The organism is Imhoffiella purpurea, assembly GCF_000585215.1.
In the GTDB taxonomy this organism is placed as follows: domain Bacteria; phylum Pseudomonadota; class Gammaproteobacteria; order Chromatiales; family Chromatiaceae; genus Imhoffiella; species Imhoffiella purpurea.
This window is the reverse complement of record NZ_AONC01000038.1, coordinates 1-57527: the sequence shown is the minus strand read 5'-3', so window position 1 is coordinate 57527 and position 57527 is coordinate 1. Positions and strand designations below refer to the sequence as shown.

51 protein-coding genes (1 of these 51 running past the window's edge) are annotated in these 57527 nt (G+C 65.2%); 21 read left to right on the top strand and 30 right to left on the bottom strand.

Annotated features, from left to right (window positions below):
• Positions 1-850, top strand: the 3' portion of a protein-coding gene (locus D779_RS12895; RefSeq protein WP_043754654.1) for a hypothetical protein. It extends 110 nt beyond the left edge of the window; only the last 850 of its 960 coding nucleotides appear in the window; its start codon lies beyond the left edge, outside the window; it ends in the stop codon at positions 848-850.
• 17 nt (positions 851-867) lie between these two features.
• Here D779_RS12895 and D779_RS12890 read toward each other — a convergent pair whose 3' ends face one another.
• The 5 genes from D779_RS12890 to D779_RS12870 all read right to left on the bottom strand — a co-directional run bounded on the left by D779_RS12890 (position 868) and on the right by D779_RS12870 (position 7566).
• Complete coding sequence (locus D779_RS12890; protein WP_043754652.1) at positions 868-1416, bottom strand: L,D-transpeptidase; 549 nt, start codon at positions 1414-1416, stop codon at positions 868-870.
• Between the two features lie 114 nt (positions 1417-1530).
• Positions 1531-2802: an alpha-amylase family glycosyl hydrolase gene (locus D779_RS12885; RefSeq protein ID WP_043754650.1), complete on the bottom strand. Its 1272-nt coding sequence runs from the start codon at positions 2800-2802 to the stop codon at positions 1531-1533.
• Positions 2803-2859: 57 nt separating this feature from the next.
• Positions 2860-4971, bottom strand: coding sequence for a glycogen synthase GlgA (glgA, locus tag D779_RS12880; protein WP_043754648.1), 2112 nt, complete (start codon positions 4969-4971; stop codon positions 2860-2862).
• Between the two features lie 199 nt (positions 4972-5170).
• Complete coding sequence (locus D779_RS12875) at positions 5171-7018, bottom strand: Hsp70 family protein (RefSeq protein WP_043754646.1); 1848 nt, start codon at positions 7016-7018, stop codon at positions 5171-5173.
• The gene (locus D779_RS12870; protein ID WP_043754645.1) at positions 7015-7566 is read right to left on the bottom strand and encodes a DUF2760 domain-containing protein; all 552 of its coding nucleotides are present in this window, start codon (positions 7564-7566) and stop codon (positions 7015-7017) included. Before D779_RS12870 ends, D779_RS12875 begins: the two co-directional genes overlap by 4 nt.
• 224 nt (positions 7567-7790) lie before the next feature.
• On the opposite strand from D779_RS12870, the gene D779_RS12865 reads away from it, so the two are divergent.
• From D779_RS12865 to recQ, 4 genes are all read left to right on the top strand, one after another.
• Positions 7791-8027 carry a DUF2934 domain-containing protein gene (locus D779_RS12865; protein ID WP_043754675.1) on the top strand — a complete coding sequence of 79 codons (237 nt, stop codon included), beginning with the start codon at positions 7791-7793 and terminating at the stop codon, positions 8025-8027.
• A 402-nt stretch (positions 8028-8429) separates the two neighbouring features.
• Complete coding sequence (locus D779_RS12860) at positions 8430-10208, top strand: GumC family protein (RefSeq protein WP_043754642.1); 1779 nt, start codon at positions 8430-8432, stop codon at positions 10206-10208.
• Positions 10196-11047 carry a CpsD/CapB family tyrosine-protein kinase gene (locus D779_RS12855; RefSeq protein WP_043754640.1) on the top strand — a complete coding sequence of 284 codons (852 nt, stop codon included), beginning with the start codon at positions 10196-10198 and terminating at the stop codon, positions 11045-11047. Before D779_RS12860 ends, D779_RS12855 begins: the two co-directional genes overlap by 13 nt.
• Before the next feature lie 39 nt (positions 11048-11086).
• The gene (gene recQ, locus D779_RS12850; protein ID WP_043754637.1) at positions 11087-12937 is read left to right on the top strand and encodes a DNA helicase RecQ; all 1851 of its coding nucleotides are present in this window, start codon (positions 11087-11089) and stop codon (positions 12935-12937) included.
• 155 nt (positions 12938-13092) lie between these two features.
• Here the strand turns inward: recQ and D779_RS12845 are convergent, their stop codons facing one another.
• Positions 13093-13983: a phosphoribulokinase gene (locus tag D779_RS12845; protein ID WP_043754635.1), complete on the bottom strand. Its 891-nt coding sequence runs from the start codon at positions 13981-13983 to the stop codon at positions 13093-13095.
• 138 nt (positions 13984-14121) lie between these two features.
• Between D779_RS12845 and D779_RS12840 the strand changes: the two genes are divergently transcribed.
• A complete protein-coding gene (locus D779_RS12840; RefSeq protein ID WP_043754633.1) occupies positions 14122-16212 on the top strand; it encodes an ATP-binding protein in 2091 nt (696 codons plus the stop codon).
• Between the two features lie 44 nt (positions 16213-16256).
• Here D779_RS12840 and D779_RS12835 read toward each other — a convergent pair whose 3' ends face one another.
• The 8 genes from D779_RS12835 to metG all read right to left on the bottom strand — a co-directional run bounded on the left by D779_RS12835 (position 16257) and on the right by metG (position 24431).
• Complete coding sequence (locus tag D779_RS12835; protein WP_043754631.1) at positions 16257-16970, bottom strand: electron transport complex subunit E; 714 nt, start codon at positions 16968-16970, stop codon at positions 16257-16259.
• Positions 16967-17620 carry an electron transport complex subunit RsxG gene (gene rsxG, locus D779_RS12830; RefSeq protein ID WP_043754629.1) on the bottom strand — a complete coding sequence of 218 codons (654 nt, stop codon included), beginning with the start codon at positions 17618-17620 and terminating at the stop codon, positions 16967-16969. Before rsxG ends, D779_RS12835 begins: the two co-directional genes overlap by 4 nt.
• Entirely contained in the window at positions 17617-18657 is a 1041-nt protein-coding gene (rsxD, locus tag D779_RS12825) for an electron transport complex subunit RsxD (RefSeq protein WP_043754627.1), read from the bottom strand. Before rsxD ends, rsxG begins: the two co-directional genes overlap by 4 nt.
• 75 nt (positions 18658-18732) lie before the next feature.
• On the bottom strand, positions 18733-20319 hold the full coding sequence (gene rsxC / locus D779_RS12820; protein WP_043754625.1) for an electron transport complex subunit RsxC: 1587 nt from the start codon (positions 20317-20319) through the stop codon (positions 18733-18735).
• Positions 20320-20334: 15 nt separating this feature from the next.
• Positions 20335-20904 carry an electron transport complex subunit RsxB gene (rsxB, locus tag D779_RS12815; RefSeq protein ID WP_043754622.1) on the bottom strand — a complete coding sequence of 190 codons (570 nt, stop codon included), beginning with the start codon at positions 20902-20904 and terminating at the stop codon, positions 20335-20337.
• A gap of 11 nt (positions 20905-20915) precedes the next feature.
• The gene (rsxA, locus tag D779_RS12810; RefSeq protein WP_043754620.1) at positions 20916-21497 is read right to left on the bottom strand and encodes an electron transport complex subunit RsxA; all 582 of its coding nucleotides are present in this window, start codon (positions 21495-21497) and stop codon (positions 20916-20918) included.
• A gap of 207 nt (positions 21498-21704) precedes the next feature.
• Positions 21705-22292 (bottom strand): Uma2 family endonuclease, encoded by a 588-nt coding sequence (locus D779_RS12805; RefSeq protein WP_043754619.1) that lies wholly within the window; start codon positions 22290-22292, stop codon positions 21705-21707.
• 93 nt (positions 22293-22385) lie between these two features.
• Positions 22386-24431 carry a methionine--tRNA ligase gene (gene metG, locus D779_RS12800; protein WP_043754618.1) on the bottom strand — a complete coding sequence of 682 codons (2046 nt, stop codon included), beginning with the start codon at positions 24429-24431 and terminating at the stop codon, positions 22386-22388.
• A gap of 116 nt (positions 24432-24547) precedes the next feature.
• Between metG and D779_RS12795 the strand changes: the two genes are divergently transcribed.
• The 5 genes from D779_RS12795 to D779_RS12775 all read left to right on the top strand — a co-directional run bounded on the left by D779_RS12795 (position 24548) and on the right by D779_RS12775 (position 29583).
• Complete coding sequence (locus D779_RS12795; RefSeq protein WP_043754617.1) at positions 24548-26317, top strand: SLC13 family permease; 1770 nt, start codon at positions 24548-24550, stop codon at positions 26315-26317.
• A gap of 289 nt (positions 26318-26606) precedes the next feature.
• Complete coding sequence (apbC, locus tag D779_RS12790; RefSeq protein ID WP_043754616.1) at positions 26607-27698, top strand: iron-sulfur cluster carrier protein ApbC; 1092 nt, start codon at positions 26607-26609, stop codon at positions 27696-27698.
• 140 nt (positions 27699-27838) lie between these two features.
• Positions 27839-28402, top strand: coding sequence for a dCTP deaminase (gene dcd / locus D779_RS12785; RefSeq protein ID WP_043754614.1), 564 nt, complete (start codon positions 27839-27841; stop codon positions 28400-28402).
• A 75-nt stretch (positions 28403-28477) separates the two neighbouring features.
• The gene (locus D779_RS12780) at positions 28478-29254 is read left to right on the top strand and encodes a queuosine precursor transporter (RefSeq protein WP_043754613.1); all 777 of its coding nucleotides are present in this window, start codon (positions 28478-28480) and stop codon (positions 29252-29254) included.
• Positions 29255-29349: 95 nt separating this feature from the next.
• The gene (locus D779_RS12775; RefSeq protein ID WP_094300789.1) at positions 29350-29583 is read left to right on the top strand and encodes a hypothetical protein; all 234 of its coding nucleotides are present in this window, start codon (positions 29350-29352) and stop codon (positions 29581-29583) included.
• Positions 29584-29699: 116 nt separating this feature from the next.
• Here D779_RS12775 and D779_RS12770 read toward each other — a convergent pair whose 3' ends face one another.
• Positions 29700-30863: a glycosyltransferase gene (locus D779_RS12770; RefSeq protein WP_043754612.1), complete on the bottom strand. Its 1164-nt coding sequence runs from the start codon at positions 30861-30863 to the stop codon at positions 29700-29702.
• Positions 30864-30946: 83 nt separating this feature from the next.
• On the opposite strand from D779_RS12770, the gene D779_RS12765 reads away from it, so the two are divergent.
• The 7 genes from D779_RS12765 to D779_RS12735 all read left to right on the top strand — a co-directional run bounded on the left by D779_RS12765 (position 30947) and on the right by D779_RS12735 (position 37464).
• Positions 30947-31339 (top strand): hypothetical protein, encoded by a 393-nt coding sequence (locus D779_RS12765; protein ID WP_043754610.1) that lies wholly within the window; start codon positions 30947-30949, stop codon positions 31337-31339.
• Between the two features lie 129 nt (positions 31340-31468).
• Positions 31469-32509: a PstS family phosphate ABC transporter substrate-binding protein gene (locus tag D779_RS12760; RefSeq protein ID WP_043754608.1), complete on the top strand. Its 1041-nt coding sequence runs from the start codon at positions 31469-31471 to the stop codon at positions 32507-32509.
• Positions 32510-32626: 117 nt separating this feature from the next.
• On the top strand, positions 32627-34018 hold the full coding sequence (gene pstC, locus D779_RS12755) for a phosphate ABC transporter permease subunit PstC (RefSeq protein ID WP_043754606.1): 1392 nt from the start codon (positions 32627-32629) through the stop codon (positions 34016-34018).
• Positions 34011-35324, top strand: a complete 1314-nt coding sequence (pstA, locus tag D779_RS12750) for a phosphate ABC transporter permease PstA (RefSeq protein ID WP_043754604.1) — start codon at positions 34011-34013, stop codon at positions 35322-35324. Before pstC ends, pstA begins: the two co-directional genes overlap by 8 nt.
• 40 nt (positions 35325-35364) lie before the next feature.
• Positions 35365-36228, top strand: a complete 864-nt coding sequence (gene pstB / locus D779_RS12745) for a phosphate ABC transporter ATP-binding protein PstB (protein WP_043754602.1) — start codon at positions 35365-35367, stop codon at positions 36226-36228.
• Positions 36229-36249: 21 nt separating this feature from the next.
• Complete coding sequence (gene phoU, locus D779_RS12740) at positions 36250-37008, top strand: phosphate signaling complex protein PhoU (RefSeq protein WP_043754600.1); 759 nt, start codon at positions 36250-36252, stop codon at positions 37006-37008.
• Positions 37009-37176: 168 nt separating this feature from the next.
• Positions 37177-37464 carry an encapsulin-associated ferritin-like protein gene (locus D779_RS12735; RefSeq protein WP_043754598.1) on the top strand — a complete coding sequence of 96 codons (288 nt, stop codon included), beginning with the start codon at positions 37177-37179 and terminating at the stop codon, positions 37462-37464.
• A gap of 96 nt (positions 37465-37560) precedes the next feature.
• On the opposite strand, the gene D779_RS12730 is transcribed toward D779_RS12735, so the two are convergent.
• The gene (locus D779_RS12730) at positions 37561-39261 is read right to left on the bottom strand and encodes an FAD-dependent oxidoreductase (RefSeq protein WP_043754597.1); all 1701 of its coding nucleotides are present in this window, start codon (positions 39259-39261) and stop codon (positions 37561-37563) included.
• A gap of 171 nt (positions 39262-39432) precedes the next feature.
• The gene (locus tag D779_RS12725; protein ID WP_052348110.1) at positions 39433-40272 is read right to left on the bottom strand and encodes an AraC family transcriptional regulator; all 840 of its coding nucleotides are present in this window, start codon (positions 40270-40272) and stop codon (positions 39433-39435) included.
• A 112-nt stretch (positions 40273-40384) separates the two neighbouring features.
• On the opposite strand from D779_RS12725, the gene D779_RS12720 reads away from it, so the two are divergent.
• The 3 genes from D779_RS12720 to D779_RS12710 all read left to right on the top strand — a co-directional run bounded on the left by D779_RS12720 (position 40385) and on the right by D779_RS12710 (position 45162).
• Positions 40385-41578, top strand: coding sequence for a YbfB/YjiJ family MFS transporter (locus D779_RS12720; protein ID WP_043754596.1), 1194 nt, complete (start codon positions 40385-40387; stop codon positions 41576-41578).
• A 169-nt stretch (positions 41579-41747) separates the two neighbouring features.
• Positions 41748-42665, top strand: coding sequence for a type IV pili methyl-accepting chemotaxis transducer N-terminal domain-containing protein (locus tag D779_RS12715; protein WP_052348109.1), 918 nt, complete (start codon positions 41748-41750; stop codon positions 42663-42665).
• Between the two features lie 154 nt (positions 42666-42819).
• Positions 42820-45162: a methyl-accepting chemotaxis protein gene (locus D779_RS12710; protein ID WP_052348108.1), complete on the top strand. Its 2343-nt coding sequence runs from the start codon at positions 42820-42822 to the stop codon at positions 45160-45162.
• 517 nt (positions 45163-45679) lie between these two features.
• On the opposite strand, the gene D779_RS12705 is transcribed toward D779_RS12710, so the two are convergent.
• From D779_RS12705 to D779_RS12645, 13 genes are all read right to left on the bottom strand, one after another.
• Entirely contained in the window at positions 45680-45889 is a 210-nt protein-coding gene (locus D779_RS12705; protein ID WP_043754595.1) for a hypothetical protein, read from the bottom strand.
• A 191-nt stretch (positions 45890-46080) separates the two neighbouring features.
• The gene (locus D779_RS22270; protein ID WP_043754594.1) at positions 46081-46407 is read right to left on the bottom strand and encodes a Mor transcription activator family protein; all 327 of its coding nucleotides are present in this window, start codon (positions 46405-46407) and stop codon (positions 46081-46083) included.
• A gap of 11 nt (positions 46408-46418) precedes the next feature.
• Positions 46419-46718, bottom strand: a complete 300-nt coding sequence (locus D779_RS22265; RefSeq protein WP_043754593.1) for a hypothetical protein — start codon at positions 46716-46718, stop codon at positions 46419-46421.
• Positions 46718-49525, bottom strand: a complete 2808-nt coding sequence (locus D779_RS12690; RefSeq protein ID WP_043754592.1) for a phage tail tape measure protein — start codon at positions 49523-49525, stop codon at positions 46718-46720. The genes D779_RS22265 and D779_RS12690 overlap by 1 nt, the downstream gene beginning before the upstream one ends.
• A gap of 78 nt (positions 49526-49603) precedes the next feature.
• A complete protein-coding gene (locus D779_RS12685) occupies positions 49604-50584 on the bottom strand; it encodes a hypothetical protein (RefSeq protein WP_043754591.1) in 981 nt (326 codons plus the stop codon).
• A 46-nt stretch (positions 50585-50630) separates the two neighbouring features.
• Entirely contained in the window at positions 50631-51560 is a 930-nt protein-coding gene (locus D779_RS12680; protein ID WP_043754590.1) for a Mu-like prophage major head subunit gpT family protein, read from the bottom strand.
• Positions 51561-51992: 432 nt separating this feature from the next.
• On the bottom strand, positions 51993-54518 hold the full coding sequence (locus D779_RS12675) for a toprim domain-containing protein (RefSeq protein ID WP_043754589.1): 2526 nt from the start codon (positions 54516-54518) through the stop codon (positions 51993-51995).
• Entirely contained in the window at positions 54511-54825 is a 315-nt protein-coding gene (locus D779_RS12670) for a CHC2 zinc finger domain-containing protein (protein WP_157726397.1), read from the bottom strand. The genes D779_RS12675 and D779_RS12670 overlap by 8 nt, the downstream gene beginning before the upstream one ends.
• Before the next feature lie 2 nt (positions 54826-54827).
• On the bottom strand, positions 54828-55388 hold the full coding sequence (locus D779_RS12665; RefSeq protein ID WP_043754588.1) for a hypothetical protein: 561 nt from the start codon (positions 55386-55388) through the stop codon (positions 54828-54830).
• On the bottom strand, positions 55385-55702 hold the full coding sequence (locus D779_RS12660; protein WP_043754587.1) for a hypothetical protein: 318 nt from the start codon (positions 55700-55702) through the stop codon (positions 55385-55387). Before D779_RS12660 ends, D779_RS12665 begins: the two co-directional genes overlap by 4 nt.
• 452 nt (positions 55703-56154) lie before the next feature.
• On the bottom strand, positions 56155-56376 hold the full coding sequence (locus tag D779_RS12655) for a helix-turn-helix domain-containing protein (protein WP_052348106.1): 222 nt from the start codon (positions 56374-56376) through the stop codon (positions 56155-56157).
• A gap of 12 nt (positions 56377-56388) precedes the next feature.
• On the bottom strand, positions 56389-57078 hold the full coding sequence (locus tag D779_RS21160) for a Rha family transcriptional regulator (protein WP_157726396.1): 690 nt from the start codon (positions 57076-57078) through the stop codon (positions 56389-56391).
• A gap of 14 nt (positions 57079-57092) precedes the next feature.
• Positions 57093-57299 (bottom strand): helix-turn-helix transcriptional regulator, encoded by a 207-nt coding sequence (locus tag D779_RS12645; protein ID WP_408606013.1) that lies wholly within the window; start codon positions 57297-57299, stop codon positions 57093-57095.
• Positions 57300-57527 lie beyond the last annotated feature (228 nt).

The following is a 57527-nucleotide window of genomic DNA, read 5'->3' as shown; positions in this document are numbered from 1 at the left end:
GGTCGATCTGCTCGCTCGGGTTCCGTCGGGGGCGGCCTGCGGGGTGACGGTGCTCGACATCTCGATGGAGAAGAATCGGGCCGCGCTCGACCGGCTCCTGGCCGAGGGTGCTCGGGTGAGCTATTTCGACCATCATCACCCGGGAGAGATCCCGTCCCATTCGGGCCTCGAGGTCCATATCGAGACGCTTCCGGACAAGGGGACGAGCCTGCTGGTCGACGACTATCTGGGAGGGCGGCATCGGGCCTGGGCCCTGGTCGGCACCTTCGGCGACAACTTCGATCGCTCGGCCCGCCGTGCAGCCGAGTCCATGGAACTGGAGGAGGCGGACATCGCGCGTCTGCGCCAGCTTGGTATCCTGCTGAACTATAACGGATATGGCGCCAGGGTCGAGGATCTGCACTATGCGCCCGACGATCTCTTTCGTCGTCTCCGGCCCTATGCCGATCCCCTGGCCTTCATCGCCGAGGATGATGCCTTCGCCGCCTTGCTGCATGGTTACGAGGCGGACATGTCACAGGTCGGGGCGTTGCGTCCCGAGTTCGAGGACGAAGGCCACCGTCTCTTCATCCTCCCCTCCGAGCCCTGGGCACGCCGTGCCAGTGGCGTGTTCGCGAACGATCTGGCCCAGCGGGAGCCCGGGCGGGCGCATGCCATCCTCACGCAACTGGCGGATGGCGGCTTCCTGGTGAGCGTGCGCGCGCCCCTCGAGCGTCCGGTCGGGGCGGATGTGCTGTGCCGCCGGTTCGCGACCGGCGGCGGTCGCAAGGCGGCGGCCGGGATCAATCGGCTTGCCGAATCCGAGTACGAATGCTTCGTCGATGCCTTCGTAGGCGCCTTTCGAGACTGACCCCATGAGCCGGGCGGTCAGTCGGTCAGTATGACGGGATCGCCGATCTCCAACCGTCCGAACAGGAATCGGGCGTCCGGTTCCCCCACGCGTACGCAGCCGTGCGAATCCGGATAGCCCGGAAGCCAGCCTTCATGCAGGAAATAGTTGCCGTGGAACTGGATGGAATAGGGCATCCATGCCTGCATCCCGAGCTGGTTGGTATAGCGTGAGGAGACCTTGTCCTCGTCCTTGCTGAGGACCTTGAAGCGGCCGGTCGGTGTCGGGTATCCGGGGGCGCCGGAGGAGATGGGGCCGGTACGCACCGTCTCGCCGTCCTCGGAATAGACGAACGACTGGTCTGCGAGCGAGATGCTGAGTCTGCGCTTTTTGGCGTGGCCTCGATCGGCGGTTTCATCCTGGGAGGCGTTGGGCGGCTCCTCGTCGGATCGAGGCGGGGGTTGGGTCGGGGCGCTCTCGGCAGGCGGAGGGCGTCTCTCGGGGGCAGGGCGCTCGGGTGTCTCGGCGCACCCGATCAGGGTCGAGGCCAGGGCCAGGGCAAGGAAGGACGGCAGACATCTCGGCATGGCGTTTCCAGGGAGCAGGGACCGGTCATCTCACTATAGTCCGGTGCCGGGTGCCTGCGGTGAGGGGCGCCGCGTCGAGCGGCGCTCCTCACCGGCAGGGCGGCTATCCGCCGCTCAGTCCTCGGACGTCACCAGGATGCGTCCCATGCCGGGGGCCAGGTCGAACTCGAAGGGGGTTGGCAGGTAATCCATGGTCCATTCGAGCGACAGGTCCTTCAGCGTGTGCGGTCTCGACAGGTGGCGATAGAGATTTTCGACGCGCAGATACTGGCGATTCCAGGGGTCCTTGTTCAGCGCCAGAATGAGTTCCTGCTCCGCGTCCGGCAGCCGCTTGTGCAGCAGCATGATCGCCGGGTTGGAGGTCTCGATCAGCTCGATCGGACCTTCGCTGCGCAGGACCGGATGCGCATCCCGAAGACGGTTGATGCCTGTGATGAACGGCGTCAGGTCCAGATTCGGCGACTCCCAGTGGTCGGGCCGGGTGTTGACCACGTCGAGGCGGCAGCGGAAGCCGTATTCGAAACCGATGGGGATCATGACGCTGGTCGAGAAGAACGCGGCGAAGAGATAGCGCTGCTCCATGGCGCGGGGATTGCCGCCGCATTCGCTGAACAGGCGTTCGGTGTCGTGGCTCTCCGGGAAGCTGATCGAAGGCACCAGGTCGCGCGTCGAGGCATACTGCTCGAGCAGCCAGGGACTGCCGAAGTCCCACCATTTGGAGCTGTTGAAGATGGCGTCGAATCCGGCCTCGGCGGTGGCCCGCGTCTGCTCCGGGGAGCAGCCCAGGGTTTCGGCCGCGAAGAGGGTGTCCGGGTGTCTGCGGCGGATGCGCCGGATCAGCGTCTCCCAGGTCGAGCTCGGGATCTGGTAGGCCGCGTCGCAGCGGAAGCCCTTGAATCCCAAGCCGATCAGATGCTCGATCAGCTTCGCGCAGTAGTCGATCAGTCCCTTGCAGTCCGGCGAGTGCTCATGGTCGAACTGGGCCAGATCGTGCCAGACGACGCGGGTCCCGTCGGCCTCGAGGCAGAATGGATTGGCGATCTTTCGGCCGTGGCGAACGAACCAGTCCGCATGTCTCTTGGTCAGGGCCGAGTCGATCGCGCAGTGATTGATGACCAGATCGGTCATGACCGACAGCCCAAGTTCTTCGGCCCTGGCGATCATCGCCCGAACCTGGTCGTCGGGCTTGGCCTCGGACTCGGGGTCGACGAAGTCGGGGTCGATCGCGAAATAGTCCGCGATCGAATAGAGGCTGCGGGAGCGGCCGGTCCGCTGGATCGGGTTGACGAAGATCCAGTCGAACCCCATGGCGGCGGCGCGCTCCAGATGCGGGGCCCAGTCGCCGCAGGGACCGGCGAGTCGTGGAAACAGATTGTATATCTTCATGCAGGATCCTTACCCAAATCATCCGATCGTCTTGTCGAGCCGTGAGCCGGGTCGGGCTCAGACGTCGCGAATGTAGTCGTAGATGTTCAGGTAGTCCTGGCCGGGAATGTTCCACGAATAGTCCGAGCGCATGGCGTTCTTCATCAGCTCGCGGAAATGCTCGGGGAAATCGTCGTAGCAGTCGATGGCGCGTCCCAGCGCCGATTCCAGTCCGCGATTGTCGTAATCCTTGAAGACATAGCCGTTGCGCTCGTGCAGGGGGCGCTGCGAATGGTCCTTGTCGAACACGGTGTCGGCAAGGCCGCCGACGGCGCGCACGACCGGGATGGTGCCGTAGCGCAGAGCGATCAGCTGGGTCAGGCCGCACGGCTCGAAGCGGCTCGGAACCAGCATCATGTCGGCGCCGGCATAGATGAGGTGCGACAGATCCTCGTCGAAGCCGATCTCCAGGTGACAGTCCGGGCTGTCGTTGAGCATCCGCTTCAGGCCCCAGAAATCGGCGTTGATGCGTTCGTCGGGGCTCGAGCCCAATAGAACGAATTGAGCACCGCGCTCCAGGGTGTAGAAGATGGCGTGACGCACCAGGTCCAGACCCTTCTGGGGATCGAGCCGGCCGATGAAGGCGACGATCGCCTTCTCGTTGTCGGCCAGCATCAGGCGATGACGCAAGGCCCGCTTGTCGTCGTATTTGCGCTCGATGGAATCGAGGCCGTATTGGACCGGGATGTGGTGGTCGATCTCGGGGTTCCAGACGTCGTAGTCGATGCCGTTGACCACGCCGCCGTACTTGATGTGATGGGCATGCAGGGTCGGCTCCAGCCCGAATCCCTGGCCCTGATCCTTGGTCTCGAAGGCGTAGCGGGGCGATACCGTGGTCACGAAGTTGGAATAGACGATGCCGCCCTTGAGCATGTTCAGCGCATTGCGATGGCGGTTGTCGCCCATGCGCGTCTGGTCGAAGAAGCGCTCTGGGCGATGCAGGCCGGTGGCGTTCAGCAGCTCGTTTCCGGTGACGCCCTGATGGGCGAAATTGTGGATGGTCAGACAGACCCGCGGATGGGTCATGCCGAGCGCCTGGTAGAACTCGTAGAGGAAGACCGGGACCAGCGCGGTCTGCCAGTCGTGACAATGGATGATGTCCGGGTGCTTGCCGGACTTCCAGAGGAACTCCATGGCCGCGCGCGAGAAGAAGGCATAGCGCAGGATGTCGTCCTTGAAGCCATAGATGCCGTGGCGGTTGAAGAAATTGTCCTGGGAATGGGGCTCGATGAAGAAGCACTTGCGTCCGTGCACGAATCCGAAATAGACGGTGCAGTGGATCGCGCCCTGGTACCAGGGCACCCACAGATCCTTGTAGACCTCGTGCAGACCGTAGATCTGGTCGTAGCGCATGGAGGCGTACTTGGGCAGGATGGTTTCCACATGGTTGCCGCGGATCGCCAGCTCGCGTGTCAGGCCGAAGACCACGTCGGCCAGTCCGCCGACCTTGGCCACGCTGGCCATCTCCGGCGTGATGTGGACGATGAATAGACTCGGGCGCGAGGGGGCCTGATACAGGGGTGGCTCGGGTGCCGGTTCGGGCTCTTGCGTTTGGATGGGTTCGACCTCCGGCTCCTGGGGCTGGGCCTCCATCGCGGCCGGTTCGCTGGGGCTCGATTCCTCAGGCGTCTCCCATGCGAGCTCGGGGCTCATGCTCGCGGGAGAGGCGTCTTCCGGGTGCTCCGCCATCGGGGCCTGTTCGCTCGCTTCCAGGTCGGGCTCGTGCGAAGCCGCCGTCTCCTGCGGGTCTTGGATCTTGGTTGCGTCGCTCGCGGCGGGTGCCTGTGCCAGGGACGCCGGCGTCGGATCGGGGGCGTCCGAATCGTCCTCGGGTGTCACCTCGACGCCTGGCTCGGGGGCCGGCGTGCGTTTGCGGGCGGACGCCTTCCTGGGCGATCTGGCCTTGGATGCCTTGCGGGTTTCGGGCGGGGATTCCTTGCCGGAGTCGTCGCCGATCGGCTCTCGAGAGGCTGCCGCGTTTGCCGATTCGTCGACGAGAGCCGCCTCCGTCGGTGAGGATGCGTCCACGACCGCATCGGTCGCGGCCTCTTCATTCGGCTTGCGGGTCTCGTCGGCCACGCCGGGCCGCGCGGTCTGTCTCTGTTTCGATCCAGTCGGCTTCTTCGCCATTCGGTTTCTTCCTGCAGGGCAGTCGTTGTTCACTGTGGCCCGTCCGCCAAGGTCATTGCTGACACCCGGCCTCGGCGCCTCGATCAGGTCGGTTTAACTGATCGCTTTTAACTAAACGCTTCCAATCGATTTTGCAACGTGAAACCGGCCTATTGTCGCATCATGAGCGCCCCCTGCCGGGGGCGCATCCGTTCCCAGGTCAATCTCCGTTGGACCGGCGGGTGTGCAGGGCGACGTTCCAGTGCTCGTCGTCGGCGTCCACGGGGATGGCCGTGAGCTCCAATGTGCCGACCTCGGTCACCGCCGCCTGCAGACGCACGGCGACCACCTCGCCGCGCTTGCGGTTCTTGGCCGGCAGGGTGGTCTGGATCTCCTCCAGCTCCTCCAGTTCGTCCTCCATCCATTCCTCCAGCAGATCGCCGACCTGATCGTCGCGGCGCACGGTCGAGCCGAAGAAGCGGAAGCGAACGGGCTCGCCGACCACCAGGCCGAACTCCTGCGGCGGCGCGACCGGATCGGAGCCCTCTTCGAGACCGAAGGGGACGAGGCACAGCGCCTGGAGCTCGGGCTCCATGCCGGGGATGGCCGGCATGGCGCTCTCGACGCCGACGTAATAGGTATGGGAGGTGCCGCCGCGGATCCGGACGCCCCCGTGCCTGCGCACATGGGCGTAGAAGGCCGCGCCGCGCGCGACCGCCAGGTCGAGATCCCGTGCCTCCAGCAGGCGCGCGGCCGGTGCCTCTTCCGCGGCCAGCCACTGGTTGAGGATGTCCAGCACGCGCTGGCGCAGGACCTCCGCCTTGAAGACGCCGCCGTTGAAGAGCACGGCCGTGGGGCGGATGAAGTCGGCATGTTCGGGCTGATCCAAGAATCCGGGCAGGTCGTGGGTCGCACCGGCCTGGCGGCCGAGGAAGGCGGCAAGATGGCGGGTGATGGCCGGATCCTGGGCATAGGGGAGCCCGACCTTGGTCAGGGCGCCGCGCGAGCGGCCCGTCGGCCGGCTGTCAGAATCGACCTCGGGGAAGAAGCCCTGGATCAGGCTGCCCTGCACCTCCTCGCGGGTGAGCTCGGTGCGGATGCTGCCGCCGATCAGACGCGAGCCCCGGCTCGGCACCACCACCGGCATGCGCTCCAGATCCGGATCGGCCAGCAGGGCCTCCTTGGCCTGGCGGCAGCCGTGGGTGAGGGCCTGCAGCTGCCAGCGGTCCAGCTCGACCCCGGTCTGGGCGAGCTTGTTCTTGAGCAGATAGGCCAGGGCCAGGTCCATGTTGTCGCCGCCGAGCAGGATGTGCTCGCCGACGGCGATGCGGGTCAGCTCCAGTGCGCCCTCGTTCTCGGTGACCGCGATCAGCGACAGGTCCGTGGTGCCGCCGCCGACGTCCACGACCAGGATGACGTCGCCGAGCCGCACCTGGTTGCGCCAGTCGCCGCGGCTGTCGTTGACCCAGCTGTAGAGCGCCGCCTGGGGCTCCTCCAGCAGGACCAGATGCTCGATGCCGATCGCCTTGGCCGCCTCGGCGGTCAGCTCGCGCGCGGCCGGATCGAAGGAGGCGGGGACCGTGACCGTCACCTCCAGCTGGTCGAGTGGCGCGTAGGGGTGCAGGCCGTTCCAGGCGTTACGCAGGTGGGCCAGATACTGGATGCTGGCCTCGAAGGGCGAGATCCGGGGGATCTCGTCGGGCGCGCCGGCCGGCAGGACCGGGGCCTTGCGATCGATGTCTGGATGGCAGAGCCAGCTCTTGGCGCTGGAGACGAGTCGGATGGGCGTGCTGACGCCCTGACTGCGCGCAAGCTCGCCGCAGATCCGGGCCGGATCGCTCTGCCATGGCAGGCCCAGATCCGACGGCTTGAACTCGTCCTGGTGCGGCAGATAGAGGAAGGAAGGCAGCAGCGGAGGCGATTCGACCGCGCCGGCGGAGACGAGCTGCGGGACGGGGAGCATCGACTGGACGATGTCCTCGCCCTCGCTCTTCTCCGAATCCACGTAGGAGAGCGCGCAATGCGTGGTCCCCAGGTCGATGCCGATGGCGAAGCGTGCTTGGCTCACAGCTCGACCTCCGCGGCGGCGAGGATGCGCGGATCGTGACCGCTGGTGATCTGCGGCAGCCGGGTCTCGACGACGCGCCAGCCGCGGTGGACGAGCGCTCCGGTGAAGGGCGGCGTGCCGACGACGTTGCCGGTCGGACGGATGGCGGCGGCGTCGAAACCGGTTTCCAGGGTGATGCGGCTGCCCTCCGGCTCGTCGCGCACGGGGGCGATCATGAGGCAGTCCTGAAGCACCCGCTGGCATCCCTGATGAATGACCCTCGCGGCCGCGCCCACCTCCTGATCGGAATAGCCCTTGATGTCCTCATGGAGGAAATCGACCAGGCGTCCCTCCTTCTGCAGCAGTCCAAGCAGCAGGAGGGCCGAATCCGGCGCCGCCGCTGCCGGTGGGGCCGCTGCCGGAGCAGGGGGCCTCGATGCCGGGTGAGGCTGGATCCCGGATTCGAGGGTCGCGACCGATTGCGCGAAGCCGGGATCCTTCAGCGCGCGACGGAAGCAGCGGAAGGCAATGGAGGCCCTTTTGAAGAAGGACGGCGCCCTTGATGACATGCATGGCTCCTGTATGTTCCAGAACGATGGGGTTGATGCGGGGCGCGAGCGAGTCGGCGGTGCGGACCGGCGTCAAGACCGTCCGGACGAGCCTGGAGACTGGACCTGGAATTCGCGCGCCGGATTGGCCATTCTAAGTTGCGATCGCGGACCTGGCACCATCCGCAGCCATTCAGGCACGGCCCATTCCGCGTCCGATGATGATCAATTGGGATGACAATGGCATGAACCCAGATTCGAATGAAGACCCGACGGCGGCGCAGCGCCACGAAATGATCGAGATCGCCGCCTATTATCTGTCCCGGAAGCGGGATTTCGAGCCCGGCGGTGCCGAGGCGGACTGGTTGGCTGCCGAGCGAGCCATCGACATCATGATCGCCGAGCGCCTTTTCGGTCGCTCGATGGCGCCCGAGGCCAGGGCCGAGATCATTCGCAATGCCCTGGTTCTTCAGCCGGATTGAACGGGAATGGCCGGATCGCTCGATCGGCGTGGCGATTCGGCTGGGCGTCGAGGCGCCAGTTCGCATGGCATGAGGCCAAAAAAAAAGCGCGACGTATGTCGCGCTCTCAAAATTACCACCAAAGGAGGATGGAGGAGTGCACTGCAGCTCATGGAGCTTCAGTACATAATAAGTTTCTTATTTACTTCTCGATTTGTCAACCTCGTGTATTCGATGGCGTTGCTCATCGGGATCTTCGGGCATGATCCATCCTTGATAGAATCGCCGCCCATGACTTGTGCGGGACAGGACTCGAGTGGTTGAGGCCCAAATGCCTGATCTCCCCATGAGGGCGCATCGCGGCGTTTCCCCGTGCCGTGGAGCTGCGATCGCGCCCGTGTTCGATCTCCAGGAGATTCCCAGGTGGATGAGCAGATTCTGACGCTCGAAGACTATCTTGCCGTGCTGCGGCGTCGAAAGTGGCAGCTGGTCGTGCCCATGGCCCTGCTGGGGGTGTTTGCCGTGATGGCGGCGCTGTTCATCCCGGCAACCTACCGCTCGAGCGCCACGATTCTGATCGAGCGTCAGGAGATCCCGGACGATCTGGTGCGCACCACGGTGACCAGCTATGCCGATCAACGCATCCAGGTCATCAGCCAACGGGTCATGACCACGGCCAATCTCAGCCAGCTGATCGAGCGCTACGAGCTCTATCCCGAGGTTCGGGCCAAGGAAAGCATCAACGTGGCGGTTGCTCGAATGCGCTCGCGGATCAGCCTCGACATGATCAGCGCGGATGTCATGGATCCGCGCAGCGGGCGTCCCCAGGAGGCCACCATCGCCTTTACGCTCGGGTTCCAGGACGCTTCCCCGGTGATCGCGCAGAAGGTCACCAGCGATCTGGTCTCGCTGTTCCTGAACGAGAACCTCGAGGCGCGTACGGCGGCCGCCGACGAGGCGACCAATTTCCTCAAGGCCGAGGCCGACCGGCTCGGTCAGCAGATCAGCACGCTCGAGGCCCGCCTGGCCGATTTCAAGGAACGGAACGGAGACAACCTTCCCGAGCTCATGTCGCTCAACCGCGAGCTGATGATGCGCACCGAGGAGCGTCTGCGGGACAATGCCCAGTCCAAGCGCACGCTCGAACAGCAGGCCATCTATCTGGAATCCGAGCTGGCTCAGCTCAGCCCCACCATCGCCGGGGCCGATGGCGCCAGCCTGGAGGGCTATCTGGAACAGCTCCAGGCTCAGTACGTTCGCATCAAGCAGAAGTACTCCCCCGAGCATCCCGACCGTATTCAGATGGAGCGTGAGATCGCCTCATTGCAGGAAATGGTGGGGCATTCGGGGGGCGGGCCGAGCGGGTCGCGTCTGGCCGATCTCAAGGCCGAGCTCGCATCGCTCCGCAAGCGCTATTCGGAGGATCATCCGGACGTCGTCGCCCTCGAACGCAGCATCGCCTCGACCGAGGCGCAGATGGCGACGGCGCGCAAGGCCGGTCGAGACGGCGATGCCCTGGCGTCCGCGGCCGACAATCCGGCCTATGTCCAGCTGCTCGCGCGTCTGGACGCGGCGCGCATCGAGATCGATTCCCTGAACAAGGCCCGCGAGGCGCTCGAGCAGCAACTCGCGGACTACGAGGAGCGGATCAAGGCCGCGCCTAGAATCGAGCAGCAATACCGCGCCCTGACCCGCGATTACGAGAATGCCTCGCGCAAGTATCAGGAGGTGCGCGAGAAGTCGCTCCAGGCCGAGCTGGCCCAGGCGCTCGAACGCGATCGCAAGGGCGAGCGCTTCTCGTTGATCGAACCGCCCCTGGTTCCGGAGAAACCGGCCAAGCCCAATCGGTTGGCGATCATGGTGCTGGGATTCGTCCTCTCCGTCGCTGGCGGGGTCGGCAACGTGGCGTTGCGCGAGGCGCTCGATCGGGGGCTGCACGGTGCTCGTGCGGTTCAGTCCGCGACCCGAGCGCCCCTGCTCGCCGTCATTCCACTGATCACGACCCGGAAGGACCGAGAACGAAGGAGGAGACGCATGACCTATCTGATCGTCGGCGGCGTCGGTGTCCTGATTCTGGCCGCGCTGGCCTTCCATGTTCTGGTGATGCCGCTCGACGTGCTCTGGTTCAAGCTTCTGCGCCGTCTCGATACACTCATGCTGACCCAATCCAACCCCTGGGGTGCCATGCCATGGAACGTCTGAAGAGAGCGATGGATCGGGCGCGCGCGGAACGTCAGGCCGCATTGTCCGGTTCGGCGGCGCCGCAGCGGCAGGACAAGATCGCCACTGTGAGCCGGCTGGAACCCGCCCAGCCCAAGCCTCCGGCGACCGATGTCAAGGTCGATTACACCCGCACCGCGACCGTCCGGATCGATGCCGATGAGCTGCGCGAGAGACGCATCTTCCTGTCCGATGGCCTCGATCCAGTCACCGATGCCTACAAGGTGCTGCGAACCCACGTGTTGCAGCGGATGCGGGCGAACGGCTGGAGGACGCTGGCCGTGACCAGCCCGGGCGTCGGCGAAGGCAAGACGATCACCTCGATCAATCTGGCGATCAGTCTCGCGCGCGAGGTCAATCAGACGGTCCTGCTCGTCGACCTGGATCTGCGCCGGCCCTCGATCGGCCGCTATTTCAGCGAGGGGCCGACGCTCGGGATCAGCGATTACCTGACCCATGGAACGGATCTGGCCGACATGCTCATCAATCCGGGCGTCGATCGCCTGGTGATTCTGCCGGGGCACGATTCCTTCACCCATTCATCCGAGATGCTGTCCTCGCCGCGCGTGGTGCAGCTGGTCTCCGAGCTCAAGGGACGCTACGAGGATCGTCTGATCCTGTTCGACATGCCGCCGCTCTTCGCCGGCGACGACGTCATCGCCTTCCTGCCCTATGTGGATGCCGTGATGCTGGTCGTCGAGGACGGCAAGGTCAGCAAGGCCGAACTGGAGCAGGCGGACCACCTGCTGAGCCAGAACAACCTCATCGGGATGGTGCTGAACAAGGCCGAGCCGCTTGGCGAGCCCGCCGGGTATTACTGAGCGCCGGGGATCCGGCCGCGATTCCATGAGATGACAGGGATGTCCGAATCGGCGTTGCAGATCCTGAGCCGCGTGTTCGGTTACGAGCGTTTCCGTGGCGAGCAGGCAGAGATCATCGGGCATCTGGTCTCCGGCGGCGATGCCCTGGTGCTGATGCCGACCGGTGGCGGCAAGTCGCTCTGCTATCAGATCCCGGCCTTGATGCGCTCGGGCGTCGGGGTGGTGGTCTCGCCATTGATCGCGCTCATGCAGGATCAGGTGGACGCATTGCGGCAGCTCGGCGTGCGGGCGGCCTTCCTCAATTCGTCCCTGACTCAGGGACAGGCCCGCGGTGTCGAGCGGGCGATGCTCGACGCGGATCTGGATCTGGTCTACGTCGCCCCCGAGCGTCTGCTGACCGAGCGTTTCCTGGCGCTGCTCGAACGGATCGAGATCGCCCTGTTCGCGATCGACGAGGCCCATTGCGTCTCTCAGTGGGGGCACGACTTCCGGCCCGAGTACATTCAGCTCGGACTGCTTCAGGAGCGCTGGCCCGGTGTCCCCCGCATCGCGCTCACGGCCACCGCCGACACCCCGACCCGCAACGAGATCCTGACGCGTCTGCGTCTGGACCGGGCGCGCCGTTTCGTTTCTAGCTTCGATCGGCCGAACATCCGCTATCGGATCGTCGAGAAGTCCAATCCCCGCCAGCAGCTGCTCGCCTTTCTGAAGGGGGAGCATTCTCAGGATGCCGGGATCGTCTACTGTCTGTCGCGGCGGAGGGTCGAGGAGACCGCCGCCTTCCTGCAGGGGCAGGGGTTCACGGCACTGCCCTATCACGCCGGTCTTCCCGCCGAAACGCGGCGCCAGCATCAGGCGCGATTCCTGCGCGAGGAAGGGCTCGTCATGGTGGCGACCATCGCCTTCGGGATGGGGATCGACAAGCCGGACGTGCGCTTCGTCGCGCATCTGGATCTGCCCAAGAGCCTGGAGTCCTACTACCAGGAGACCGGACGCGCCGGGCGCGACGGACTGCCGGCCGACGCCTGGATGGCCTACGGGCTGGCGGACGTGGTCATGCTGCGGCGGATCATCGACGAGTCGGAGGCGGACGAGCGCTTCAAGCGGGTCGAGCGGCACAAGCTCGACGGGATGCTCGGCTACTGCGAGACCACCGAGTGCCGGCGCCAGGTGATGCTCCATTATTTCGGCGAGCGTCTGGACGCGCCCTGCGGCAACTGCGACACCTGTCTGGACCCGGTGGAGACCTGGGACGGGACGCTCGCGGCCCGTCAGGCGCTCTCGTGCATCTACCGCACCGGTCAGCGATTCGGCAGCGCCTATCTGGTCGACGTCCTGCTCGGCAAGGATCTGGAACGCATCCGCCGCTTCGGTCACGACCGGATCAGCACCTTCGGCATCGGGCGCGATCTCAGCGCCGACCGGTGGCGCTCGGTCTACCGTCAGCTGGTCGCGGCGGGGCTGGTCGAGGTCGATATGGAGGGGCATGGCGCGCTGCGTCTGACCGAGCGATGCCGGCCATTGCTCAGAGGCGAGACCAGCATCCAGCTGCGTCGCGATCCCGACCGCAGGAAGGCGCGCGTGTCCGGCGCGAGCCGGCCGGCGGCGGTGACGGCCCCGAGCGATCCGGAGACCGCCGCGCTTTGGGAGTCGCTGCGGGCCTATCGCCGCGAGTTGGCGCGGGAGCAGAACGTTCCGGCCTACGTCATCTTCAACGACGCCACCTTGCGCGAGCTCCTCATCCATCGTCCGCGCGATCTGGATGAGATGCATGCCATCAACGGCGTCGGCCAGGCCAAGCTGGAACGCTTCGGCGCGGGCTTTCTCGCCCTGCTGGCGGAACACGAGGCCGCGCATGGACGTCCTTCCGCGCCGCCCCCCCATGGATGATCGGGGGAGCCGGAACCGCTGAGGCCGGGGTGGCCGATCATGCGGAATGCGCGCGGAGAGCCTGGTGACGCCGGCATCATCCCGCCGGCCGGGTGTCTGGATCCGGCGGGTGCCGGCCGGGGCGATCGGTCCCCGGCCGTCCCTCGGGAGAGGCCCTAGACCTTGCGCGCCTCCATCATGCGCTCGATGATCGGCTGGAGGATGATCTCCATGGCCATCCCCATCTTGCCGCCCGGAACCACCATGCTGTTGCGCCGGGACATGAATGATTCGTGGATCATGGACAGCAGATAGGGGAAGTCGACCTCCAGCTTTTCCGGATCCTTGAAGCGGATGATGACGAAGCTCTCGTCCGGTGTCGGGATGTCGCGGGCGATGAAGGGGTTCGAGGTGTCGACCGTGGGAACCCGCTGGAAATTGATATCGGTGAGCGAGAACTGGGGCGTGATGTAGCGGATGTAGTCGGGCATGCGGCGCAGGATGGTGTCCACGATCGCCTCGGCCGAATAGCCGCGCTCCAGGTTGTCGCGATGGATCTTCTGGATCCACTCCAGGTTGACGATGGGCACCACGCCGACGCCCAGATCCACATGCTGGGCGACATTGTCCTCCTCGGTGACCGCCAGACCGTGAAGGCCCTCGTAGAAGAGCAGATCGGTGCCTTCGGGAAGGTCCTCCCAGGGGGTGAACTGACCGGGCGCGAGGTCGGTGCCGAGACGGGCGTTGTGCGCGTCGGCCTCCTCGTCGCTGTGGATGTAGTAACGTTTATTGCCCATGCCGGTCTCGCCATAGTCGCGGAACAGCTCCTCGAGCAGGTCGAAACGGTTGGCCTCGGGGCCGAAATGGCTGAGGCTTGTGCCGTGCTCGGCGGCCTTGGCCATCTCGGCCTTCATGGACACGCGATCGAAACGATGGAAGCTGTCGCCCTCGATGACGGCGGCGCTGATGCCGTCGCGGTAGAAGATGTGCTCGAAGGCGCGCTTGACCGTGGTGGTGCCGGCTCCGGACGATCCGGTGACGGCCACGACTGGGTGCTTCTTGGACATGATTTCTCCCCGTTCTCTTGCTATTCTGTTTTTCGTTTTGTGTATCATTAGATTCCAATGATGGCCTAATATATCACGAACGCCGCGCGCCGAACCCCGGCTGCCGCGTCGTTTCGCACCTTGGGGAGGGAACCCTGAATGCCCGTCGAGGGTGCCGATGGATGGCTCGTCCGATGGCTCGGAATCCCGCGCGAGCTGAGCGGCAATCCCGAGCTGCAGTCCGCCCTGGTGAGGCTGGCGACCTGCGTTCTGGGATCCGCCTATATCGGGGCCGGGATCCGGATGCATTACTATCAGGTCGACATCCCGCTCTATCTCTGGGTCTTCGGTGTCTATCTGCTGACGAGCTGCGGATTGCTGGTCAGTGTCATGTATCGCCCGGTGTGGCGTCTGAGGCGCTATCTGTCGCTGTCCCTGGACGTGGTCGTCGTCAGCCTCGCGATCCTCATCATCCGCGACGCCATCAGTCCCTTCTATCTGCTCTACATCCTCATCTTCATCTCGGCGGGGACGCGCTACGGCCGGGGGCATCTGTACCTCGCCACCCTGGTCGCGGTCGTCGCCTACGTCTTCGTCCTGATCCAGCTCGACGAATGGCGCCATCATCCCTTCGAGGCGAGCTTCTTTCTGCTGCTCCTGATCCTGTTGCCGCTCTATCTGGGCGGACTGCTGCGCCGTGTACAGGTCGCCCGCGATCAGGCCGAACGGGCCAACCGGGCCAAGGGGGATTTCCTGGCCGTCATGACCCACGAACTGCGCACACCGCTGGCCGGACTGGTCGGGATGGTGGAACTCTTGAAGACCTCCCGGCTCGACGAGGAGCAGCGCGACTATGTGCGGGATATCGACGCCGCGGCCAATTCGCTCTCGATGCTGATCGGCGACGTCCTGGATCTGTCCAAGATCGAGGCCGGCAGGCTCGAGCTCGAAACCCTTCGCTTCGACCCGCGCGATCCGATGCGTGAGGTCTGCGGCGTGATCGAGAGCAAGGCGCTGGAGGCCGGTCTCGATCTGATCTGCCGGGTGGGCGACTCGGTTCCGCGACAGGTTGTCGGCGATCCGCTGCGGGTTCGGCAGATTCTCTTCAATCTGGTGGGCAACGCGCTCAAGTTCACGCCAGAGGGGCATGTCGCGCTGACACTGGACCTGAGACCGCCGGAGGCCGGTGTGGATGCGGCACACCTCTTGTTCGAGGTCGAGGATACGGGGATCGGCATTCCGGCAGACAAGCTCGAGATTCTGTTCGAGGGTTTTCGCCAGATCGGCGATTCGACCACGCGCCGCTTTGGCGGCACCGGTCTGGGTACGACCATCTCGCGCAATCTCGCGCGCCTGATGGGCGGCTCGATCCAGGTCGAGAGCCGTGAGGGTTTGGGGAGCCGGTTCCTGGTTCGCCTGCCATTGCTGGATCCGGTCCTGTCGGATCCGGATTCCGGCACCAGGCTGGGGCTCGGAGGCGTGCATGTACTGGTGGACGAACCCAATCCGCTTCAGCGCGAGGTCATCGTCGAGGCGTTGAGCTCGGCCGGCTGTTCGGTCTCCTGCCCGAGCGAGTCGGAGCGGATCGAATCGGATCCGAATCCGCCGGATCTGCTCCTGATCGGCGACCATCCGGCCGGGCGCGATTTCGAGGCCGCTCTCGAATCCGCCCGACGGATTCTGGGGGGCGTGCCGCCGATTCTGCTTCTGACCTATCCGGGGCGGCGTCCGCTGCCGCGCGGTCGGGCTTTGTCCTATCTGAACAAGCCCTTCCTGCCAGACGATCTCCTGGGGCGCGTCCGCGAGCTCATGGGGCATGAGCCGGCCGGGCCGCCGAGGCGCGAGTGCGAGCCGGCCTCGGCCCTGACGCCCATCCGTTCCGAGCGATCCATCCGGGTTCTGGTCGCCGAGGATACGGATCTCGCCGCCAAGGTCCTCCTGGCCTTTCTCGAGCGCATGGGTGTGGAATGCGACCGGTTCAGCGACGGCGAAACCGCCCTGAGGGCGGCATTGACCGGCGTCTATCGGCTGGCCATCGTCGATCTGCACATGCCTAAGCTGGACGGGGTCGGGTTCGCCGGGCGCTACCGCGACCTGAGCGCGGGCCGGCGACTGCCGATCGTCGCTTTGACCGCGAGCGCCTCCGAGGAGGCGAAACGTAACTGTCTCGAGGCAGGGATGGATGCCTTCCTGGTCAAGCCGGTTCGGCCGCAGGATCTGCGCGAGACGATCGAGCGGCTGGCGTGCTAGAGCTGCCAGCCGCCAGTCATCGCGGTCTCGCCGCTGGCCACCGATCAGCCGGCCGCGGGCTCGGGTGGCTGGGTGGCCGCTTGAACGGGTTTGGCGCGACGGGCGGCCGAGAGACGCTTGACCGCTTTGTCGATCAGGTTCTTGAGGGCGATCATGAGGCCCAGTCCGATAAAGGCCCCGGGTGGCAGGATGGCGATGAGCGCACCCTGGTAGTCGTCTCCGAGGTGGAACGTCAGATGTCTGCCCGCCTCGCCCAGCAGCAGCTCGGCCTGGTTGAAGAGGGTGCCCTGTCCGACCAGTTCGCGCAGCGCGCCGAGCGAGGTCAGGACCAGGGTCGCACCGAGCCCGACCGCGAGCCCGTCGACCAGCGCCCGGTCGACGCTGTGCTTGGAGGCGAATGCCTCGGCGCGCCCGATGATCATGCAGTTGACCACGATCAGCGAGATGAAGAGACCCAGCACCAGATACATCTCGTAGAAGAAGGCCTGCATGACGAGCTCGACCAGGGTGACGAAGGAGGCGATCACCAGGACGAAGACCGGGATGCGGATCTCGGGCCGAACCAGGTTGCGCACCAGCGAGACGGTCGCGTTCGAGCAAACCAGCACGGCGGTCGTCGCCAGTCCCATGCCCAGTCCGTTGGTGGCGGAGGTGGTGGTGGCCAGCAGAGGGCAGAGCCCGAGCAGACCGACGAGCATCTGGTTGTTGCTCCAGAGCCCTTCCCCGAAGATTCCGGCATAGCCTTTCGTCGCCTTCATCGGTCCTTGTCTCCAGCGGGTTGTTCCGCGGCCTCGGAGGCCGGTTCGAACAGACGGTCACCTTGGTTTTGGACATAGATCAGGGTGTTCTTGACCGCGTTCACCACGGATCTCGGCGTGATGGTGGCGCCCGTGAACTGGTCGAACTCGCCGCCGTCGCGCTTGACCGCCCATTTCTCGGGCGGCGGATCGGTCAGCGATTTGCCCTTGAACTCATAGACCCAGTCCGACTTGGCCTCCTCGATCTTGTCGCCCAGGCCGGGCGTTTCGTGATGCGAGATGACGCGCACGCCGCCGAGCGTGCCGTCGTGCATCACCGAGACCAGGAGCCGGATGGGGCCCGCGTAGCCGTCGGGCACCACGGGCTCGAGCACCACGGCGACCGGATCGTCGCCATGGCGGACGCGGTAGACCTGGGTGGCATCGGTGCCGAGCAACTCGCGTGCCTCGACCTGGATGTAGTCGCGCAGCGGATCGTTGTCCGAGGCCCCCTCGGGCAGGATGGCCGCGAGCTTGCGCTGCATGGCCTGATACTGGTTGTCGGCGATGCGCTGGTCGACCATCGCGTGGGTGACGGCGACCAGGGCGACGCCGCTGGTCGCGAAGGCCCCGAGCACGGTTCCGGCGAGCAGAATGGTCTTGGTCTTCATATGCCTTTTCCCCCATGCCCGAAGACGCGCGGTTGGGTGTAGTGATCGATCATGGGGGCGGCGATGTTCATCAGCAGGACCGCGAACGCGACCGCGTCCGGGTAGCCGCCCCAGGTTCGGATCACATAGACGAGCACGCCGATGGTGGCCCCGAAGATGATCTGTCCTCTTTGGGTCGTGCTGGCCGTCACCGGGTCCGTCGCGATGAAGAAGGCGCCCAGGATAGCCGCGCCGCTGAACAGGTGGAAGGCCGGGAAGGGATGGGTCTGTGGATCCAGGGTCCAGAAGAGGGTGGCGCAGACCAGGAGGCTGGCGAGCATCGAGACCGGGATGTGCCAGGTGATGATGCGCCGCCACAGGAGATAGAGGCCGCCGAGCAGGAACCAGGCGGCGATCCATTCCCAGCCGCGTCCGCCGAAGTTGCCCCAAAGCGGGCTCTGTCGGATCTGGTCGAGAGTGAGGTTCTGATCCAATTTGCCGCGCATTTCGTCGAGCGGGGTGGCCGAGGTGATCGCGTCCCAGGTCAGACCCTGAGGCAGGCTGCCATCCAGGATGATGCGCAGCGACTCCATGAACGACAGATGGTGCTCGGCCAGCATGGACGGCGTCAGCCAGTTGGTCATGGCGACCGGATAGGAGACCAGCAGGAAGACATAGGCGGCCATCGCGGGATTGAAGGGGTTGTAGCCCATGCCGCCGTAGAGCTGCTTGACCAGCACGATCGCGAAGAGGATGCCCAGCAGCGTCAGCCACCAGGGCAGGATGGGCGGCACCGAGATGGCGAAGAGCACCGCGGTCACCACGGCGCTCAGGTCGCCGATGGCCGGCAGCGGCGAGCGGCCGCGCGCCAGCAGCACGGCGCTTTCGGCGAGCAGGGCGAAGACGATCGCGAGCCCCATGTTGATCAGCAGTCCCCAGCCGAAATACCAGGTCATGGCGAGGACGCCCGGGATCAGGGCCAGCAGGACCTGCAACATGATCCGGTCGACCCGGTTCACGCGCGCGACATGGGGGGAGGAGGCGATGAATGTCTTCATGATCTCAGCGGAAAATCCGTATGGCGGGATGGCATCTCGGCGCTGGGCGCAGGCGGCTGAAGGTGGGCCGCGCCATTAGGATGGCTCGTCCGTCGCGGCGGCCCGCTTGGCGGCCACGCGCTGCTTCGCGGCCTCGATCGCGGCCTTCTGCTGGCCGACCTTGTCCGGATCCGCGGGCGCCTTGGCGGCCATCGCCTCCTTCTGCTTGCGCAGCTTGGCCTGGCGCTCCTGCTCCTGGCGTTCCAGCCGGGCCTGCTTGGCGGCATGCCGGGCACGCGCCTGTTCGGACTTGCGTTTCTCCTGCTCGCGCGACCAGATCTCGGTCTTGGCGAAGCGATAGTACTGCACCAGCGGAATATGGCTGGGGCAGACCTGGGCGCAGCAGCCGCATTCGATGCAGTCGAAGAGGTTGTAGTCCTGTATCCGGTCCAGATCCTTGGCGCGGGCATACCAGTACATCTGCTGCGGCAGCAGGCTGGCGGGACAGGCCTGGGCGCAGCGTCCGCAACGGATGCAGGCGAGCGCCGGACCCGGGTCCGGGGACTCCTCCGCCGTGAGCGCCAGGATGCAGTTGGCGGCCTTGGTCACCGGGGTGGCGGCGGTTCGGAGGGTGAAGCCCATCATGGGGCCGCCGCAGATCAATCTGGCGGGCGTTTCGCGATAGCCGCCGCAGTGCGCGATCAGGTCCTCGGCCGGCGTCCCTATCGGGACCTGCAGGTTGCGCGGGTTGGCGATGGCGCGCCCGGTCACGGTGACGACGCGCGAGACGAGCGGCCGCCCTTCCAGCACCGCGTCCGCGACCGCGGCGGCCGTGCCCACGTTCTGGCAGACGATGCCGACCTGGGCCGGAATGCCCTTGGTGGGGACCTCCTTGCCGGTGAGGATGCGGATCAGCTGCTTCTCGCCGCCGCTCGGATAGAGCGTCGGAATGGGGACGATCTCGGTGTAGGCCCGCATGTCGGTCTCGGTCAGCGCGAGCCGCATCGCCTCGATCGCCTCGGGCTTGTTGTCCTCGATCCCGATCAGCACCTGTTTGACCTCGAGCAGGTGGTGCATGATGCGCACCCCCTCGAGGACGTGTCCCGCCCGCTCGCGCATGAGGCGGTCGTCGCAGCTGATATAGGGCTCGCACTCGGCGCCGTTGATGATGAGCGTGTGGATCTGGCGCTCCGTGCCCGGGCTCAGCTTGACGCTGGTCGGGAAGGAGGCGCCGCCCATGCCGACCACCCCGGCCCAGCGGATGCGCTCGCGGATGCGCTCGGGATCGAGCTGCGGATAGTCCGTGAGCGGCGGCGGCAGCTCGGCCCAGCTGTCGCTGCCGTCGGTCTCGATGACGGCGCAGGGGGCCGTGAGGCCCGAGGGATGGGGGACCGGATGATTCTCGACGGCGACGAGCGTGCCCGAGCTGGGTGCGTGGATGGGCGAGCTGACCAGTCCGGTCGGCTCGGCGATCATCTGTGCCTTCAGGACCTGCTCGCCGACGGTGGCGATCAGGCGAGCCGGCGCTCCGATATGCTGCTGGAGCGGGACCAGGAGCCGCCGGGGCAGGGCGATCGATTCGATCGCCGCCGCGTTCGACAGCGCCTTCTCGTCCGGGATGTGGATGCCGCCGTGGAAGGTCCACAGGCGGCGGTCCGTAATGGATGCTTGTGCGACGGCCAATCGGTGATCCTCGCGTCAGGCTGCCGAGCGCTCGGTGACGGCAGTGGCGGCGTCTCTGGAGGGGTTGTTCGGATAGGGCCAGCGCCAGCCCGAGATCTCCTCGGCGATGGGAACCATGCTGATGCAGTTCACCGGACAGGGGGGCAGGCAGAGCTCGCAGCCGGTGCATTCCTTCGAGAGCACCCCGTGTAGCTGTTTGGCTGCGCCGACGATGGCGTCCACCGGGCAGTTCTGCAGACAGAGGGTGCAGCCGATGCAGCGATTGGGGTCGATGACGGCGACCGCGGGCGGCTTCTCCTCGGCCTCCATGCCGGCCGGCTCGCGTCCGAGCAGGTCGGCCATCGCCAGGATGGTGGCCTCGCCGCCGGGGATGCATTTGTTGATGTCCTCGTCGCCGCACGCGACCGCCTCGGCATAGGGCCGGCAGCCCGGGTATCCGCACTGTCCGCACTGGGTCTGCGGCAGCAGCGCGTCGATCTGGTCGGCGATGGGATCGCCCTCGACATGGAAGCGGATGGCCGAATAGCCGAGCAGCCCCCCGAAGACGGCGGCGAGTGCGGCGATGGAGAGGATCGCGATCAGCATGGTGTCCGCCCTCAGCTCGCGACCAGTCCGGCGAATCCCATGAAGGCGAGCGACATGAGTCCGGCGGTGATGAGGGCGATGGCGCTGCCCTGGAAGGGTTCGGGTACGTCGGCGACGGTCACGCGCTCGCGGATCCCGGCGAACAGGGTCAGCACCAGCGAGAAGCCGATGGCGGCGCCGAAGCCGTAGAGCGCCGATTCGACCAGTGTGTGCTGCGACTGCTGGTTCAGCAGGGCGACGCCGAGCACGGCGCAGTTGGTCGTGATCAGCGGCAGGAAGATGCCCAGCAGCTGATAGAGCACCGGGCTGGTCTTGTGCATGACGGTCTCGGTGAACTGGACCACCGAGGCGATCACCAGGATGAAGGCGATGGTGCGCAGATAGCCGATGCCCAGTGGCTCGAGCAGATACTGTTCGACCACCCAGGTGATGACGGAGGACAGGGTCATGACGAAGGTCGTCGCGAGCCCCATTCCGATGGCGGTCTCCAGCTTCTTGGAGACGCCCATGAAGGGGCAGAGTCCGAGAAACTTGACCAGCACGAAATTGTTGACCAGCACCGTGCCGATCAGGATGAGTGCGTATTCAGTCATGCGGACACAAGGATGCGTGCGGAGGGCGCTGTTGAATGTCTGGTGCGTTCACCAATGGACCAAGTAGAGGCGAACGGCTCTGAACAGCAAAGGATAAGCCCTGAGTCCCATGGCTACAACCGAGATTCATTAGGGTTATCGGGAACGTACCCTCAGTCACCGCACTCGTCGGTTCTGTCTCCGCTCGCCGACCAATGCGGTGGGATCTCAGTCTTCATCCGTTTCGAAACGGACCTTGTCGTAGATATCCCCCAACCGGATAGCGCAGTCGATCGACTCCAGAGACAGGATCGATTCCGGATCGTCGTGGGCGTCCAGCAGCCAGCGGCCGTCCGCCTGGCGGGTGAAGACGTCGGCTCTCGGTCGATCCTGTGAGATGAGGACATATTGGCGCAGGCTCGGCAGACCGCGATAGATGGCGAACTTGTCGCCGCGGTCGTAGCCCTCGGTGGACGGCGACAGGACCTCGGCGACCAGCGTGGCGTTGGTCAGCACGTCCTTGCGTCTATCGTGGAAGGCAGGGTCGTCGCAGAGCACGAGGACGTCGGGGTAGGTGCAGGCGTCCGCCGTCTCGATGCGCAGGCGCATGTCGTTGGACAATGCGACGCAGGGACGCGATTTGAGCCGATTCGAAAATTCTCGGACGAGATTGGTCGTGATGACGTTGTGGTTGTAGGTCGCCCCGGTCATGGCGAAGACCTGACCGGCGACATATTCGTGCTTCTCGTCGATGCAGTCTCGCTCGGCGGCGAGATAGTCCTCGAAGCTGTAATAGGGCTTGGGCTGAGTCGACATCAGGGGCCTCCCGGTGGCGTATTGGACTGAGTCTAGCGGCAGATCGGGAAGGCGGCGCCGTCCGGACGGGCAGGACGGCGCGATTCGGCGGGCCTACTTGATCTTCATGCCCGGCTCGGCGCCCGAATCCGGGTTCAGGATGAAGATGTCCTTGCCGCCGGGGCCCGCGGCCAGGACCATGCCCTCGGAGACGCCGAAGCGCATCTTGCGCGGGGCCAGGTTGGCGACCATGACGGTCAGGCGCCCTTCCAGCTCCTTGGGGTCGTAGGCCGCGCGGATGCCGGCGAAGACGTTGCGGGTCTCGCCGCCCAGGTCCAGGGTCAGCTGAAGCAGCTTGTCGGCGCCCTCGACCTGTTTGGCCTCGCGGATGAGTGCCACCCGCAGGTCGGTCTTGGCGAAGGTCTCGTAGTCGACCACTTCGGCGATGGGGTCGCGGGTCAGGTGCGGGTTGGGCTCCGACGTGGCGGCGGGCGTGCCGGCCGCCGCGCTCAGGTCCTCCTTGGACGCCTCCAGCATGGCCTCGATCTGCTTGGGATCGATGCGGGTCATGAGCGGCTTGAAGGGGGCGATCTCATGGCCCAGGAGCGGTTCGGCCAGCGTATCCCAGGCGAGCGGCTCGATGCGCAGGAATGCCTCCGAATCGGCGGCCGTGCCCGGCAGGATGGGGCGCAGATAGCCGATCAGGACGCGGAAGAGGTTGATGCCCATGGAGCAGATGTCCTGCAGCTCGGCGTCGCGTCCCTCCTGCTTGGCGACCACCCAGGGGGCCTTCTCGTCGATGTACTGGTTGGCGCGGTCGGCCAGGGCCATGATTTCGCGCACCGCGCGGCTGAACTCGCGTCGCTCGTAGGCGGCGGCGATGGATTCGCCGGCGGCGACGAAGTCGGCGAACAGCTGGGGCTCGGACAGGCTCGCGGACAGACGCCCCTCGAAGCGCTTGCCGATGAACCCGGCACAGCGGCTGGCGATGTTGACCACCTTGCCGACCAGGTCGGCGTTCACCCGCGCCGCGAAGTCCTCCAGGTTGAGGTCGATGTCGTCGACGCCCGAGCCCAGCTTGGCCGCGAAGTAGTAGCGCAGATATTCGGGATTCAGGTGGTCCAGATAGGTGCGGGCCTTGATGAAGGTGCCGCGCGACTTGGACATCTTCTGGCCGTCGACCGTGAGGAAGCCGTGAGCGAAGATGGCGCTCGGGGTGCGGAATCCGGCCCCGTGGAGCATGGCCGGGAAGAAGAGGGCATGGAAATAGATGATGTCCTTGCCGATGAAGTGGTACAGCTCGGCGTTGGAATCCTTGTCCCAAAAGCGGTCGAAGTCCAGACCCTCGGTCTTGTCGCAGAGGTTCTGGAAGCTGGCCATGTAGCCGATCGGGGCGTCGAGCCAGACGTAGAAGAACTTGCCCGGGTGGTCCGGGATCTCGAAGCCGAAATAGGGCGCGTCGCGCGAGATGTCCCACTCCTGGAGTCCGGCCTCGAACCATTCGTCGAGCTTGTTGGCGACCTCCTTCTGCAGACCGCCGCCGCGGGTCCAGCCCTTGAGCATCTCCTCGAAGTCGCCCAGCCTGAAGAAGTAGTGGTCCGACTCGCGCTGTTCGGGCACGGCGCCCGAGACCGCCGAGCGTGGGTTCTTGAGATCGGCCGGGGAGTAGCTGGCGCCGCAGACCTCGCAGTTGTCGCCGTACTGGTCGGGCGCGCCGCACTTGGGGCACTCGCCCTTGATGAAGCGGTCCGGCAGGAACATCTGCTCGACCGGGTCGTAGGCCTGGGTGATGGTCCGCTTGGCGATGTGCCCGGCGTCGCGATTGCGCTCGTAGATGAGGGCCGAGTAGTGCTGGTTCTCGGTCGAGTGGGTCGAGTGATAGTTGTCGAAGCCGACCCGGAAGGCGGCGAAGTCGGCCTGATGCTCCTCGGAGACGCGCGCGATCAGATCCTCGGGCGCGATGCCCTCCTGGCGGGCGCGCAGCATGATGGGGGTGCCGTGGGCGTCGTCGGCGCAGACGTACCAGCAGTTGTGACCGCGCATCTTCTGAAAGCGCGCCCAGATGTCCGTCTGGATGTATTCGACCAGATGACCGATGTGGATGGGGCCGTTGGCGTAGGGCAGTGCGCTGGTGATGAGGATGTCGCGGGGCTGGGTCATTGAAATGCTCGGATGCTCTCGATCAAATTGGCCAAGTATCTCACGAGCGGCAAGCCTGGGGCGATGGTGCGACGGAGGCTGGCCGATCGACACGCTGGATCGATCGAGGAACGGATATGACATGGGATGCCTGGCTGTCGGTGACGGTCGTCGCCAGCGCGATCGCCGCGTTGGCACTCACCAAATGGCCCGCCGATCTGGTTCTGGTCGGGGGCGTGACCCTGCTGCTGCTCGCCGGGGTGCTGACGCCGGCCGAGGCCCTGCAGGGGCTCTCCAACCAGGGCATGGTGACGGTCGCCGTGCTCTACGTGGTCGCCGCCGGTCTGCGCGAGACGGGGGCGATCGGCTGGCTGGTGCAGGGCGTGCTCGGACGCCCGCGCGGTCTGGCCCATGCCCAGCTGCGGCTCATGTCGCCGGTAATGGGCATGAGTGCCTTTCTCAACAACACGCCGGTCGTCGCCATGTTCCTGCCGGCGGTCAACGACTGGGCGCGCCGTAACCGTCTGCCGCTCTCCAAGCTGCTGATCCCGCTGAGCTACGCCTCGATCCTGGGCGGGACCTGCACCCTGATCGGGACCAGTACCAACCTGGTCGTCAACGGCATGATGGGCGCGCACGGCGGTCTGCCGACCCTGGGCATGTTCGAGATCGCCTGGGTCGGGCTGCCCTGCGCCCTGGCGGGCATGCTCTATCTGCTGGTCGGCGGCCGCTGGCTGCTGCCCGACCGCCGTCCGGTGATGAGCGACCTCGACGACCCGCGCGAGTATACGGTCGAGATGCTGGTCGAGCCCGGCAGCCCGCTGGCCGGGCGGACCATCGAACAGGCCGGTCTGCGTCATCTGCCGGGCGTCTATCTGCTCGAGCTGGAGCGCGACGGCGAGATCCTGCCGGCGATCGCGCCCCACCAGCGGCTCCAGGCCCAGGATCGGCTGGTCTTCGTCGGCGTGGTGGACTCTGTCGTGGATCTGCAGCGCTTTCGCGGTTTGGTGCCGGCGAGCGATCAGGTCTTCAAGCTCGACGTTCCCCGCCCCGATCGCTATCTGGTCGAGGCCGTGGTCTCGGACAGTTGTCCCCTGGTCGGAAGGAGCATCCGCGAGGGACGCTTTCGCGGACGCTACGAGGCCGCCGTGATCGCCGTGGGGCGCAACGGCGAGCGCCTGCGCGGCAAGATCGGCGACATCGTGCTGCGCGCGGGGGACACCTTGCTGATGGAGGCCGATCCCGGGTTCGTCGAGCGCCAGCACAACTCGCGGGACTTCTTCCTGGTCAGCCGGATCCCGGACTCGCATCCGCTGCGTCAGAACCGTGCGCTGATGGCGGTTCTCATCCTCGTCTCCATGGTCGCGGTGGTCACGCTCGGCTGGTTGCCCATGCTGCAGGCCTCCATGCTGGCGGCCGGTCTCATGCTGGCGACCCGCTGCATCAACGCCCAGGCGGCGCGTGCCGCGGTCGACTGGAAGGTCCTGATCGCCATCGCCGCCTCATTCGGGTTGGGGCGGGCCTTGGAGGTCAGCGGGGCTGCCGGCTTCATCGCCGAGGATCTGGTCCAGCTCGCCCAGGACGATCCTTGGATCACCCTGGCCGTCGTCTATCTGGTGACCATGCTCTTCACCGAGCTCGTCACCAACAACGCCGCGGCGGTGCTCATGTTCCCGATCGCACTCTCGACCTCGCAGGCCCTGGGGGTCCAGTTCATGCCCTTCGCCGTCGCCATCATGATGGCGGCCTCGGCGAGCTTCTCGACACCCATCGGCTACCAGACCAATCTCATGGTCTATGGCCCCGGGGGTTACCGCTTCTCCGACTATTTCAGGGTCGGGATCCCGCTCAACCTGCTGGTGGCGAGCATCACCATCGGGCTCGCCCCACTGGTTTGGGGATTTTGACTTGGATTATCCTTAGCGTTTTAGTGCCCATTAATCCTTTGGGCGTGGACCTGAGGATGCGGACCCCGCACGTCGCGCGATCGCCGATTTCGCCCGGCCCGATTTCCTGGCTGGCGGGTTGGTTTTGCGTGATAGAGTAGAGGCATTGGGGTTGAATTAGCATTCGCTAATGCCAAGCTAGCGACGACCTGGCGATGCCGCGCATCGGTCGGGATCCGCAGCGCAAGTCCATGCCAGCGGCGTCTCCCGGCCTGGCCGAACGCCATCACAGTCAACGGAGTTTCCCTACATGTCTGTCATCAGCAAAGAAGCCGTCGAAGCGGCGATCAAGGGCTACAAGGAGCCCCATCTGGGGCGCGATCTGGTCGCGGCGCACGCGGTCAAGTCGATCGATATCGAGGGCGATGCGGTCCGGGTCGCGGTCGAGCTGGGCTTCCCGGCCAAGGGCATCCAGCAGGCCATCGCCGATGCGGTGAAGGACTGCGTCATGGGCGTGTCCGGCGTCGGCTCGGCCCAGGTCGATGTGAGCTGGGAGATCAAGGCCCACTCGGTGCAGAAATCGCTCAAGCCGATCGACAACGTCAAGAACATCATCGCCGTGGCCTCAGGCAAGGGCGGCGTCGGCAAGTCGACCACCGCCGTCAATCTGGCTCTGGCGCTCGCGGCCGAGGGTGCGCGCGTGGGTCTGCTGGACGCGGACATCTACGGCCCCTCGCAGCCGCGCATGCTGGGCATCGACGGCAAGCCAGAATCCAAGGACGGCAGCACGCTCGAGCCCATGAGTAGCTACGATCTCCAGGCCATGTCGATCGGGTTCCTCATCGACGAGGAGACCCCCATGATTTGGCGCGGTCCCATGGTGACCCAGGCCCTGGAGCAGCTGCTCAAGGACACCAACTGGTCCGACCTCGACTATCTGGTCATCGACCTGCCGCCGGGCACCGGCGACACCCAGCTGACCCTGGCCCAGAAGGTGCCGGTCTCGGGCGCGCTCATCGTCACCACGCCCCAGGACATCGCGCTGCTCGACGCCCGCAAGGGGCTCAAGATGTTCCAGAAGGTGGAGGTGCCGGTGCTCGGCATCGTCGAGAACATGAGCATCCACATCTGCTCCAAGTGCGGACACGAGGAGCACATCTTCGGTCAGGGCGGCGGCACGGCCATGTCCGAGCAGTACGGGGTCGATCTGCTCGGCTCTCTGCCGCTGGACATCCAGATCCGCGAGGAGACCGACAACGGCAAGCCGACCGTGGTCGCCCAGCCGGATTCGCGCATCACCGAGATCTACCGCGAGATCGCCCGCAAGACCGCTGCCAAGCTGTCGCTGCAGGCCAAGGACTACGCCGCCAAGTTCCCCCGCATCGTCATCGAGAACAACTGAGGTTTCCCGCCTCGGTACTCGCCGGTCGGTCGGGATTCGCTCCTCCTGACCGGTGGGCGGGGTTCGGGCCGGCGGCGCGATTTTGCGGTCGGCCCGGGCGCGTTGTATGCTCGCGCGTTATTTTTGCGTGAGGCTGGACAATGGCCATCAAATCCGACCGCTGGATCCGCCGTATGGCCGGACAGGGCATGATCGAACCCTTCGAGGCCGCTCAGGTGCGCGAGGGGGATGCAGGGCGTCTGATCTCGTACGGGACATCGAGCTACGGCTACGACGTGCGCTGCGCCGACGAATTCAAGATCTTTACCAACATCAACTCGGCGATCGTCGATCCCAAGAACTTCGACTCCAACAGCTTCGTCGACCTCAAGTCGGACGTCTGCATCATCCCCCCCAACTCGTTCGCGCTCGCCCGCACGGTCGAATACTTCCGTATCCCGCGCAACGTCCTCACCATCTGTCTGGGCAAGAGCACCTATGCGCGCTGCGGCATCATCGTCAACGTGACGCCCCTGGAGCCCGAGTGGGAGGGACACGTCACCCTGGAGTTCTCCAACACCACGCCGCTGCCGGCCAAGATCTACGCCAACGAGGGGGTGGCCCAGATCCTCTTCCTCGAATCGGACGAGATCTGCGAGACCTCCTACAAGGACCGCGGCGGCAAATACCAGGGCCAGCGCGGGGTGACGCTGCCCAAGTCCTGACGTCGCATCGGCATCGCGCTGTCGGCGGTTGGCCGGCAGCCGGTCGTTGAAGGCCGAAAGCTACAGGGGGTGACCATGACGCTCGATCGGCCGACCAGGCTTTTCGTGATCCTCGGCGGATTCTTCGTCTGCAACGCCCTGATCGCCGAGTTCCTCGGCGTCAAGATCTTCGCCCTGGAGGATACCCTGGGGCTCGCGCCGCTCGACTGGAATCTGTTCGGTCAGTCCGGCTCGCTGAACTTCACCGCTGGCGTGCTGCTGTGGCCGGTGGTGTTCATCATGACGGACATCATCAACGAGTATTACGGCCGTCGCGGCGTCCGTTTCCTCTCCTATCTGACCGTCGGACTCATCGTCTACGCCTTCGGCTTCGCCTATCTGGCCATCGGGCTGTCGCCGGCCGGCTGGTGGGTGGGCATCCAGGCATCCAAGGGCGTGCCGGACATGCAGGCCGCCTATGGCGTGATCTTCGGTCAGGGAATGTGGATCATCGCCGGATCCGTCATCGCCTTCCTCATCGGCCAGCTGCTCGACGTCTTCGTCTTCCACCGCATCCGGCGCGTCACCGGCGAGCGTTACGTCTGGGCACGTGCGACCGGATCGACCCTGGTCTCGCAGCTCATCGACAGCTTCGTCGTCCTCTATATCGCCTTCGTCCTTGGGCCGCAGAAATGGTCGATGGAGCTCTTCCTGGCGGTCGGCACCGTCAACTATCTCTACAAGTTCGTGGTCGCCATCGCCCTGACCCCCGTCATCTATCTCGGGCGCTATCTCATCCACGGCTATCTGGGCGACGAGACCGCGCGTGCGCTCGCCGCGCGGGCGGCTGGCCGCTCGGCGGAGGGGGCGTGACGGGGTTCGCGGAATGGCGGTCGCCGTTATCGGCGGTCAGGGCTTTACGCTAAAGTGTGAGACAGAATCAAGCCTTCTTCGAGGTGACCATCGTGATGATTTCGAGCGCATTCCAATCGGGCCTCTCAGGCATCGCGGCCGGTATGAACGGCGTGAGCCGCAACGCCGCCGAGATCGCGAGCAGCGCGCAAATGAACGGAACCGCCACCCGCGACGTCAGCGCGCCGCTGGTCGAGCAGACCCAGAACGTGCGTCTGGCCGAGTCATCGACCAAGGTCGTGGCCGCGGCGGATGGCATGATCGGCACCCTGATCGACGAATTCGCCTGAGTCCCGATCGTCCCGTCCAGCCCCTTTCAGCATGTTTCCGAGAGGGCAGGGCCGCGCAGGCGCTCTCAATATCGATCTTCGCGTCCTTTGCGCCTTTGCGGTTCAAATATCCCGAGTCAGCTCCGCTGCCTGCTGGAGATCACTTCCTCGTAGAGCCCCAGCATCCGGTCGGCCAATACGGGTGCTGACCATGAGCGTGCATGCTCGACCGCCTCCACCGACAGCCGATCGCGAAGCGCCTGGTCGGTCAGCAGGCTGACCGCCTTGTCGGCGAAATCCACCTCGTCCTCCTCGGCGATGAGCGAACCCTTGCCGTCGCCCAGCACCTCCTTGGTGCCCATGACCGCGGTCGAGACGACCGGCACGCCGAGCGCCATCGCCTCCAGCAGCACCAGGCCCTGGGTCTCGGTCCGCGAGGCGAAGACGAAGGCCGAGCCGGCGCAATAGCAGTCCTCCAGCGATCCGTCCCGGCTCAGATAGCCGGTGAAGAGGATGTTGTCCGTCAGTCCCAGCTTGACGGCCAGCCTGTCGAGTTCGGGCCGGGCCGGGCCTTCTCCGGCGATCGCCAGCAGCACGTCCGGAACCTGCTGCACGACCCGCGCGAAGGCGCGCAGGACGAAGTCGATGTTCTTCTCGAACGCCAGCCGGCTGACATGGACCAGCATCGGGCGTTTCGGCGGGATGCCGAAGCGGGCCCGGAATCGCGAACCGTCGCCCCGGCTGAACTGGGTCAGGTCGATGCCGGTCGGGATGACCTTGGCGTGGGTCTCGACGCCGTAACGGACGAGCACGTCCAGCATCGCCTGGGACGGCACGGCGAGGGCGTCCACCGCGTTGCATTGCGCGGTCGAGAAAAAGCGTGCCGCGCGCTGCAGCCAACGCGAGGGAACGAAGGAGACGTAGTGGTGGAAATATTCCTCGAAGAAGGTGTGATAGCTCTCGACGACCGGGATTCCCAGCCGCTTGGCGAGCGCCAACCCGGAATAGTGGGCGATGAAAGGGGTCTGGACGTGGAGCAGATCGAACCCGCGCTCGGCGAGCGATCGGGTCAGACCCCGGATCCGGAACGGCTGCAGGATGCGATCCTCCGGATCGATCGGGAGGTAGCGCGAGGGAATCCGCAGGATTTCGAAGGGGTCGGGCGTGCTGCTGCCGTAGTCCGGCGCGATGAGCGTGACCTCGTGTCCCTTGGCGACGAACTCGCGTGCGAAGGTCTGTATCGATGTGGAGACGCCGGTGACGCGAGGGAAATAGACATCCGAGATCATCAGGACGCGCATGGCTGGATAGATCCGCAACCGAAAAATCCGGCGATGATACCCTTAGCGGCTCTTCATTCGCATCCTCATATAGGATTGGTGACATGCTCCATCGATCGAATTCGATTCGTATCATCCTCTCCGTCGGGTTGATCGCGGCCGCGCTCGGCGCTCAGCCGGCATGGGCCCAGCGGGAGGAAACGGCCCCCGCGCTCTGGGGGTACGGGGTCAAGTCCTGCACGAACTTCCTGGCCGTGGTGCCGCGGCGCGATACCCCGCTGGAATTGGCCGACGAGGAATATCTCCGCTATCGCCAGTGGCTGGCCGGGCTGGTCAGCGGTCTGAATCTGGCGACCCGGCACGACGTATTGGAAGGCGCCCAGATCGATGCGGCCATGTCGCGCATCCAGTCGATCTGCCAGAACGATCCGAGCGAGGATTTCTTCAACGCGAGCCTGCGTCTATTGCGTCTGCTCGGACAGCTCAAGTCGAATTGATCTCTATCGCTCGGAACGGGCGTCCGGACGGCTGGTCGTCACGGAACGGTCATGTCTTCTTCATAAAATGGGCATGGGCAACGCGGAGAATATCGCCACCATTTCACTGCCCACCGGGATTCCGCAGCTATGAAGAAGACATTGATCGCCGCCGCCGTGACGCTGGCGGCCGCTTCCGTTTCGACGCAGGCGATGGCTCGCGACAGCATCTACATCGTCGGCTCCTCGACCGTGTTCCCCTTCTCCACCGCGGTGGCCGAGACCTTCGGTCGCACCACGAGCTTCGCCACCCCCAAGGTCGAGTCAACCGGTTCCGGCGGCGGGTTCAAGCTTTTCTGCGCCGGTGTCGGCGTCGATCATCCGGACATCACCAACGCCTCGCGCCGCATGAAGGGCTCCGAGTTCGACAAGTGCCAGGAGGCCGGCGTCAAGGAGATCACAGAGGTCAAGGTCGGCTTCGATGGCATCTCCGTCGCCAACTCCAAGACGGCCGGGCGTTACGACCTGACCCTGAGGGAACTCTTCCTGGCCCTGGCCAAGGACATCCCGGACGGCAAGGGCGGCTTCATGCCCAACCCGAACCAGACCTGGCACGACGTGAACCCCGATTTCCCCGAGAACAAGATCGAGGTGCTGGGTCCGCCCCCGACATCCGGTACCCGCGACGCCTTTGCCGAGCTGGCGATGGAGGGCGGCTGCAAGACCTTCCCCCAGATCAAGGCCCTGAAGAAGGAAGACAAGAGCAAGTACAAGGCGGTCTGCCACGGCATCCGTGAGGACGGCGCCTACATCGAGGCCGGCGAGAACGACAACCTCATCGTCCAGAAGCTCGCCTCCAATCCCTCGGCCCTGGGCATCTTCGGCTTCAGCTTCCTCGACCAGAACACCGACAAGGTCCAGGGATCCAAGATCGAAGGCATCGAGCCCACCTACGACACCATCTCCGATGGCTCCTATCCCATCTCGCGCTCGCTCTACTTCTACGTGAAGAACGCCCATGTCGGCACCATCCCCGGCATCGAGGAGTATGTCGCCGAGTTCACCAGCGAGAAGGCGTGGGGCCCCGAGGGCTATTTGGCCGACAAGGGCCTGATCGCGCTGCCGGATGCCGAGCGTGCGAGCATCGCCAAGACGGCCCAGTCCCTGACCCCCATGTCCAAGCCCGAATAAATCGGACCTCGGGAAACGCCGATCGCCGGCGTTTCCCGTCCGGGCCATGAATGGCCCGCAAGCCGCCGATGGTCTCCAGAGGCCATCGGCTGTTGTATTTCAGTCTGCGGGATTTCGATGAACGCCTGGACCCTCACTCTATTTCTGCTCGCCGTCATGGCCGCGGCCTACCACTTGGGCCGCAAGCGTGCGATCTCCGGTGCCGGCGGTATCGACCGGATCAAGACGCTACACTCGCTGCCTCTCTACCATGGTCTCTACGCCGCACTCTGGGCGGGCATTCCGGCGCTGCTGCTGCTGGGGCTCTGGTCTGGATTCCAGGATCAGATCATCACCGCCCTGGTGACCGCATCCCTGCCTCCCGAGAGCCTGGACGGGCTGTCGGAGGGACGGGTCGGCCTCCTGATCAACGACATCAGGAACCTGGCCACCGGCAATATCGTCTCCTCGACCCTGACCCCCGGGATCCAGGCGGCGGCCGATCAGTACGGCCGGCTCCAGCAGATTTCTAGCTGGACCAAATGGCTCCTGGTGCTGACGGTCGCGCTCGGCGGTATGGGGCTCGCGCTCTCGCACACCGAGCCCGGGATGCGGGCCCGCAATCGGGTGGAGAGGATCGTCAAGATCATCATGATCGTCTTCTCCTCGATCGCGATCCTGACCACGCTGGGCATCCTGCTGTCGGTGCTGTTCGAGTCGCTGCGCTTCTTCCATGCCATTTCCCCCCTGGAGTTCTTCCTCGGCACCAGCTGGAGCCCGCAGATCGCGCTGCGCGCCGATCAGGTCGGCGCCTCGGGCGAGTTCGGTGCCGTGCCGCTCTTCACCGGGACCCTCCTGGTGTCGGCCATCGCCATGCTGGTCGCGGTCCCCATCGGTCTGATGGCGGCCATCTATCTCTCCGAATACGCCTCGCGCGGCGTGCGCGCCTTCGCCAAGCCGGTGATCGAGGTCCTGGCCGGCATCCCGACGGTGGTCTACGGCTTCTTCGCCGCGCTGACCGTGGCCCCCCTGATCCGCGAGTTGGGTACGTCGGTCGGACTGGAGGTCGCCTCCGAGAGCGCCCTGGCGGCCGGCCTGGTGATGGGGGTCATGATCATCCCCTTCGTCTCTTCGCTATCGGACGACGTCATCAACGCGGTGCCCCAGTCGATGCGCGACGGCTCCTACGCGCTCGGGGCGACCCAGTCCGAGACCATCCGCCGGGTCATCGTCCCGGCCGCCCTTCCGGGCATCGTCGGCGGCATCCTGCTCGCCGTCTCGCGCGCCATCGGCGAGACCATGATCGTGGTCATGGCCGCCGGTCTGGCCGCCAATCTCACCGCCAATCCGCTCGACAGCGTGACCACGGTGACGGTGCAGATCGTGACCCTGCTGACCGGCGACCAGGAATTCGACAGCGCCAAGACATTGGCCGCATTCGCATTGGGTCTGACCCTCTTCATGGCGACCCTGACCCTCAACGTCGTCGCCCTGACGATCGTGCGCAAGTATCGAGAGCAATATGACTGATCCATCCGTCAACCCGGACACCTCCACGCCCCGGCGGGCGATCGACGTCGTCAACGCCTCGCTGAAGCGCCGCTACGCCAAGGAGCGCCGCTTCCGCCTGCTCGGCGCGACGGCGGTCGGACTGGGGCTGGTGTTCGTGCTGCTGCTCTTCGCCGACATCGTCGGCAAGGGCTACACGGCCTTCCAGCAGACCTATTACCGGCTGCCGGTCACACTGTCCGCCGATCTCGTCGATCCCGAGGGGACGCGCGATCCGCGGACGCTGGCGCGGGCGGACTACATGACGCCGATTCGCCAGTCCCTGCGCCAGCTCTTCCCCGAGGTGAAGGACCGGCGCGAGCGCCGTCAGCTCAATTCCATCGTCAGCGTGGGCGCGCCCCAGCTGATCGCCGAGGCCGTGATCGCGAATCCGGACCTTATCGGAACCACCAGCGACTTCTGGATCCTGGCCGACGACGACATCGACATGCTGGTCAAGGGGTACATCGACCGCAACGCGCCCGAGTCCGACCGCCGGGTCGACGACCGGGTCATCGGCTGGATCGACCGTCTGGAGGACGAGGGACGGGTCGCCAAGCGCTTCAACACCATCTTCTTCACCCACGGCACCTCGCGCGAACCCGAACTCGCGGGGATCGCCGGTGCGCTGATGGGCTCCTTCTACACCCTGGTGCTGGCCCTGGCCCTCTCCTTCCCGATCGGGGTCGGGGCGGCCATCTATCTCGAGGAGTTCGCGCCCAGGAACCGCTGGACCGATCTGATCGAGGTCAACATCAACAACCTGGCCGCGGTGCCCTCGATCGTCTTCGGTCTGCTCGGGCTGGCGGTCTTCATCGGCTTCTTCGGCGTGCCGCGCTCGACGCCCCTTGTCGCCGCGCTGGTGCTGACCCTCATGACATTGCCGACCATCATCATCTCCAGCCGCGCCGCACTCAAATCGGTCCCGCCGTCCATTCGCGAGGCGGCGCTCGGGGTGGGCGCCTCGCCGCTGCAGACCCAGTTCCATCACGTCCTGCCCCTGGCGATGCCGGGCATGCTCACGGGCACCATCCTCGGCATGGCCCAGGCCCTGGGCGAGACCGCCCCGCTGCTGATGATCGGCATGATCGCCTTCATCGTCGACGTCCCGGGCGGGTTCACGGATCCGGCCACCGTGCTGCCGGTCCAGATCTTCCTCTGGGCCGACAGCCCCGAGCGCGGATTCGTCGAGCGCACGTCGGCGGCCATCATGGTCCTGCTGGCCTTCCTGTTCCTGATGAATCTGGCGGCGGTTCTGCTGCGGCGCCGGTTCGAGCGCCGCTGGTAGGGCAGGGCGCCGATTCAATGAATTTCGAGGTTATCGAGTGATGAATACCATGGCTGAGGCAATTGACAAGACGACCGGCGCCATGAGCGCCTCCGAGCTGGCCGGCGGGATACACTCCAGGGCGACGGTCGGGGATTTCACCGTCGCCGATCCGCGCATGTCCTGTCGCGACGTGGACGTCTGGTACGGCTCCAAGCAGGCCATCAAAGGGGTGAGTCTGGACATCGCCCAGAACGAGGTCCTCTCCATGATCGGGCCGTCCGGCTGCGGCAAGTCGACCTTCCTGCGCTGTCTCAACCGCATGAACGACACCATCGACGGCTGCCGCGTCACCGGTTCGATCCGGCTCGACGGCCAGGACATCTACGACCGGTCGCTGGACCCGGTGCCGCTGCGCGCCCGGGTCGGCATGGTGTTCCAGAAACCGAATCCCTTCCCCAAGTCGATCTACGAGAACGTGGCCTACGGTCCCAGAATCCACGGTCTGACCAACAATCGCACCGAGCTGGACGCCCTGGTCGAGAGCAGTCTGCGCAAGGCCGGGCTCTGGGAGGAGGTCAAGGACCGGCTCGACCAGCCCGGAACCGGGCTCTCGGGCGGTCAGCAGCAGCGTCTCTGCATCGCCCGCACCATCGCCGTCTCGCCCGAGGTCATCCTCATGGACGAGCCCTGCTCGGCGCTCGATCCCATCGCCACGGCGATCGTCGAGGAATTGATCGACGAGCTGCGGGCCAACTACAGTATCGCCATCGTCACCCATTCGATGCAGCAGGCGGCGCGCGTCTCGCAGCGCACGGCCTATTTCCATCTGGGCGATCTGATCGAGGTCGGAGAGACCAACGACATCTTCACCAATCCCAGACACAAGCTGACCGAAGACTACATCACCGGACGCTTCGGCTGAGACCCGCGGCGCGGAGCCAGAATGACCGACACCAACGCATCCAGACCCGTCCCCGATCTCGGCGGCGGCCATACCGTCCGCCGCTACGACGAGGAGCTCGCCAAGCTGCGCGCCATCATCCTGGAGATGGGCGAGCATGTCGTGGGACAGACCCAGTCGGCCCTGGCGGCCCTGGTCGATCGCGAGGAGAGTCAGGCCTATCGGGTCCTGGACCGCGAGCCGCAGATCGACTATCTGTCGCTGGACGCCGACGAGGAGGTGTTCCGGGTGATCGTCCGGCGCCAGCCGACCGCGGTCGACCTGCGCATCGTGCTGGCCATGTCGAAGATCGCCGGCGACGTGGAGCGTGCCGGCGACAAGGCGACCAGCATCGCCGGTCAGGCGCTCGAGCTCAAGGGACTGGCCGGGGGGCTGGACGAACTTCCGGAGGAGCTGAAGCAGTCCTTCCGCGCGCTCTACGACCGCGCCTGTTGCATGTTCGAGCAGAGCATCCAGGCCGTCGCCCATTTCGACGTGGCCCTGTCGCTCGGGATCTTCGAGGACGAGCCTCCTTTGTGCGAGGCCGGGAAGGAGCTGCGCCGGCTTCTGGGCGACGAGGAGCGATCCGAGCTGACGCCGAGACAGATCGTCTGCCTGCTCACCAGCGCCCATGCCCTGGAGCGGGTCGGGCGGCATGCCTCCAACATCGCCGAGCAGGTGATCTATGTCGCCCTGGGGCAGGACGTGCGCTACCGCAACCGCGAGATCCTGATCGAGACCCTGCGTCATCAGGGGTATTGAATCTCGATGTCCGGAGGCGCCTTTCGCGCGCCGATCATCGCCGTAATGATCCGTGGCAACCCCTGGGGATGAGCGGGCTTGAGTTCCGACCCCCATGGTCGGACAATGACTTCACACCGTCCCGCGCCCGGTTCCGTGGCGCGGTCATCCCTATAGAGGAGTCATTCCATGTCGAGCGAAGGCTATCACGAGCCGATCGAGGAGCTGTCCGACGAGACCCGCGACATGCATCGGGCCATCGTTTCCCTGATGGAGGAACTGGAGGCCGTCGACTGGTACCACCAGCGCGTCGACGCCTGCAAGGACGAAGATCTCAAGGCCATCCTCGCCCACAACCGCGACGAGGAGAAGGAGCACGCGGCCATGCTGATGGAGTGGATCCGGCGTAAGGATCCGACCTTCGACAAGGAGCTGAAGGACTATCTCTTCACCGATAAGCAGATCGCCCATCATTGATTGGAGCTACCAGCCTCCAGCGGTCAGCCACCAGCGGTGCTATCGTGCTGGTAGCTGGTAGCTGGTAGCTGGTAGCTGGTAGCTGGTAGCTGGTAGCTACTTCTCCCGCGGATATGGCCAAGCCATGATTCCGCCTTCCATCACCTTCACCTGGGTCCAGCCGTACGCTTGCAGGGCGGCCGCCGCCTCGTAGCCGCGCAGCGAGATCTTGCAGTAGAGGATGATCTCCTTGTCCTTGTCGGCCGGCAGCTCGTCCAGACGTCCGCGCAGGGCGCCCAGCGGGATGAGGGTCTCGCCGATGCCCAGTCGCATCTCCTCGAACTCCTGCGGACTGCGGGTGTCGAGGATGAAGCAGTCCGCCCCGCTGTCGACCCGCTGCTTGACCTCGGAGACCGAGATCCCTTGCATGCGCCCGCTCAGCTTGTTGTCGAGGACATGGGCCGAGACGATGACGTGATCGAGCGCCAGCGAGTAGGGTGGCGCATAGGGCAGGTCGGCGTTGTTGAGATCCTCGACGGTCAGCTTGCCGCGGATCGCCATGGCCACCGTGGCGACACGCTTGCTCGCGTCGCCCGGGCCGATGCACTGGAAGCCGATCACCCGTCCGCTCTTGCGGTCCGCGACCATCTTGCTGACGAGCAGCTGGCCGTTCATGTAGCCCGGGATGTCGAGCCCCGAGACGGTCGCGGTCTCGATATCGAATCCGGCCTCCCGGGCGGCGGCCTCGCTCAGTCCGGTGAATCCGACGGTGAAGTCGAAGATCTTGCAGATGCCGGTATGGGTGATGCCGGGGAAGCTGGCGCTCTCGGGTTCGATCAGGTTCTGTCCGATCACCCGTCCCTGCAGATTGGCGATGTCGCCGTAGGGCGCGCGGACCGTCTCGTTGTTGATCAGCGAGCGGCACTCGACGCAGTCGCCCGCGGCATAGATGTCGGGATCCGAGGTGCGCATGAAGTCGTCGACCGCGATTCCGCCCTTGTCGCCGATCTCGAGCCCCGCCGCCTTGGCGAGGCCGACGTTGGGCCGCACGCCCACCGCGATGACCGCCAGCTCGCACGGAAGCTCGGTACCGTTGTCGAGTTTCACGCCGTTCAGTTTGCCGTCTTCACCGAGGAAGGCGGCCACGCCGTTGTTGGTGATGATGTCGGCCTCCTTGGAGCGGACGTGGTTCTCGACCAGCTTGGCCAGGTCCGGGTCCAGGAAGGGCAGAATCTGTCCGGTCTTCTCGATGACCGTGGTCTGGATGCCGGCCAGATGCAGTGCCTCGCAGACCTCGAAGCCGATCAGCCCGCCGCCGACCACCACGGCCTTGGTCACCTTGCCCTGGTCGCGCACGGCGCGCAGGGCGTCGGCGTCGCCCAGGCTGTGCAGCGTGCGGATGCCGTCGAGGTCGCTGCCCGGGACCTGCGGATAGAGTGGGCTGGCCCCGGTCGCGATGACCAGGCGGTCGTAGGGCAGCACCTGGGTCTCGCCGCTCGGCAGATGCAGGCAGGTCACCGTCTTGGCCTCGCGGTCGATCGAGAGCGCCTCGGTCTCCACCAGCGCCTCGATGCGCTTGGCCTTGTCGAAGAAGTTGGGGTCGCGAACGATGCCGGCCGGGGTGCAGATGAGCATGTTGCGGTCGTCGAAGACCCCGCCGACGTAATAGGGGAATCCGCAGGAGGCCATGGAGAGATCCGCCTCCTTCTGGATCAGGGTGATGGAGGCGTGCTCGTCCATGCGGCGCGCCTTGGCGGCGGCCTTGGGACCCGCGGCCGAGCCGCCGATGACGAGGATCTTGAGGGCTTGCGAGGACATGGGGAGGGAATCCTTGCTCGATGGGTGGAAGGGACATGCCGCCGATGCATGCGGGGGATCGTCGCGTCATGATCGGCAGTCCCCCATAGTGTGAGGCGATCGGCCGGCGACGGATTTGAAGAATCGCAAAACCATGGTCGAAACCTGGGTCGACCTGAGTGTAGCTCTTGTTCATGATGGGTGTCTGTCGATCGGCTCCCGGGAGGATCCCGAGGCGGTTCGGCCCCGCTGTGTCCGCCATTCGGTCGGTGAGCGGCCCATCGCCTGGCGGAACATGTAGGTGAAGGCCGAGGTCGAGGCGTAGCCCAGACCGAGGGCGATGTCGGTGACGCTACGCTCGGTGCACAGCCACTCGACGGCCAGGAAGAGCCGCAGCCGGTAGCGCCAGTCCCGCAGGCTCATTCCCAGCTCCTTCTCGAACCGGCGGGCCAGGGTGCGGCTGGATGCGCCGAGCTCCCGTCCCCAGTCGTCGAGGCTGCGCGGATCGGCCGGGTTGGCATGGAGCGTCTCGCAGAGGCGGTTCAGCTGCAGGCTCCGGGGCCAGGGCAGATGGAAGTCCTGCACGGTCAGCCGTTCGAGTTGCGCGAGGATGAGGGCGATCAGCTGGTCGATGTAGCGGTCCTCCTGCTCGCTGCGGCCGACCTGCTCCAGCTCGATGATGAGCGCCTGCAGCAGCTCGGTGACGGCGAGCACGCAGCACCTGTCCGGCATCTGCAGTCCGGGCACGTCGGCGACGTAGAGATTCCTGAACTCGGCGCCGTTCAGCGCCCCGGTGGTGTGCTCCACACCGGTCGGAACCCAGATCGCCTGCTCGGGCGTGATGACGTGCCAGGTGTCACCGACCGTGACCACCAGGGTGCCCGAGGTGGCATAGACGAACTGGTTCCAGCGGTGCGAGTGCAGCGGGAACTTCTGTCTCGGCAGCAGGTTCTGCGAGCGCGAGTGGATGGCCCTCGGCAGGGTCTCGAGTTCGGGGACATCGATGCTGAACCAGTCCTGTTCCGGTGACATGCCGGTATCTCCGGGTGGCGGTTGGTCGATAGATATCGGCGTCGTATCGAAAGCGGGGGCCGGATCCCGACGCTAGCATGACCGGCATCCCAGATCCAAGTGAGATTCGATCATGTCCACCAGAGTTGCAGCGCTTGCCCCGGACAGCGCGGCCGAGCGCTATCGCGTCATCTTCGCCGGGGTCTGTGCCCTCATTCTGACCGTCGGTCTCGCCCGCTTCGCCTATACGCCCCTGCTGCCGATCATGCGGACCGAGGCCGGCCTTTCCTACCTGGCCGGCGGCTGGCTGGCCACCTTCAATTACATGGGCTACATCACCGGTGCCCTGATCGCCGCCAGCATCAGCGACCTCGGTCGCAAGTACCAGCTCTATCGCATCGGTCTGGTCGTGGCCCTGGCGAGTACCGCGGCGATGGGCATGACCACCGACCTGACGCTGTGGGTGGTGCTGCGCTTCATCTCAGGCTTGTCGAGCACGGCGGGGCTCCTGCTGGCCTCGGGTCTGGTGCTCAACTGGCTGATGCGTCAGGGGCATCGACCCGAGCTCGGGCTTCACTTCACCGGGCTGGGGCTCGGCATCGTCGTCTCGGGTCTGGCGGTGGCCGCCATGGTCGGCCATCTGCCCTGGAACCTGCAGTGGATCGGTCTGGGCCTGCTCGGTATCGCCTTCTTCCTTCCGGCCTGGTGGTGGCTGCCGGCACCGGCCAGAGGTCGATCCGGCGCGGTCCTTGAGTCGGACCGCAAACCTTCCAGACGCTGGATGTGGCTGCTCATGGGCGCCTATTTCTGCGGCGGATTCGGCTATGTCATCAGCGCCACATTCATCGTTTCCATCCTCGAGAAGATCCCGATGCTGACCGGGCAAGGCGGCTGGATCTGGGTCATCGTCGGGCTTGCCGCCGCGCCTTCCTGCTTTCTCTGGGACCGCGTGGCTGGAGCCTTGGGTCAGATTCCAGCCCTGATCCTCGCCTACGGTTTGCAGGCCCTCTCCATCCTGCTGCCGGTCGTCACCGAACATTCGGCCCTCAACCTGTTCAGCGCCATGCTCTACGGAGGGACCTTCGTCGGCATCGTCAGTCTGACCCTGTCGCTGGTCGGACGCTGTTTCCCTGAGAATCCGGCCAAGGCCATGGCGCGGCTGACCCTGAGCTACGGCGTCGCCCAGATCCTCGCTCCCGCGATGGCCGGCTACATTGCGGCCATGACCGGCAGCTACAGGGGTTCGCTGATCGTCGCGGCCGGCGTCATGGCGGTCGGGATGCTGCTGCTGGTGCTCCTCGAGCGGTACGAGGAACTCGAGCCTTAGGACGTCCGATTTCGGGATGGCCGAGCGCGGGTTTCTGCGGGTCCTGGTCGTGAAACGTGACGAACTCCGAGGTCGATATCGGCGTCGATCCGATAGGCTGTCTGGCGCTTGGCGGGTGGCACTCTAGACTAGGATTGCCCACATACAATGATAGAGAGGATGGTTTCGCATGCAGATGTGTACCCGCAATCGAGCACACCTTCTGTCCGTTTCCGGTGCCTTATGGCTCCTGTTCGCGATCGGATTCACGACGCCCCTCTTCGCCGAGGGACCTAGCTCGGCGGAATATGGCGTGGTCCTCAACCTGTCCGGCAAACAGCGCATGCTGAGCCAGAAGATGAGCAAGGAGGCCATGCTCGTCGCGCTGGACGTCGACAGGGACAAGAATCTGGCCAACCTGGAGAAGACCTCGGCGCTGTTCGACAAAACCTTGAAGGGGTTGCGCGACGGCAGCGAGGAGCTGGGTCTGCCGCCGACCACGAGCGGCCGCATCCTGCGTCAGCTCGGTAAGATCGATGCCGTTTGGCAAGAATTCTATACGGTGATCGAGCAGATCGTCGCCACCAAGCAGGTGACGCCCGAACAAGTCGGGGCACTGGCCAAGACCAATATCCCTTTGCTCAAGGAGATGAACAAGGCGGTCGGCCAGTACGAAAAGGACGCTAAGGCGGGCGGTCTCGAGGCCGATCCAGGGCTCGCCGCGACCATCAACCTGGCCGGCAAGCAGCGCATGCTGACCCAGAAGATGAGCAAGGAGTTCCTGCTCGTCGCCTACGGCTACGATCCGGAGGACAACAAGCTCGCGCTGCTCGAGACCTACAGCCTGTTCGAGCGCACGCTCGCGGGTCTGCGGGACGGTGATAAGATTCTGGATCTGCCCGGCACCCAGGAGCCGGCCATCCGCGAGCAGCTGGCCGTCGTCGAAGGGCTCTGGGCCACATTCAAGCCCATCGTCGCCTATGGCGCCGATTACAGGACCACTGAGATTCCGCGCGACAAGATCGAGGCGCTGGCTCGAACCAATCTGCCGCTGCTCAAGGAGATGAACGCGGCGGTCGTCATGTACGAGAAGCAGGCGGCCGAATAGTCCGCCGGACGGGCGGCGGCCTCAAGGCTGGTTTTATCGGCCACCGCCATCAATATGGACTCTTGTCCCGGCTCGGTCGCCACGACGACGAGGGTCCGTCGAGCCATCCTTCCCATCGCCTCGATCATGGACGCGCGCTGGAGGTTCATTCCGAATGACGATCAAGATCAAGCTGCTCGGCGGTGGAATCATCATCGGCCTGCTGCTGGGCGCCGTGCTGGTGCTGACCCTCATGTCCTTTGGACGCCTGAGCGGCGGCTTTTCGGACGTGGTGGTCAAATCGGCGGCGGGTGTCGAAAGTTCCAGGTTGACCGAGGAGCGTCTGGCCAAGGCCGATGGAGATCTGGCCCGCATTTCGAGTGGGATGCTGGCCGTGGTCGAGGACATCAATCAGACCAATATGCAGATCAAGGTTCTGGAGCGGAAGATCCGTGGCATCGCGGGCACCCTCACCGAGCTGACCGCGTCGGTCGACGCGGCGGCCGCCGAGCTGCCCGAGGGCGAGATCCGCTACGCGGTGGAGGACGTGACCGACGCGGTCGCCGACATCCTCGAGAGCGTGCAGCGCGAGGCATTGGTGAACGTGGCGGGCACCGTGCGCAAGATGCAGCAGTTCACCCAGAACATCGGGGCCGAGGTCGAGGGTATCGACCGGCTCTCGATGGAACTCGGCGAGGTCAAGGACCTCAGCGCCCAAATGGTCTCGACCAACCAGGAGATGCGCCATCTCTCCGAGGGCTTCAGCGATGAGATCAGCCTGTCGCGCAACCTCATCGTCGGCGTTCTGATCGCGACTCTGGTCCTGGCGCTGATCGGTGCGTCGCTCCTGACACGGACCATCGCCCGGCCGCTGGATCGAGCGAACCGGATCGCCCGTGGCATCGCGGATGGCGACTTGGATCAGGAGGTCGACATCATGGGCAAGGACGAGATCGGTCAGCTCGGCGCCTCCATGTCCGTGATGATCAGGAATATCAAGTCCTCGATGGACGAGGCGCGTCGCCGCGCCGACGAGGCGACGCGCATCCGCATGGCGCTCGACGTCTGCAGCACCAATGTCATGGTGGCCGACGAGGAGCAGCGCATCATCTATCAGAACCAGTCGTCCGGCACCACGCTTGGAGCGATCCAGGAGTCCTTGCGGAAGGGGCTGAAGGGACTTGATGCGGCGCATCTGGTCGGCAGCCGTCTGTTCGATTTCCATCCCCGGCCCGAGAGTCAGCGCACCGTCCTCGACCAGCTGGCCGAGGTCCGCCGCGAGGATCTCGCGGTCGGGGGGCGCCAGTTGCGACTGATCGCGACCCCGGTCTTCAACGATGGTGGCGCGCGTCTGGGAACGGCCATGGAATGGACGGACCGCACCCAGGAGGCCGCGGTCGAGGCGGAGGTCGAGGCCATCGTCGACGCCGCCAGGCGTGGCGACCTCTCGCGCCGGCTCGAGAGTACCGGCAAGAGCGCCTTCTTCGCCCGGCTCGGCGAGGGCATCAACGAGCTGCTCGGCGTGAGCGAGCAGGTGATCGACGATACCGCGAGCATCCTCGGCGCCGTGGCGGGCGGCGATCTGACGCATGAGATGACGCATGAGCTGGAGGGCAAGTTCGCGGTCATGCGCGACTCGCTGAACGAGACCATCCGCAATCTGCGCGACATAGTGGGACGGATCGGTGAGGCGGGCGAGACCATCGTCTCGGGTGCCGGCGAGATCGCCCAGGGCAATTCGGACCTATCCCAGCGTACCGAGGAGCAGGCCAACTCGCTGGAGAAGACCGCCTCGCGCATGGCCGAGCTCACGGGTACCGTGCGTCAGAACGCGGACCATGCCAGTCAGGCCAATCAGCTCGCCGGGGTCGCCCGGGATCATGCCGAGCGCGGCGGCGAGGTGGTCGGGCAGGCGATCAACTCCATGCAGGAGATCAACGCCGCCAGCCAGCGCATCGCGGACATCACCACCGTCATCGACGGCATCGCCTTCCAGACCAATCTGCTCGCGCTCAATGCGGCGGTCGAGGCGGCGCGCGCGGGCGAGCAGGGCCGGGGCTTCGCCGTGGTCGCCGGCGAGGTGCGCAGCCTGGCCCAGCGCAGCGCCGAGGCCGCGCGAGAGATCAAGGGCCTGATCCAGGACACGGTCGGCAAGGTCGAGGACGGTAGCCGGCTGGTCGACGAGTCGGGCGCCGCGCTGAGCGAGATCGTCACCGCGGTGAAGAAGGTGACCGATGTGGTGGCCGAGATCGCCGCCGCCACCGCCGAGCAGTCCTCCGGCATCCAGCAGGTCAACAAGTCGATCGAGCAGATGGACGAGGTGACTCAGCGCAACGCAGCCCTGGTCGAACAGGCCGCGGCCGCCTCGGAGTCGATGGCCGAGCAGGCCAAGGGTCTGCAGCAGCTCGTCGGGGTCTTCCGGGTGGCGGCCTATCGGCCGCTCGGGAAGGATGCGGTTCCGATCCCGGCCGCTCCAGCCACGCCGAGTCTGCCTCTTCTGGAAGACGAGACCCGATGATCTCGGGGGTGCTGAGATGGTATCGGCACGTTCGCCGGAGTCGTTCGAGCATCGGATCCGCAGAGGCGGTTCGGCTCTAAGAGGCTGCCCGACTTACGTTCGAGACGTGTTCGTACGCAAAATTTGGAGCACTTCGCGGAAATAACTCTGCTCTGGCTTTCGCGTACGAGCATCGGAATTGGTCACCTTGTCCCCAGTTTGCGGTCTCTTGGGCCTAAGTCGGACAGCCTCCAGCCTCCCAGCGTGGGAGATAGGAATCCGCGTATGTGAGACTCTGGTGTCGATGCTGCGGAATGTGCTTCTGCAAACAGAAAACGCCGGAAATGGTGCGGTAGAGGTAGGAAGGGGGGATTAAGCCACGAATGTAACACAGGGTTGTATTACAGCAGTTGCTTCTGAGGGGAATGCGTATTCCTTATCTCATTAAGATAGATAAGAAAAAATCGAGGGAATGGTGGCCGAGGTCTATTGAATAATTCTCATATCTTATTGTTATTAAAAGGATAGATTGGGTTCGTTATTTGGAGTTACCCCCATAGTTACCCCCATTTGGCGCTTGATGCCCGTCTGTTCTTGGTGGTGCTCCGTCCAGCATGAACCCAAACGCAGCCGCGATTCGGGCCTCATCGGAGTTGTAGGCGATCTGGTAGGGCTCCCTTCCGTAGCGGTCCAGTTGCTCCTGGGTGTTGCCGAAGGCTTCGGCGATCTTGGCTTGGTCCTGGTTCATGGTGCTTCTCTTGGTTGGTTGTCAGGGCCTCGAGGCCCTTTCGCGTGGCGCAACGGTGTTGCGTCCGCCTTCTGTATCCCGGTATATCTCGCCAAATCCCACGGTAGACCGGCTCGAAATCTCCCATCAGGCCAGCCGGTCGATGGCGAAACCCTTGCTATGTCTGGATGCGCAAGGGAATCCGGGCGCCATCATTGGGCTGGGGCTGCCTGTCGCGATAGGGACCTCATTTTCCTGAGGATCGCGTATATGCGGACCTCTGACAGGTTCCACTTCTTGGACAGGCGTTCGATGCTTACCGTGGTGCCGTCGTACTCAGCCGCGATCTGTCGATCACGCGATCCGCGGTCGAGGCTGTCCAGCTTGGACACATAGATCTGGCTGCCCGCGTAGAGGCCGATGATTCCATAGACGATGTCATCCGCCGCAGCCTCCGCTTCCTCTTCCCCAAGGAGGGTACTGAGAACGTCGATGCAGACGGTCCTGCTCAGGTCGATGAATTCCGTGGTTTTCCTCATGGCGCCTCCCGTCACTGGATCCCGGTAACGTCCGCCCCGCTTGCCTTCATCCGGGCCATGATGTCGCGTTGCATGATGGCTTCCTTGACTGGATCGACGCCCCAGGTGGCGCGGTACTCCTCGATCCACCGCAGGGTTGCGGCCGAGGTTCCGGACGAGTTCTGGATGACGGAGACAGCGAAGTCTCGCCGTTCTTCGAGGGTGTACTTGGCCCCCTCGAAGGCCGCGCTCACCCGCAGATGGATATCCAGGCAGGACTGACAGGTTTCTTCGACCACACAGGGCGTTGCCCCGCACCATTGGCATTTCATCAGGATGCCTCCAGGCCGAGGAGGAAGTCTTGGAAGTCGGCGTTGGCTCTGACCCTGATGGCTTTCAGCACCTCCCACATGAAGCCCTCGAGGTGGGGCGCGAGTCCGGTTCCGTCGATCTGGATCAAGGCATCCCCTCTTTGCAGCGCCTCTGTCTGGGCGATGACACGGGCGATCTCGGCGGTTGCCAGCTCCTTTTGCATCTTCAGTGCATCGGCTCGGTATTCGTTCTCCTTCTTGAGCTGGTCCTCGATCGCGAACCTCTCATAGAAGCTGTCGGCGTCGACGAAGTTGCCGAACAGCGAGCTGATCGTTTCGCCGGTCGAGCTGATGACATTGTCGATCGAGCTGAACGTGGCCTTGACCCGCTCCATGTCGGTCTCGAGTTGGGTGGTTTTCAGCTGAACCGAGAACTCCATCATCCTGATGTTTTCGTTCGATGCGATCTCGGCCATCTTGACCTGGAAGTCCTCTGACTTCTTGGTGGCCTCGTCCACTTTCTTGGCCGTCTCCGAGAGCGAGTCGCCAACCACGCGCGTGGCTTGGCTGAATCCAGTGATCGCGCCCTCGCCGTCGCGGATGACCTCGATCAGCGCCCCCGAGGATGATTTGGTCGTTTCGACCTCGCGTTCGGTCGTTTTCAGGCGCTCGCCGAGCACCTGGGCAGCAGCCGACGCAGGGTCCATGCCTTCGGCCATCAGCCGCATGGCCTCGGCCGTACCGCCCACACGCTCGAGCAAGCTGAATTGCTCGGCCGTGAGGCCGGCGACCGCTTTGGATTGCGTGTCCGCTGCATCCGTCGCGGCTTGCATGCTCTCGGCTTGTCGTTGCGAGGCATCGGCCGCGTTGACCCATGCCGAGGCCGCCTGGTCCCAGACCAGCGCGCCGGACTCGACGGCGGCGTTGAACTGCTCCATCGTCTGGAAGTTGGTGCCCAGCCGTTCGTTCAGGTCGGCGAGCTGCGACTGAGCATCGGCGGTGACCTCGGACATATGCTGGGTCGCGTCGGCTGAGGCTTGCGTCCGAGCCTGGTAGTCATCCCACGCCTTGACGTTCTCGGTGATCGCCCAGGCCCAGGCGCCTAGCGCAGCGGTCCCTGCGGCCAGCGTCGCCAAGGCGGTCGTCATGCCGGCGCTCAGCGTCGGAAATGACCCGCTGAGGGTTGCGACAGCTTCCCTGACTTCGTTGAACAGCTGCGCCGCCGAGCCCAGCGAGCCGCCAAGACTTCCAATCGCGGATGTGATCGGGGACAGGCCGATAGACAGCCCGAGGAGGCTGCCGATGATCTGCTTGGTCGACTCGTCCAGCGAATTGAAATACTCGATGCCCGAGGAAACGATCTCGAAGAAGGGGGCCAGGCCGTCGATGATGCCAACCGTCACGTCGATCAGCGATTCGCCGGAGTCGACCACGAACTGGATCGCTCCAGCCAGACCGTCGACAGTCGTCAGATCGATGTCGAACGCCTGCCCCATGGAGCTTCCCAGGTCGCCGAATGCCCGCACCAGGCCCGAGAAATCGACCCGCTCGAATGCCTCCGGCAGATTCTCGACCACGGCTTCCAGCGTCGCCGCCAGTTCCTCGGCCTGTCCCTTGATCAGATCGAGCAACGGATCCAGGGCGCCGTCGGTGACGATCCCTTTGAAGGCACCGCCAAGGTTCGCAACCTGGCTCACCAGCTCCTGGATCTGACCGCCGTCCGAGATCCTGTCGCCCAGATTCTCCAGCAACTGACGCCACGCCTCTGACGCGCGGTCCAGCTCCGCCGACATCAGCGCCAGCTTGCCATTGACCTCCTTGGCCATGGATCCGACCGCGCCCGTGGTCTTGTCCACCATCTGTGCGGTGTAATCCTGCGCCTTGGCCCAGCCGCCCAACAGCGCCGACATCGCCCCGGCCTGTTCCTTGCCGAAAATGATGGCCGCCGTCTGTTGCTTCTGGGCGTCCGTCAGCGTGTCCCACTTGCCAGCGAGACTGCCCAGGATCTCGTTCGAGGACAGCAGCTCGCCGTTGCTGTCGCTCGTCGCGACACCCAGGCTCGCCAGGGTCTCCGAGGCCTCTTTCGATGGCGTCAGCAACGACAGCAATCCACTCTTCAAGGCCGTCGCCGCGATCTCTCCAGACCCGAAGATATCGACCAGCACGGCGACATAGGCCGCCGTCTGCTCCATGCTCAGACCGGCATCCTTTGCGGTGGGCGAAATGCGCTCGAACCCGGTGACGATCTCCTCGAACTTGCCCGAGCTGATGTCCCCGATCTTGTTGAGCACGTCGCCGACATGCTCGGCCGCCGTCGCCGCCTCGCCGGCCGGAATGCGGAATCCGGCGAGACTCTTCGTGATCGCGTCCGTTGCCGTGCCTGCCTCCAGCTCGCCGGCAATCATCAACTGGGTCGCGGTGACGACCAGCTTGGCCGAGGTCTCGTAGTCGAAGCCAGCCGCCAGAAACCCGGCCACGGCGGCTGCGATCTCATTGGCGTTCTTCCCGTAGGTCAGGCCCAGCTCCTCGACGTCTTGACGAACCTGCTCGAGCGTGACGCCGGATTCCCCCAGCTGCTTCTCGACGAGATACAGACTGTCCTTGAACGTCACCGACTCCTTGATCGCGACCAACCCCAGCGCCACGCCAAGAGCGGTTACGGCTGCATCCGCCTTCAGCACCATCTCGCCCAGCTCCTTGAGCGGCGCGAGCACCTCCGTAGCGCTGTTGCCCATCCGTTCCAGCGAATCACCAGCGCCGTTCAGCACCTCGGATGCCTGGTCCTCGGCCTGGACGATGATCCGAAGGATCTCGGCTATGGTATTCATTCGATTGCCTCTCGATGCCTGATGGATGCCCCGCGTCGTCCAAGGGGCACGCGCCCCTTGGGTGCGGCGGGTGCTTGGCTATGCGTTCGCGGAGAGCGTGACCCCTTGTTCTTGCAGGCTGGCGCGCAGCGCCTTGGAGGCGGCCTTCCTGTACTCGGCGTCGTCCACCAGTCCCTCGACCAGATCGCGGTTGCCGATGCGGGCCGGCGGGAGCTGCAGATTCCACTGCGTTTCGGCGTTGCCGATCATGGCGCTGTCCGGGTCGATGCTGTCCACCAGCCTCGAATAGCCGACGACGATGCCGAGCTTCTCGAGCAGATCCTTGGCCACGTTGGCGTAGTCCTTGACCGAGTCCTGCATCCGCTGCTTGAGATACCAGCCGAGAACCTGGCGCCGCATCTGCTCGCGCCGCTCATGCTCGGCCTTCGCCTCGTCCAGGCGCAGCTCGAGCCCCCGAATCACAGAGAGCAGGCGCTCGCGTTCGGCCGAGCTGGCCGCGACCACCTCAATGGCGGCTTGGCGTCGCTGCTCGAGCGTGTCCAGGTCCTCCTGGGTCGCCTCGCCGAGCGCCATGGCGGCGAGCACCCGCGCGCGCTCGTTCTCGATGGCCTCGAGGTCCTGCATGGGCAACCCATTGAGCTTGGCCCGATGGTCGGCGATCAGCCCCTTGAGGCGTTCCGCGCCCTGCTTGGCCGTGTCCGCGTCGCGCTGGGCCTCGAGGACCTGCTCGATGTCGCCGCCTCCGAGCGTGTGCAGCTCCAGGCGCAACGTCTGACACTGACTCCGCAGGTCCTCGAGCGTGGCGCTGTACTGCCTGACCTCCGCCGCGACGGCCCGATGCGCGCTTCTGGCCTGCTCCAAGGCAGGACCAGGGTCCTCGCGGCGCTGAGCGTTTCCGAGCGCGGCATTCACCGCGGCATCGGCTTCTCGGAGCCGGATCTCGGCGTCGTTCAGCTTGTCCTCGGTGTCTTGGGCCGCCTGTTGCGCCTGCTCGAGCGCGGCGCTCAACCGGGCGTAGTCGTCCTGTGTCTTGAGGGTGGATGTGGGCTTGGACTTCATGGATTGGCTCCCTGGCTTGGTCGATGGATTGGCCGTGCACGGCCGTCTAGTCTTCCCCGGTCGAGGCGAAGGCCAATTGCGGTAGGGTGTACCCAGCCACCGCATCGGCCTCGAGGCCGAACAGGAATTGGCCCTTCTTGACGACGTAGCTGTCCTTGGGGTTGGTCACCTTGACGAAGGTGGGCTTCTTCCGCTGCAGCAGCACGAACGGCTTGAGGCCGAGACTTTCGCCGAACAGGAACCAAGCCCTGTCATTGGTCAGTTCCGGCCAGATCTCGAGCGTGATGCGGTTCTTGTAAGGGTTGGCTGTGCCGTCGTTGAGGCAGCGATGGTTGGCGAGGACGAGCGCGATATCCTCCAGCGCGACAGGCACCACGAGCTTGATCTTTCTGATCTTGACTGGCCTGCCGCTTCGATTCTTCATCGTTCCCAGCGCGGTCAGTCCGGCGCCCAGTGAAGCGATGGCGTCCTCTTGAGATGCGGCCGACAGCGCCACTGTCCCCATGTTGGAGAAGGTCGACCTGGCACCGTTCTTCTTCAGGATCGGATGCTCTGTGTCGAAGAACGGCCGGTCGTCCCAGCATGGAGCGGTGAAACTCGCGTTCACCGCATCCGCGACGCGCTCATCCGGGAACGCGGCGGCGAGCTCGCCGAGGCCCTCGATCTTCTTGCGAATGATCTCGAGACGATCCGCTTGCAGATCGCGGCGCTTCACGCCAATGGTCACCTCGTAGGGCTCGCACGTCAGGGAATAGCGGTCCTGGCTCAGCAGGAACAAGGAATGGATGTATTTGTCGCCGCGCCACTCGCGCCAGTTGGGGAGATCGGGCATGAAGACCTGGTCTTCGGTAATGCTGGAGGTATCCAGCACGTTCGCGACGTCCTGATACCGGGTCGGCGTGCGCTCGAGCGCGGCGTTGAAGGTCTTGTTGAGGTCCTGGTAGACCTCTTCGATGTCGACCGTGTTCATCAGCATGCGGGGTGCCCTCCGCTGTCGTGGATGTTGCTCTCTGTCGTGCGGCTCAGCTGGTCAGGCTCGAATCGCATGGTCTGGTCCTGGTTGCGCGATCTGGCGAAAACTGCACCCCCCTCCCTACGAAAAGTGGTAACAGTGGTAACGCTTGGCTTTCTCCTTGAGAGACAAGCGCTTAGCTCTGGGGAATCGGCGCTTTTCCGCTTCGAAGTGGTAACAAAAGTGGTAACAGGCCCGAAGAGCCGCCCAGACCGCCGGGGAGGCGTTACCACTTCTGTTACCACTTGCATTCCTGAAAAGGCCATTTTTCGGACTCTTTTTTCCTTTCTAATCAAAGCTCTTTCTAAGCGTTACCACTGTTACCACTTCTGGTAGGGGAGACCCCTCAACTTTTCCGGTCGGCGCTCGAGCCCCCCCTGTTGCTGGGGCGTCGGTCTATCCCTGGTCGGCGTCCTCCCGCTGCTCGATCAGCCCCAGCGGCATGACCAGCACGCGCCGGGGATTGGTGGCGATCCGCACCACGCGGGTGGTCCGGTCCACTGAACGCGCGTCGCGCTGCTCGGCGTTGCCTCCGAGCAGGAATCCCCGGTCCCAGAGCTGCCGCTTGAGCGCGGTCGGGCGCAGGTTGAGCGGGGTGTCGATGCGCTTGGCGGCCGAGTAGACCGCCTCGAGAGTGGTGGTCGGAAGCAGGTACAGCTCCTGCTTGGCCGGGTTCACCCAACCGATGTGGACGCCGCCCGGTTCGTCGCCCCGCCAGCCGAATGCCTGCGCCTGCTGCTCGGGCCGGCTGTCGAACAGGTCGCGCAGATGTGCCCCGCCGGAGAGCAGAAGGTCGGTGAGAATGGAGACGAAGGCGTCGGCCGGCTGCGAGTTGGCGATGCGTCGCTCATGGTCCTTGGCCAGGTCGAACAGGATCCGCTTGGCGTTGCCGATCTGTTCGTGCCCCTGGTCGCGGGTCAGGACGCCCGCGCCGATCCAGTGCTCGACCGCAATCCCGTAGCCGATCAGCAGGTACGCGACCTGCTCGGGCGTGCGTCCGCTCAGCCCGTACTCGAGGCCAGCGGTCCGCCATGCCTGCCATTCGGCTCTGAGCGCCGCGCAACGGTCCTCGAAGCCGTCGGCCATGACGCATACGCAGTCGGCCAGCGAGCGCGCCAGGAGCCCAGCGCGGGCGTCCGCCTGGGTCTGGTTGAGGTGCTCGAGGTCGAGTATTCCCGGGCGCATGGTGACCCCGATCACGCGGGCGTTGATGCTCTCTCCGCCGGGCCACTGCTCGGCGGTGCAGAGCGCCATGGCGCGCGGCTTGCGCTCGGCCTGGAGGCGGATGTCGGCGGTCAGGCGACCGCGCCCGGTGCGGTTGCCGATGCTGCGAATCACGGTGGCCACGGTCTTGTCGAGCTTGGCCTGGTCCGAGGCCGAGGGCTGCGGGGCGTAGTCGTCGAGGATCGCCAGGGCATCGGCGAGCAGGAACAGCTTGAGCCCGATCGCGTTGGCGGTATCGAGCCAGCTCGCGGCCAAGCGGGTACGCTCCATGCCCGCGCCGAAGTGTGCCCCCATGATCGCCGCCAGGGTGCTCTTCATGCTGCGGCTCGGCCCCTCGAGCCACACCGCGAAATCGACCCCGAGCGGTTGCGCCATGGGTGCCAGGTAGGTGCAGGCGAGCAGGGGCACCGCGACCTCGGGAGGCGCGACGCGGTGCACGCGATAGCTCGCCTCGGCCGCCTCCCGGCGCCGGGCCTCGTCCGCGCTCGGTTCCGGCAGCCGGTAGAGTTCGGCCAGCTCCCCGAGATCGACCTCGATTCCAGGCACGACGCCATCGGGGCCGATGACGGCCCCCGCCGAGAGATATACCCATGCCCCATCGATCCGACGCCAACCGGTGTGGGTATAGGTGGTCCGCGAGCGCACCTGCTCCGCGCCTTGGTGGGACAGCAGCTGGATGGCGTACTTCAGATGGTCCTTCGCGCCTTGGCCCGGGTGGGTCAGGGCGGCGGTGCCCCAGTGCCGGGCCGGCCAGTCCATGCGGTTGAACTGCTCGATGGTGAGACTGATCGCCGGCAGATCGCGCCCGGCCATGGTGCCCGTGATCGCGATGGTCAGGGCGCGCTCCTCGCCATCGTCGCGGGTGACCTCCTCGACGATGCGGGCGGCGAAGTTGGCGAGCTGCTGCTCGATGGGGTCGCCCCCGGGCGAGCGGGTCAGGCGGAAGGTCCCGCGCTCGTTCATGACATAGGGCTTGGGCTCGCCGATCTCGCGATAGGTTGCCGGCTCCTTCGCCCCGGTCTCGCCGCCCCAGTCCTCTGGGGCCTGGCCCTGGATGTCGGCGACGCTCGCCACCAGGCGCGCGCGCAACCCCTGGCGCTCCTGCTCGGTGAGCGGTGGCGGAAGCAGCCCGTTCCAGTCGTGGCCGAACTCGCGCATGCGCTCGGACAGCCAGTCCGCAGCTCCAGCCCCTTCGGTGGCCGGTGTGCCTTCCGGCTGCTCGAGCAGACACTGGCACTCGTCGCCGATCAGGTTGGCGACGGTCGCGGCATAGGACCGCCCGGGTTCGTCATGGTCGGGCCAGACGAGGACCTGGCGCTCTGCCTCGAGCGCGCGCCGCAGGGGTTCCCAATCGGCCTTTCTGGCCGCCTTGCCGCCTCCTTGCGAGGTGACGGCAGCGAAGCCGATCCCCTGAAGCGCGGCGGCGTCCTTCTCGCCCTCGCACACCAGGATCGGCCCGGGCCGGTCGAGGGTGTTGAGACCGAACAAGGGGCGCGGTTCGTCGGGCGCCTTGGCCTTGGGGCGGCCCTGGTCGTCCTTGGCGAAGAAGGGCACCACGAGCTTGCGTCCCTCGCGCTCGAAGCGCACCACGGCGCCCAGGGGCGTTCCGCCCTGCTCGGGGTAGTAGTGCCATTCATGGGCGCGGCTGAAGGTTTCGCCGCTGTCGCGGTCCTTCCATGTCTGGGGGAAGCTATTCATCCTCGCGCCCCCCGTTGAACAGGAACCGCTCGGCCAGGTCGCGGATGGTCTCCGGAAAGTCCAGGCCGTGCCGGCGCTGGTGGAAGGCGAGGATGTCGCCACCCTTGGCGCCGCAGGAGAAGCAGCAGAAGGCCCCGGTATCGAGGTTGACCCGGAAGTTTCCCCGGTGCTGGTCGTCGTGGAAGGGGCACAGGCCGCCGTCGACCCATCCCGCGTGGCGGGTATGGGGCATGGTCGGCAGCTCGCGGCGGTAGTAGGCGGACGCGGGCAGCGCCGCCTTGAGTACATCGGCACTCAGGCGGCTCATGGTCAGACCCTCCCGACCAGCTCGGCGCATCCGTCGCGCGCCATGGCAAGGTCGATCGCGTCGAACAGGGCGTCATCAAGACGGCTGTCGTTCCAGTTCGCGGCGATTCGGTGCAGCCGTTTGAGCGCGCGACGGTCGGTCTCGGACAGGCGTGGTTCGGGGGATGCCTCGACGGCGAAACCCGCCAGGTCGAGCCGATAGGCGCGGTCACCGGCAATGCGCATGCGGATGTGGCCATCCTCGAGCGTCACATCCGCCCACTCGAGCCAGGTGCATCCGGTCGCCAGGGCGGCCGCTTTCCCGAGGTCGGATGCCGCTTCCAGCATCACGGCGGCGGCTTGCTTCTCGCGGTCGATCGCCTCGTTCGCCTGTCGGATCGTCGTCAGATAACGATCGTGCGCGATGTTCCAGGCGTCCCTGGGCGCCGAGGTGGATTCCTTCAGCGCCGAGGTGGCCTCGATCTCGCGGTCGAGGGCCTCGCGGGCGAATTGCGCCGCGTCGAGATGCCGCACGCGGGCCACGATCCACGTCAGCACCAGGGTGGTGTCGATGCGTGCGTTCATGCCGTTGCCCTCCCGTTCGCGGCGGAGCGGAGCGCCACCAGCTGCCCATCGACGGCATCGAGCAAGAACGTGGCAATGCGCAACTGTTGCGAGGCGCCACGCGCAATGGCTTCAACGCTTGGCGGGTAGAGGGTCACCTCGCCGGGTCGATGGGAGGCCTGGGTGGAGTGGTCGGACAACAGCTCGAGCGAGCCCCGGACGACCTCCAGCAGGTCGCGCAAGGCTTCTTCCGGGTGATTGTGGCTGTGGCAAACAGCCTCGAGGACGTTCCGGGCGAGGGAATCGCGATCGATAGAGTCAGAGAGGTTATGCATTGGGTCAGTCTCCAAGGGGTTCTTGAGACCGACCGAACAGGCGGGCAGAGGCGCAGACAGACGGGGAGTGCAGACGCACCAATCCCGTTCGAGTAGAATTGTCCTGCCGGTGCAAGCCGAGTTCTGGTCGGGTTGCTTTGCGCGGGACGGAGTTGGCGCTCCTGCCCGCGACGGCTCCCACGATAACCGAACTGTGGAATTCTTCGCAACGCCCCGATGGGTCGGCCCTGTCGGGGCGTTCTTGTGTGTGCGGGTTCCACGCGGCTCGGCCGACGGCGTCGACATCGGTCATCGGTCGACTTTCCGCTGGGTGCTCGCGGTCTTCCTGGAACCGCCCTGGCGCCCCAGGGAGTCCATGCCACCGTTGGCCTTCTGCCATGATTGCTCGAACCTCCCGTTGCGCCATCGGTTCGCGAGCGTGATTCCACGGCTACGGATCCTCGCTTTTCCGCTCATGTCCGCCTGCACTCCTCCAGGAATCGGTCGAGATCGGCGACCGCGTAATAGACGCGCCGGCCGACCTTGAGGTACGGGACGCGCTTGCGCTTGGTGGTCACCCAGTTGGCCAGCGTGTGCTCCGGGATGCCGAGATACTCGGCCGCCTGGGCGCGCGTCAGCCGCTGCTGGCGGATCTGCAGCAGCTCGGGCGGGAGGGTTGAGTGGGGTTCGGTCATGGTGGCGCCAGCTCAATCACGGGAAAATCCCGTATTACGCGGCTCGCCATCACTGAGCCGCTTGGTGCGCTCCCTGATGGCGAAGGCGGCCAAGCGGCTCTTGCGGGTCTCGTAGTCCAGGCCGGCCAGGATGAACGCGCGGTTGCGATCGCGGACATGCTCCAGAAGGGCGGCGTCCCCATTGCCAAGGGTCTGCTCGTCGATCCTCCCGAAACGCCCGGTGACCACCCAATTGCAGAGCTTGTTCTCAGCCATGTGCTGACGGCTGTCGGTGCGCTTGCCAGCGGCCGAGCGGATTTCGACCAAGGCGTCCATCATCGACTGATGCGCGTCCCGTTTCGCCCGCAGGATCTCTTGGCGCGGCGGGTTGGCGTAGAGCCTGGCGATCTCGTCCAGGGCCTGGCGGAACGCTTTGACCAGCGTCAGCTTGAAGCGCCGAACGATGGGGGTATTCCGGAAGAGTGTGATCGCGAACGTCGCTTGGTCCTCATTGAGGATGGCGATCTCTCTCCGCTGGGTGCCGCCCGATGTCTCAAAGGGTCGCGTTTCAAACGCGAGCCGGCCAAGTTCCTCGAACTCCGATCGGTACTTACGAATCATCGCGAGCACCTGCTTGTGCTGGATCGCGCACCCCTCGGTGATTGCGAGGCTCGTCGTCGTGGCTTGGCGGTTGCGGATCTCGACGATGGCAGTGTTGGTCATTGCCTTGGTCCTCATCACGCGGCCTGTTGGCGCGATTCGATCCAGGCGGCCACGTCAGACTCACGCCAACCGACGGCGCGCTCTGACAGCTTGATGGACTTCGGGAAGCGGCCCTTGGACATCAGGGCGTAGACGGAAGCTCTCGACAGGCCGGTGCGGGTGACGACTTCCGGCATGCGAACGATGCGGGTTGGCCGGTTGGCCGAGTCTGTTGATTTCACTGTACGTCTCGCGATGTCGTTGACATGGCGAGACGTTATATGTGCCGGTGGGTGGTTGTGTTCCTATAGGGCTGGTGGGGGAGCCCTATAGGGTCATTTTCAGTCTATTTTGCGAGCGTCTGTGACAACGCTGACGATGGCCATGATCATAACCCTGGCCAAGACCGAGTGCGGATGTAGGTGATTAGGGTGACAAGAATTGGCAGGACCCTCTCCCGTGCGTACCCT

Coding starts and splice junctions, on each gene's coding strand:
- D779_RS12760 (WP_043754608.1), top strand. CDS start 31,469: ATGAAGAAGACATTGATCGCCGCCGCCGTGACGCTGGCGGCCGCTTCC.
- D779_RS12845 (WP_043754635.1), bottom strand. CDS start 13,983: ATGTCCAAGAAGCACCCAGTCGTGGCCGTCACCGGATCGTCCGGAGCC.
- rsxD (WP_043754627.1), bottom strand. CDS start 18,657: ATGAAGACATTCATCGCCTCCTCCCCCCATGTCGCGCGCGTGAACCGG.
- D779_RS12725 (WP_052348110.1), bottom strand. CDS start 40,272: ATGTCACCGGAACAGGACTGGTTCAGCATCGATGTCCCCGAACTCGAG.
- pstC (WP_043754606.1), top strand. CDS start 32,627: ATGAACGCCTGGACCCTCACTCTATTTCTGCTCGCCGTCATGGCCGCG.
- D779_RS12765 (WP_043754610.1), top strand. CDS start 30,947: ATGCTCCATCGATCGAATTCGATTCGTATCATCCTCTCCGTCGGGTTG.
- pstB (WP_043754602.1), top strand. CDS start 35,365: ATGAATACCATGGCTGAGGCAATTGACAAGACGACCGGCGCCATGAGC.
- D779_RS12680 (WP_043754590.1), bottom strand. CDS start 51,560: ATGCTGATGAACACGGTCGACATCGAAGAGGTCTACCAGGACCTCAAC.
- D779_RS12670 (WP_157726397.1), bottom strand. CDS start 54,825: ATGAGCCGCCTGAGTGCCGATGTACTCAAGGCGGCGCTGCCCGCGTCC.
- D779_RS12665 (WP_043754588.1), bottom strand. CDS start 55,388: ATGAACGCACGCATCGACACCACCCTGGTGCTGACGTGGATCGTGGCC.
- D779_RS12660 (WP_043754587.1), bottom strand. CDS start 55,702: ATGCATAACCTCTCTGACTCTATCGATCGCGATTCCCTCGCCCGGAAC.
- D779_RS12675 (WP_043754589.1), bottom strand. CDS start 54,518: ATGAATAGCTTCCCCCAGACATGGAAGGACCGCGACAGCGGCGAAACC.
- D779_RS12685 (WP_043754591.1), bottom strand. CDS start 50,584: ATGAAGTCCAAGCCCACATCCACCCTCAAGACACAGGACGACTACGCC.
- D779_RS12885 (WP_043754650.1), bottom strand. CDS start 2,802: ATGAAGATATACAATCTGTTTCCACGACTCGCCGGTCCCTGCGGCGAC.
- apbC (WP_043754616.1), top strand. CDS start 26,607: ATGTCTGTCATCAGCAAAGAAGCCGTCGAAGCGGCGATCAAGGGCTAC.
- D779_RS12855 (WP_043754640.1), top strand. CDS start 10,196: ATGGAACGTCTGAAGAGAGCGATGGATCGGGCGCGCGCGGAACGTCAG.
- D779_RS22270 (WP_043754594.1), bottom strand. CDS start 46,407: ATGAGGAAAACCACGGAATTCATCGACCTGAGCAGGACCGTCTGCATC.
- D779_RS12730 (WP_043754597.1), bottom strand. CDS start 39,261: ATGTCCTCGCAAGCCCTCAAGATCCTCGTCATCGGCGGCTCGGCCGCG.
- D779_RS12655 (WP_052348106.1), bottom strand. CDS start 56,376: ATGACCGAACCCCACTCAACCCTCCCGCCCGAGCTGCTGCAGATCCGC.
- rsxG (WP_043754629.1), bottom strand. CDS start 17,620: ATGAAGACCAAGACCATTCTGCTCGCCGGAACCGTGCTCGGGGCCTTC.
- D779_RS12890 (WP_043754652.1), bottom strand. CDS start 1,416: ATGCCGAGATGTCTGCCGTCCTTCCTTGCCCTGGCCCTGGCCTCGACC.
- D779_RS12770 (WP_043754612.1), bottom strand. CDS start 30,863: ATGCGCGTCCTGATGATCTCGGATGTCTATTTCCCTCGCGTCACCGGC.
- pstA (WP_043754604.1), top strand. CDS start 34,011: ATGACTGATCCATCCGTCAACCCGGACACCTCCACGCCCCGGCGGGCG.
- D779_RS12795 (WP_043754617.1), top strand. CDS start 24,548: ATGACATGGGATGCCTGGCTGTCGGTGACGGTCGTCGCCAGCGCGATC.
- D779_RS12710 (WP_052348108.1), top strand. CDS start 42,820: ATGACGATCAAGATCAAGCTGCTCGGCGGTGGAATCATCATCGGCCTG.
- D779_RS12775 (WP_094300789.1), top strand. CDS start 29,350: ATGATTTCGAGCGCATTCCAATCGGGCCTCTCAGGCATCGCGGCCGGT.
- D779_RS12705 (WP_043754595.1), bottom strand. CDS start 45,889: ATGAACCAGGACCAAGCCAAGATCGCCGAAGCCTTCGGCAACACCCAG.
- metG (WP_043754618.1), bottom strand. CDS start 24,431: ATGACCCAGCCCCGCGACATCCTCATCACCAGCGCACTGCCCTACGCC.
- D779_RS12840 (WP_043754633.1), top strand. CDS start 14,122: ATGCCCGTCGAGGGTGCCGATGGATGGCTCGTCCGATGGCTCGGAATC.
- D779_RS12720 (WP_043754596.1), top strand. CDS start 40,385: ATGTCCACCAGAGTTGCAGCGCTTGCCCCGGACAGCGCGGCCGAGCGC.
- D779_RS22265 (WP_043754593.1), bottom strand. CDS start 46,718: ATGAAATGCCAATGGTGCGGGGCAACGCCCTGTGTGGTCGAAGAAACC.
- D779_RS12780 (WP_043754613.1), top strand. CDS start 28,478: ATGACGCTCGATCGGCCGACCAGGCTTTTCGTGATCCTCGGCGGATTC.
- dcd (WP_043754614.1), top strand. CDS start 27,839: ATGGCCATCAAATCCGACCGCTGGATCCGCCGTATGGCCGGACAGGGC.
- D779_RS12735 (WP_043754598.1), top strand. CDS start 37,177: ATGTCGAGCGAAGGCTATCACGAGCCGATCGAGGAGCTGTCCGACGAG.
- glgA (WP_043754648.1), bottom strand. CDS start 4,971: ATGGCGAAGAAGCCGACTGGATCGAAACAGAGACAGACCGCGCGGCCC.
- D779_RS12835 (WP_043754631.1), bottom strand. CDS start 16,970: ATGAAGGCGACGAAAGGCTATGCCGGAATCTTCGGGGAAGGGCTCTGG.
- D779_RS12870 (WP_043754645.1), bottom strand. CDS start 7,566: ATGTCATCAAGGGCGCCGTCCTTCTTCAAAAGGGCCTCCATTGCCTTC.
- D779_RS12865 (WP_043754675.1), top strand. CDS start 7,791: ATGAACCCAGATTCGAATGAAGACCCGACGGCGGCGCAGCGCCACGAA.
- D779_RS12805 (WP_043754619.1), bottom strand. CDS start 22,292: ATGTCGACTCAGCCCAAGCCCTATTACAGCTTCGAGGACTATCTCGCC.
- phoU (WP_043754600.1), top strand. CDS start 36,250: ATGACCGACACCAACGCATCCAGACCCGTCCCCGATCTCGGCGGCGGC.
- D779_RS12690 (WP_043754592.1), bottom strand. CDS start 49,525: ATGAATACCATAGCCGAGATCCTTCGGATCATCGTCCAGGCCGAGGAC.
- D779_RS12715 (WP_052348109.1), top strand. CDS start 41,748: ATGCAGATGTGTACCCGCAATCGAGCACACCTTCTGTCCGTTTCCGGT.
- rsxB (WP_043754622.1), bottom strand. CDS start 20,904: ATGCTGATCGCGATCCTCTCCATCGCCGCACTCGCCGCCGTCTTCGGG.
- recQ (WP_043754637.1), top strand. CDS start 11,087: ATGTCCGAATCGGCGTTGCAGATCCTGAGCCGCGTGTTCGGTTACGAG.
- rsxA (WP_043754620.1), bottom strand. CDS start 21,497: ATGACTGAATACGCACTCATCCTGATCGGCACGGTGCTGGTCAACAAT.
- D779_RS21160 (WP_157726396.1), bottom strand. CDS start 57,078: ATGACCAACACTGCCATCGTCGAGATCCGCAACCGCCAAGCCACGACG.